This window comes from Pedobacter psychroterrae (assembly GCF_004331695.1).
GTDB lineage: Bacteria > Bacteroidota > Bacteroidia > Sphingobacteriales > Sphingobacteriaceae > Pedobacter > Pedobacter psychroterrae.
Genome location: NZ_SJSL01000001.1, coordinates 634385 through 692055, shown reverse-complemented (window position 1 = coordinate 692055; position 57671 = coordinate 634385). Strand labels below are relative to the sequence as shown.

General features: G+C 43.6%; 43 protein-coding genes and 2 tRNA genes (2 of these 45 running past the window's edge). 25 read left to right on the top strand and 20 right to left on the bottom strand.

Going from position 1 to position 57671, the window contains the following annotated elements:
* From EZ437_RS02885 to EZ437_RS02865, 4 genes are all read left to right on the top strand, one after another.
* On the top strand, positions 1-646 hold the 3' portion of the coding sequence (locus EZ437_RS02885) for a glycerate kinase (protein WP_131593065.1). It extends 500 nt beyond the left edge of the window; 646 of the gene's 1146 nt are visible here — the last part of the coding sequence; the start codon falls outside the window, past its left edge; the stop codon is at positions 644-646.
* 178 nt (positions 647-824) lie between these two features.
* Entirely contained in the window at positions 825-1385 is a 561-nt protein-coding gene (locus EZ437_RS02875; RefSeq protein WP_225869478.1) for a hypothetical protein, read from the top strand.
* Between the two features lie 25 nt (positions 1386-1410).
* Positions 1411-3669 carry a xanthine dehydrogenase family protein molybdopterin-binding subunit gene (locus EZ437_RS02870; RefSeq protein WP_131593061.1) on the top strand — a complete coding sequence of 753 codons (2259 nt, stop codon included), beginning with the start codon at positions 1411-1413 and terminating at the stop codon, positions 3667-3669.
* A gap of 24 nt (positions 3670-3693) precedes the next feature.
* The gene (locus EZ437_RS02865) at positions 3694-4158 is read left to right on the top strand and encodes a (2Fe-2S)-binding protein (RefSeq protein ID WP_131593059.1); all 465 of its coding nucleotides are present in this window, start codon (positions 3694-3696) and stop codon (positions 4156-4158) included.
* Between the two features lie 5 nt (positions 4159-4163).
* Here EZ437_RS02865 and EZ437_RS02860 read toward each other — a convergent pair whose 3' ends face one another.
* The 6 genes from EZ437_RS02860 to EZ437_RS02835 form a co-directional block, all read right to left on the bottom strand.
* Entirely contained in the window at positions 4164-4784 is a 621-nt protein-coding gene (locus EZ437_RS02860; RefSeq protein ID WP_131593057.1) for a Crp/Fnr family transcriptional regulator, read from the bottom strand.
* A gap of 41 nt (positions 4785-4825) precedes the next feature.
* Positions 4826-5788, bottom strand: coding sequence for an NAD(P)-dependent alcohol dehydrogenase (locus EZ437_RS02855; protein WP_131593056.1), 963 nt, complete (start codon positions 5786-5788; stop codon positions 4826-4828).
* Between the two features lie 16 nt (positions 5789-5804).
* Positions 5805-8210: a TonB-dependent receptor gene (locus EZ437_RS02850; protein WP_131593055.1), complete on the bottom strand. Its 2406-nt coding sequence runs from the start codon at positions 8208-8210 to the stop codon at positions 5805-5807.
* Positions 8211-8323: 113 nt separating this feature from the next.
* On the bottom strand, positions 8324-8677 hold the full coding sequence (locus tag EZ437_RS02845; protein ID WP_131593054.1) for a VOC family protein: 354 nt from the start codon (positions 8675-8677) through the stop codon (positions 8324-8326).
* Between the two features lie 28 nt (positions 8678-8705).
* Positions 8706-9200, bottom strand: a complete 495-nt coding sequence (locus tag EZ437_RS02840; protein WP_131593052.1) for a DinB family protein — start codon at positions 9198-9200, stop codon at positions 8706-8708.
* 309 nt (positions 9201-9509) lie between these two features.
* The gene (locus EZ437_RS02835) at positions 9510-9959 is read right to left on the bottom strand and encodes a class I SAM-dependent methyltransferase (RefSeq protein WP_131593050.1); all 450 of its coding nucleotides are present in this window, start codon (positions 9957-9959) and stop codon (positions 9510-9512) included.
* Positions 9960-10725: 766 nt separating this feature from the next.
* Here EZ437_RS02835 and EZ437_RS02830 point away from each other — a divergent pair.
* Complete coding sequence (locus EZ437_RS02830) at positions 10726-11361, top strand: WD40/YVTN/BNR-like repeat-containing protein (protein ID WP_131593048.1); 636 nt, start codon at positions 10726-10728, stop codon at positions 11359-11361.
* A 416-nt stretch (positions 11362-11777) separates the two neighbouring features.
* Complete coding sequence (locus tag EZ437_RS02820; protein ID WP_165500327.1) at positions 11778-12413, top strand: MgtC/SapB family protein; 636 nt, start codon at positions 11778-11780, stop codon at positions 12411-12413.
* A gap of 22 nt (positions 12414-12435) precedes the next feature.
* Here EZ437_RS02820 and EZ437_RS02815 read toward each other — a convergent pair whose 3' ends face one another.
* Together EZ437_RS02815 and EZ437_RS02810 are read right to left on the bottom strand one after the other, a co-directional pair.
* Positions 12436-12984, bottom strand: a complete 549-nt coding sequence (locus EZ437_RS02815; RefSeq protein WP_131593044.1) for a GNAT family N-acetyltransferase — start codon at positions 12982-12984, stop codon at positions 12436-12438.
* 65 nt (positions 12985-13049) lie between these two features.
* The gene (locus EZ437_RS02810) at positions 13050-13604 is read right to left on the bottom strand and encodes a thioredoxin family protein (RefSeq protein ID WP_131593041.1); all 555 of its coding nucleotides are present in this window, start codon (positions 13602-13604) and stop codon (positions 13050-13052) included.
* Between the two features lie 195 nt (positions 13605-13799).
* Here EZ437_RS02810 and EZ437_RS02805 point away from each other — a divergent pair, with 195 nt between their 5' ends.
* Positions 13800-16073, top strand: a complete 2274-nt coding sequence (locus EZ437_RS02805) for an alpha-L-rhamnosidase-related protein (RefSeq protein ID WP_131593039.1) — start codon at positions 13800-13802, stop codon at positions 16071-16073.
* 128 nt (positions 16074-16201) lie between these two features.
* Here the strand turns inward: EZ437_RS02805 and EZ437_RS02800 are convergent, their stop codons facing one another.
* Positions 16202-16933, bottom strand: coding sequence for an MIP/aquaporin family protein (locus EZ437_RS02800; RefSeq protein ID WP_131593038.1), 732 nt, complete (start codon positions 16931-16933; stop codon positions 16202-16204).
* A 27-nt stretch (positions 16934-16960) separates the two neighbouring features.
* Positions 16961-18451, bottom strand: coding sequence for a glycerol kinase GlpK (gene glpK, locus EZ437_RS02795; RefSeq protein WP_131593036.1), 1491 nt, complete (start codon positions 18449-18451; stop codon positions 16961-16963).
* Between the two features lie 300 nt (positions 18452-18751).
* On the opposite strand from glpK, the gene EZ437_RS02790 reads away from it, so the two are divergent.
* From EZ437_RS02790 to EZ437_RS02760, 8 genes are all read left to right on the top strand, one after another.
* Entirely contained in the window at positions 18752-19366 is a 615-nt protein-coding gene (locus EZ437_RS02790) for a porin family protein (protein WP_131593034.1), read from the top strand.
* A gap of 143 nt (positions 19367-19509) precedes the next feature.
* Positions 19510-20151 carry a porin family protein gene (locus EZ437_RS02785; RefSeq protein WP_131593032.1) on the top strand — a complete coding sequence of 214 codons (642 nt, stop codon included), beginning with the start codon at positions 19510-19512 and terminating at the stop codon, positions 20149-20151.
* 85 nt (positions 20152-20236) lie between these two features.
* Positions 20237-20404: a hypothetical protein gene (locus EZ437_RS21495; protein ID WP_165500326.1), complete on the top strand. Its 168-nt coding sequence runs from the start codon at positions 20237-20239 to the stop codon at positions 20402-20404.
* A 116-nt stretch (positions 20405-20520) separates the two neighbouring features.
* Complete coding sequence (locus EZ437_RS02780; RefSeq protein WP_131593030.1) at positions 20521-22224, top strand: glycoside hydrolase family 3 protein; 1704 nt, start codon at positions 20521-20523, stop codon at positions 22222-22224.
* Entirely contained in the window at positions 22224-25451 is a 3228-nt protein-coding gene (locus EZ437_RS02775) for a UvrD-helicase domain-containing protein (RefSeq protein ID WP_131593028.1), read from the top strand. Before EZ437_RS02780 ends, EZ437_RS02775 begins: the two co-directional genes overlap by 1 nt.
* A 3-nt stretch (positions 25452-25454) precedes the next feature.
* On the top strand, positions 25455-28352 hold the full coding sequence (locus tag EZ437_RS02770) for a PD-(D/E)XK nuclease family protein (RefSeq protein ID WP_131593026.1): 2898 nt from the start codon (positions 25455-25457) through the stop codon (positions 28350-28352).
* Positions 28353-28528: 176 nt separating this feature from the next.
* Positions 28529-29515, top strand: coding sequence for a pyruvate dehydrogenase complex E1 component subunit beta (locus EZ437_RS02765; RefSeq protein ID WP_131593024.1), 987 nt, complete (start codon positions 28529-28531; stop codon positions 29513-29515).
* 102 nt (positions 29516-29617) lie between these two features.
* Positions 29618-31942 carry a Tex family protein gene (locus tag EZ437_RS02760; protein WP_131593022.1) on the top strand — a complete coding sequence of 775 codons (2325 nt, stop codon included), beginning with the start codon at positions 29618-29620 and terminating at the stop codon, positions 31940-31942.
* Between the two features lie 101 nt (positions 31943-32043).
* Here the strand turns inward: EZ437_RS02760 and EZ437_RS02755 are convergent, their stop codons facing one another.
* Together EZ437_RS02755 and EZ437_RS02750 are read right to left on the bottom strand one after the other, a co-directional pair.
* Positions 32044-33465: an RtcB family protein gene (locus EZ437_RS02755; protein ID WP_131593020.1), complete on the bottom strand. Its 1422-nt coding sequence runs from the start codon at positions 33463-33465 to the stop codon at positions 32044-32046.
* Positions 33466-33503: 38 nt separating this feature from the next.
* Entirely contained in the window at positions 33504-34598 is a 1095-nt protein-coding gene (locus EZ437_RS02750; RefSeq protein WP_131593018.1) for a slipin family protein, read from the bottom strand.
* Between the two features lie 835 nt (positions 34599-35433).
* Here EZ437_RS02750 and EZ437_RS02745 point away from each other — a divergent pair.
* On the top strand, positions 35434-36474 hold the full coding sequence (locus EZ437_RS02745; protein ID WP_131593016.1) for a helix-turn-helix transcriptional regulator: 1041 nt from the start codon (positions 35434-35436) through the stop codon (positions 36472-36474).
* Here the strand turns inward: EZ437_RS02745 and EZ437_RS02740 are convergent, their stop codons facing one another.
* The 6 genes from EZ437_RS02740 to EZ437_RS02715 all read right to left on the bottom strand — a co-directional run bounded on the left by EZ437_RS02740 (position 36475) and on the right by EZ437_RS02715 (position 45163).
* Positions 36475-37608, bottom strand: a complete 1134-nt coding sequence (locus tag EZ437_RS02740; RefSeq protein WP_131593014.1) for a TlpA disulfide reductase family protein — start codon at positions 37606-37608, stop codon at positions 36475-36477.
* Between the two features lie 135 nt (positions 37609-37743).
* Entirely contained in the window at positions 37744-39189 is a 1446-nt protein-coding gene (locus tag EZ437_RS02735; RefSeq protein ID WP_131593012.1) for a RagB/SusD family nutrient uptake outer membrane protein, read from the bottom strand.
* Between the two features lie 3 nt (positions 39190-39192).
* A complete protein-coding gene (locus EZ437_RS02730; protein WP_131593010.1) occupies positions 39193-42630 on the bottom strand; it encodes a SusC/RagA family TonB-linked outer membrane protein in 3438 nt (1145 codons plus the stop codon).
* 211 nt (positions 42631-42841) lie between these two features.
* Positions 42842-43963 (bottom strand): FecR family protein, encoded by a 1122-nt coding sequence (locus EZ437_RS02725; protein WP_131593008.1) that lies wholly within the window; start codon positions 43961-43963, stop codon positions 42842-42844.
* Positions 43964-44089: 126 nt separating this feature from the next.
* Positions 44090-44680, bottom strand: a complete 591-nt coding sequence (locus tag EZ437_RS02720; protein ID WP_131593006.1) for an RNA polymerase sigma factor — start codon at positions 44678-44680, stop codon at positions 44090-44092.
* 9 nt (positions 44681-44689) lie between these two features.
* Positions 44690-45163: an Lrp/AsnC ligand binding domain-containing protein gene (locus EZ437_RS02715; protein WP_068889919.1), complete on the bottom strand. Its 474-nt coding sequence runs from the start codon at positions 45161-45163 to the stop codon at positions 44690-44692.
* 154 nt (positions 45164-45317) lie between these two features.
* Between EZ437_RS02715 and EZ437_RS21490 the strand changes: the two genes are divergently transcribed.
* Both EZ437_RS21490 and EZ437_RS21485 read left to right on the top strand, forming a co-directional pair.
* A tRNA-Asp gene (locus tag EZ437_RS21490) sits at positions 45318-45424 on the top strand.
* A gap of 67 nt (positions 45425-45491) precedes the next feature.
* A tRNA-Asp gene (locus tag EZ437_RS21485) sits at positions 45492-45636 on the top strand.
* A gap of 69 nt (positions 45637-45705) precedes the next feature.
* Here the strand turns inward: EZ437_RS21485 and EZ437_RS02710 are convergent.
* The gene (locus EZ437_RS02710; RefSeq protein ID WP_131593004.1) at positions 45706-47013 is read right to left on the bottom strand and encodes an amidohydrolase family protein; all 1308 of its coding nucleotides are present in this window, start codon (positions 47011-47013) and stop codon (positions 45706-45708) included.
* Entirely contained in the window at positions 47006-49735 is a 2730-nt protein-coding gene (locus EZ437_RS02705) for an amidohydrolase family protein (RefSeq protein WP_131593001.1), read from the bottom strand. The genes EZ437_RS02710 and EZ437_RS02705 overlap by 8 nt, the downstream gene beginning before the upstream one ends.
* 75 nt (positions 49736-49810) lie before the next feature.
* On the opposite strand from EZ437_RS02705, the gene EZ437_RS02700 reads away from it, so the two are divergent.
* From EZ437_RS02700 to trpC, 7 genes are all read left to right on the top strand, one after another.
* Positions 49811-50971, top strand: a complete 1161-nt coding sequence (locus tag EZ437_RS02700) for a DUF1624 domain-containing protein (protein ID WP_131592999.1) — start codon at positions 49811-49813, stop codon at positions 50969-50971.
* A gap of 375 nt (positions 50972-51346) precedes the next feature.
* Positions 51347-53716: an ABC transporter permease gene (locus tag EZ437_RS02695; protein WP_131592997.1), complete on the top strand. Its 2370-nt coding sequence runs from the start codon at positions 51347-51349 to the stop codon at positions 53714-53716.
* Positions 53717-53776: 60 nt separating this feature from the next.
* A complete protein-coding gene (locus EZ437_RS02690) occupies positions 53777-54190 on the top strand; it encodes a Dabb family protein (protein WP_205942631.1) in 414 nt (137 codons plus the stop codon).
* Between the two features lie 19 nt (positions 54191-54209).
* On the top strand, positions 54210-54638 hold the full coding sequence (locus EZ437_RS02685; RefSeq protein ID WP_131592995.1) for a cytochrome B: 429 nt from the start codon (positions 54210-54212) through the stop codon (positions 54636-54638).
* A gap of 274 nt (positions 54639-54912) precedes the next feature.
* Positions 54913-56313 (top strand): anthranilate synthase component I family protein, encoded by a 1401-nt coding sequence (locus tag EZ437_RS02680; RefSeq protein ID WP_131592993.1) that lies wholly within the window; start codon positions 54913-54915, stop codon positions 56311-56313.
* Positions 56314-56332: 19 nt separating this feature from the next.
* Entirely contained in the window at positions 56333-56905 is a 573-nt protein-coding gene (locus EZ437_RS02675) for an anthranilate synthase component II (RefSeq protein ID WP_131592990.1), read from the top strand.
* Between the two features lie 2 nt (positions 56906-56907).
* Positions 56908-57671, top strand: partial view of an indole-3-glycerol phosphate synthase TrpC gene (gene trpC / locus EZ437_RS02670; protein ID WP_131592988.1) — the 5' portion only. 28 nt of this gene lie beyond the right edge of the window; only the first 764 of its 792 coding nucleotides appear in the window; the start codon lies at positions 56908-56910; its stop codon lies beyond the right edge, outside the window.

The window sequence follows — 57671 nt, the reverse complement described above, 5'->3', positions numbered from 1 at the left end:
TCTTGGAGCGTTAGCCACCGCTGACCTTTCAGCACTGGACGAAAGAATATTGAAATGTGAAGTGATTGTTTTGTGCGATGTAGACAATATGCTATTAGGTGACCAGGGATCTGCAGCTGTGTTCGGCCCTCAAAAAGGTGCATCCCCGGATGAGGTGAAAAAATTGGACCAGGCGCTTAATAAACTTTCGGCCGTTGCTTTACACCATACAGGAAGGGATATGGCTGCGATAAAGTACGGAGGTACTGCAGGCGGAGCAGCTGCCGGCTTATACGCATTTCTGAATGCCAGATTGGTAAATGGGATAGATCATTTTCTTTCACTTACAGATTTTAATTCGGCACTGGAACGGGCAGATCTGGTCATTACCGGGGAAGGGAGTATTGATGAGCAAACCTTACAGGGTAAAGGGCCTTTTGGCGTAGCGTACCATGCCAAACTTAAAGACCTGCCTGTCGTTGCCTTCGCGGGGAATGTGCCGTTGGAGCGGAATGTTAATTTACAGGCGTATTTTGACGTATTAATGCCTATTGGAAACCGGCCCGGCGATCTCGCAACTGCCTTGGCATGTACAGCAGATAACCTTAAACGGACAGCAGAGACACTGGGCAATATGCTGGTCTTGATGCAACAGAAAAGATGTTGATATTAAAGGCATTATGTTCATGAAAATACTTAGTTCATTATACATGATATTTTGTATATTCATAACAACTTATAATACAGAACCGTAAATGAGTATGAAGCAGTTTTACAACAAGAGACCCAGTAGCGCTTTAAGAACCTTCTTTGTATTAGGAAGTTTATTTTTATTTGTGGGCATTATGGCCTTTGGTTCGAACTTATCAATAGATAAACAATCGGCCATCAATGTAAAAACCAACGTGGTAAAGGACAGTGTTGCTTCGGTCAATGCTTTTAAGAAAGTTTATGCCGTTTTAATGAGTCCTCGATGCATGAACTGCCATCCAGCCGGAGATGTTCCACTGCAAGGGGATGATAGTCACCCCCATGCCATGCTTCCTAAAAGAGGGCTGGATGGGAAAGGAGTTTCTGCTATGAAATGTTCGAATTGCCATCAGCCAACCAATACCCCAGGACCGAATACTCCTCCCGGTAACCCAAATTGGCATTTACCTCCTGCAGATATGAAAATGGTTTTCGAAGGCAGATCACCTTATCAGTTGGCTAAACAATTGGTTGATCCTAAACAAAACGGACATAAAGACATGAAGAAGCTTATCGAGCATGCTGATGACGATTTGGTGTTGGCCGGTTGGAATATGGGAGAGGGGCGGGCACATCCTCCTTTGAGCCATGCGGAATTTAAAAAAGCATGGATTACATGGTTGACTACCGGGGCTTATGCTCCACAGGAGAAATAACAGCGATAAACCTTTAACATGCAATATGGAAAAGACAAGTACCAATAACAGCAGGCGAACCTTTCTAAAATCCTCGTTACTCGCCGGAGGAGGCTTGATGATCCATTTTAGCGGCCTCGCGAAATTTGCGCTGCCGTCTGGTAGTGCTGAAACTCATTTGATTCAATTGACGGAGATCAATGGATATGTTAAGATCAGCGCGGATAATATGATTACACTTATTTGTCCAAATCCGGAGTTCGGGCAAAATGTAATGACTTCCCTTCCAATGATGGTTGCCGAAGAGCTGGATGTAGACTGGAAAAAGGTGATTGTAGAAATGGGACCACATGATAGTGTAAAACTCGGCGGTCAGTTTACCGGCGGAAGTAACTCGGTTAGATCGTACTGGCGGCCATTAAGGATGGCTGGAGCCACTGCCCGTAATATGCTCATGCAGGCAGCTTCACAAACCTGGGCTGTCCCAATAGAGGAGATAACATCAAAAGCCGGAATATTATATCATGAAAAAAGCGGCAGGAAAGGTACCTATGGAGAATTTGCCACGAAGGCCTCCGCCATTCCTGTCCCTAAAGATGTGAAGTTGAAAGCGGTCAAGGATTTCAATGTGATAAGGACTTCGCAAAAAAATGTCGAAGGAACTAAGATCATTAGCGGTAAACCACTTTTTGGACTGGACTACAAACATGAAGGAATGCTGATAGCGATGATTCATCATCCGCCAGCCTTTGGCATGAAACTAAAATCTTTTGATGCTTCAGCGGCTTTAAAGATGCCGGGGATTAAAAATGTATTTAGCTTAAAGTTATACGAAGACGGATTTGAACAGGCGGGCTTTGATGTACGATCTTTTAATGACCTGCTTGTGGTAGTGGGCAAGACGACCTGGGAAGTGATGAACGCGCGAAAAAAGCTCCTGGTTGAGTGGATGCCTGCGGGTGATGTTATAGATACCATGGGAGGCAGGGGTGGAAAAAGGGACGTTATCGTTCCAGGAGCGCTTGAAAATACGACTGCTCAACTCCAAAAGATGCGAGAGTTTGCAAAAAAGCCAGCTCAGCAACTAAGGAAGGACGGTGATCCGGAGACGGCTTTTAAAAATGCGGCACAGATCATTGAACGTACCTATGATGCACCATTTTTGGCGCACAACTGTATGGAGCCCATGAATTTCTTTGCGCATGTTACTGATGAAAAAGCATTACTGGTAGGTCCTTTGCAGGCTCCCGGACTGGCGGAACCAACGCTTTCTAAAATATTGAATCTTCCGGCAGATAAGATAGAAATTCAAATGACGCGAATGGGTGGAGGTTTTGGACGTAGGGCATATACCCATTACGCAACAGAAGCAGCCTTGATTTCGAAAAAAGTAAAAGCACCTGTTAAATTGATCTACAGCCGCGAGGATGATACAACCTATGGTATTTATCGTCCGATGTATACAGCAACCTACAGAGCAGCGCTTGATTCAAACAAGAACCTGATCGCCTTTCATGTCAAGGGCGGCGGTATCCCGGAACATGCCATCCATGCAAACAGATTTCCTGCCGGGGCGGTTGATAATTACCTGGCTGAAGGCTGGGCGATTCCGTCTAACATCACAATCGGTGCTTTCAGAGCTCCGAGATCTAACTTCAATGCTGCGGCCGAGCAATCATTCCTGGATGAACTCGCTGAGGCAATGGGAAAAGACCCGATAGACTTTCGGTTAGAACTGTTAAAAAGGGCAAAGGAAAATCCTGTCGGTAAAAACAACGAATATGATGCTGATCGTTATGCAGGGGTACTAAAACTAGTCAGGGAGAAATCTGGATGGACGGGTGCCGGTGATAAGAAGTTCAGCAGGGGAGTTGCCGCTTATTTTTGCCATAATTCTTACGCCGCACATGTAGTAGACATGACCATGAGAGATGGGGAGCCGTATGTGGAAAGGGTTTTTAGCGCTGTTGATTGTGGAATCGTAATCAACCCGGATGCGGCTTCAAATATGGTTCAGGGGGCAGTAATTGATGGCATAGGCAATAGCTTGTACGGCGGACTAACACACAAGAATGGCGTTGTGGAAGAAAATAATTTCCATAAATACAGGATCATTCGCATGCACGAGGCACCCAAAACGGTAGACGTTTCCTTTGTGCAAAACGACATTGATCCTACCGGCTTGGGTGAACCGCCCTTTCCACCTGTATTTGGCGCTGTGGCCAATGCGCTTTATAAAGTCCATGGAAGACGTTTTTACCAACAGCCTTTTCTTTTATCAAAACCTGATGGCCCTAGTGTATAATTGCTAATCCTCTAAGAAACTCATATGATCACGCTAAATATCAATAAGAAAAACTATAAACTTGACGCAGATCCCAATACACCATTACTTTGGGTATTACGGGATAATATTGGACTGGTAGGAACCAAATATGGTTGTGGGGTGGCACAATGTGGTGCCTGTGTTGTGCACCTTGATGGCGAAGCTGTACGTTCATGCGTCACAAAAATAAGCCGCGCGCAAGGTAAAAAGGTAGTCACAATTGAAGGTTTATCGGCGTCTAATAACCATCCCTTGCAGAAAGCCTGGCTCGAACTGGATGTATCTCAATGCGGTTATTGCCAGGCCGGGCAGATCATGTCGGCTGCTGTATTACTTAGGGAAAACAAAAGTCCTACATCACAGGATATCGATGATGCTATGGCGGGAAATATTTGCCGTTGTGGAACCTATTTACGCATAAAGGAAGCTATCCAGTTAGCCGCCAAAGAAAGCAGTTCAGATAAATAAGCGATTTACTTGTAGGTTGAAGAGGTACGTAAACGGCTTCTTATTCTACTTAACGATTCGGGCTTCACGCCGAGGTAGCTGGCAATATGATATTGCGGAACGAATTGAAAAATCTCAGGTTTTGTTTTCATTAAATTCTCATAACGCTCGCCAGGGCTGGAAGAAAGGTAGTTGTTTACTTCTGTTTTGTAATTTGAATATTGCTTTTCGATTTCCATCCTGCACATCGACTCTAATCGGGGAAACCTTCGAAACATCTCCCTTTCAACTTCGAAGGTGAAAATTGAAATGATACTTTCGGATACGCACTCCCAGCTCACAGCACTTGGAAGCCGGTGGGCATTATTTACGTCAACAGTAAGGCTATCACCAGCGGTATAAAATTCCACAGTCTTTTCTTCACCGTCTTTGAGATAATATTCCCTGATGCATCCTTTAAACAAATGGTATGAGGCTTTGAGGAACTGACCTTCTCTTAAAAGAAATTCGCCTTTTTTAACTTTTTTAACAAAAATTTTGTCTGCAAAAAAGTCCTTTTCTTCTTGCGTATTGTAATCATTGCTAATTAAAGACTTTCTGAACGCTAATACCTCCTGGTCAAGATCTGTTGTATTATCAAATTTCATCTATTAAAATTACGATAATTCTGATATAACTCCAATAAAGTTTAATCGAAAGTAATTACCACATTTCCTTTTTTCTGCCCGCTTTGTACGTAACGATACGCTTCTGCAATATCCTCAAATCTATATTTTCGATCTATTAAAGGAACGAACTCCCCATTCGAAATAAGCTTATTGATAAACGTCATGCTACGTTTTGCTGAGTATGGAACCGGAAATTTCACTTTTTTCCCTATCATAAGGGGAGATATTAAGGCAAGGAAAGGATTTTGCCAATTTTTCCCTAGTTCAGACGATATGTAGATCCCTTTTGGCTTCAGCAGGGGCTTGCATTTTCCAAAACTACTTTTCCCAACTGCATCAAAAACATAATCGAATTGTTCATTAATTGTAGTAAAATTTTCTTTCAGATAATCAATTACCCTTTCAGCCCCCTGTGATTTTAATACTTCCACAAATTCAGTTTCACAGGTTACGGTTACGCGTACATTAAAATGCTTTAAAAATTGTAGGGCCGCATTGCCAATAGCCCCAGTTCCCCCATTGATAAGAATTCGATCTCCAGCATTCAACTTAAGATCTTTTAAGAAATAAAAAACATAGTGTGCTCCTTCCAGGCTGGCTGCTGCTTGTTCAAAGGTCACATTTTCGGGTTTTTTAAGTATTGCTTTTTTTGTTGACACCGCTACATATTCAGCATGTGAACTTAAGCCCTGATCATAAAAGCCATATACCTGGTCGCAAACTTCAAATTGGTCTACATTGTTCCCCTTGTCTACCACAATTCCCGCAAAATCAGTTCCCGTTACCGGGCGAACAGGTTTGAACAAACCAATAAAAAGCCGTATTGCCCAAGGCTTTCCTGTAAGTACTCCACAATCAGTCCGGTTTACCGTAGTGGCCTTTACTTTCACTAAAATTTCGTCTTCGCCGAGCCTTGGCAAAGTTACCCTGGCAATTTCCAGTAGATCTGGAGCACAGTATTCGTACCTTATTGCGGCTTTCATCTTATCCATAAATCAATTAAAAATAAACCCTGTACATCAAATTGGGGAACACTCCTCCCTGTTTCATATAACCAACAGCGCCAGGTTCTCCGGGATCGTAAAATTCAGTAAGTCGGCCCCTGTTATTGGTAACATTTTCTATATTAAGAAAAATTTCGTGGGTGGCCCTTGGTTTGTTGATCTTATAACTAAAGGACATCGTAATTTGATAGATATCCTGGAGGTCATTTTCATATGCCTTACTATAATCATAAAATCTATTGTTGGCGGGGTCTACAGCCAAATTCCCATCTGCACCCCTTAACAACGGAATTATTTTTTTACCTCCTCCAAAAAATGCCCTGCTATTGAAGCTGATTGTCTTATTTTGCGCCTTACCAAGTTTTGGAAAATCTTTACCAAAAAGAGCATTTACCAGGTAGTTTCCATTGAACCGTGTATTACGTTCGATCCCATCAAGAGCCTTGTAGGTCGAATTATATACCGAAGCATTCATAAGATAATAGAAATTTTTGTTAAAGAAGCGTTCAACAGTTAGTTCTACTCCATAGTTTTTACCGCTTCCTTTGTTTACCAGGTCCAGGTATTGAAAATCAAGCCCCTCATTAATAGTAGTGAATATATTGCCTTTAGAATTTGCTACCGGCAAGTCATAAAGATCTTGATAATACGTTTCCAGCTTAACCATCATTATTTTACTAATACGTTTCTCGTATCCGAGCACGAAATGATGCGCCTTTAATAAATCAAGGTCTTTATTAGGCGCTATATTGTTTCCGTCTGGTAATTTCACCTGGGTGTAATAATGGTGAATGCTTTCCATTGTACTGTGTTTGCCATAGCCTACACTTAGCGCGCTAGTCTTACTTAGTTCCCAATTCAATGAAAATCGTGGTTCGATTGTACGCTTGTTGTTCAGCAAAACATTCATATTCTGCACACCAAATACAGTGGTCACCTTTTCATTAAATCTATACCTAAAACTAATAAAATTTCTAATCGTACTGATGTTTTCGTTGAAATTAACCAATGTCGATCTAACGTTCGAACTGTCTCTGAACATACTTTGATTGAAACTATAGTCTAGCAACGCATATTTAGTGCCCACCTGTAGTTTAAGTTTCGAACTGAGTTTGTTGTTGTAGGTAATTTCGCCCCTGTATGTCGATTTGATCAATCGGCCATTAAAATTTAGTTGATTACTTTCTGACGTGTCGGTTTTGAAATTCTCGAAAACATCATCATCAATACCTTCACTCGAGAAAGACAGTCCGGTATTAATATGGCTATTTTTATTTATCGTCAAGGTATGGTTCATGCCCAGATTCGCAAGGTGCGAGCCTTTATTATAGTCTTCACCTATTTTGTTAGGCACAAACCTGCGTCCGGGTGTTTGCCACAGGGCAGGCGATACATCTTTGAACAGAAAATTACTAAGACCTGCCAATCCAAAAAACGAAAACAGTCCAGCCTGCTTAGTAGGCAATACAACTTTAAAAGCAGCATCTTGAAAATTTAATACTCCGTTTATGCCTTCCACCAGTCCGAGATTGTTTATCAACGAGACAGTAGAATAGCGATAATTCACTAAAAAGGAACCTTTATAGCCTTTTTTAAATGGTCCTTCGAATGTAAGTTCTGTGCCCAATACACCTAGACCAAATGTTGATTCGAATTTTTCGTTATTTCCTTGTCTTAGTTTAACATCATACACTCCGGACAATACGTCTCCATATTCTGCTGAAAAGGCACCGGTGTAAAAGTCTGAAGTTGCTAACAAGTTATTATTTAACGCACTAATAGAACCACTTACGGCGCTTTGATCAGAAAAATGATTGGGATTTGTAATTTGCATACCCTCCAACCGCCATTGAAGATATTTAGGAGAGTTACCTCGGACAATAATATCGTTGCTCCCGTCCTGAGAACTGGTAACCCCGGCAAAATTAGACAAGATCCTCGAAGGATCATTGAAACCGCCTGCATATCTATTCGTCTGTTCTGGAGAAATAGACCGGCCACTTACCAGGATCATATCATTTAGGGGCTGACCTTTGTTTTTATCGAAAGTTAAAACTACACCTTCCAGTTGGGCAACAGCTTCCTGCATGTTTATATTTAATACTGTTTCCTTGCCCGAATTAACAACAATATTAGGGAGTATAATTTTTTCGTATCCCACGTTTGACACATGTAACGTAATTCTTCCAATTGGCATATTGTCGAACCTAAAGCTCCCTTCTTTGTCGGTTAGTATAACTTTTAGCGGGTTACTACCAGCGATGGTTATTGTGGTGCCTTCTATAGGCTGCTTACTGTCTTGATCCATGATTACTCCCCTAACGGTTTGATTAAAATTTTGGGAGAAAGCCGAGGTAAGTAAGAAGCATAAAAATAAAACGGTTGTAACTATTGGTTTCATGTATGTATGTTTAAAAGATTGAGTACAAAAAAACTCTAAGTTTTAAACATATTTCTTGACTTCGGTTATTAAACGAAAATCGCCTCGCATTAAATCATAGAAGGAATTTACTCCTATACGATATGTACCAGCACATTCACCAGTTTTCCAAAAGGATCCCGTACATAGAACCGCTTAACACCCCAGGGCTCTTCAACCGGTCCGTACACTATTTCAATTCCGGCTGAAGCACACCTTTGCAACACTTCTTCCAGGTCATCGACCTCAATGGAAATGTCCGGCACCAGCGTGCCTGATCCACCTTCAGAAGCAAAACTAATTTGGACATCCATTCTTTCTTCCGACCCGTAAGTCATGATCCAGCCCTGATCCATAACCACGCTCATCCCGAAAATAGTCTCGTAAAACTGCCCCGCCTGACTCGGCTCATCTGTTTTGATATTGGTCAAAATTCGTTTTACTTTCATAATCCGTTGTTAAGAAAAGGATAAATGCTTAACTCAAGACCTCAGGCTTCACCAGCTTGACTTGGCCCAAATGATAAGCCACATGGTTCGTCCGGTTCAGCAATACACTCAGCCGGTTGCGGGAAGGATCTTTTTCAAAGTCCACATCCGACATTGCGTTATGACGCTTGAACCAGTCTTCTGTGGACAGCGAAGCGAACAGTTGCTCCAGCTCAAGATGAATGCTGTTCCAGAATTCGCGCAGTTCAGCAACTGAAGGCATGACCGCCTGCAAATCATCCGGATTTTGTAAAAACGGCGCATGAAGCTCCGGGCGGTGCCGCTTACCGATTCCAAGAGTTTCCTTCAGCGCATCATGGTAACTGGCCAGGTGGCCGTAAAGGTATATGATCCGGTTCTTTCCACGGGAAACCTGCTGCTGAAAATCAGCATCCGAAAAAGTATCAAAAGTCTGCGCAGCCCTCGAAATCTGGGTGTTCCAGCCGGCCAAAGCTATTTTTACCATTAGTTCACTATGATCCATTGAATTGAAATTTCCCTAAAGCTAACAGGAATCCGCATGTTTCGGTTAGTCGTTAAGTTGATTTGACTTATGACTGACGTACCTAAAATTAGGGTAGTTTACATTTCCTTATACAATCTTCACAATATGCGATGCAAGGGTCGACAGATGGTCCGGATTGTCAAAGAATTGTTCTATTTCTATAAAGCAAAATAAAAATCATCACAGAAGATACTAAAGCCTAACACACTCCGTATATATATACGAGAGCGTTAATTTAGATACGGGGGATGGACACGGAGTGGTCATCCCCTGTTTTTTGTGAGCAAGTCAGCGTGGATGTCTTTTTTCATTTGTTGGGCGGTAGGTGCTACATTGACAGATGCCATCGACGAATAATTGGCCGTCCGGTTTCAGTGCCTTATTAATATTTCTTAGTGCCAGCTTGCCTTTCTCAGGATGTCTGCCATCCAGAGCCCCTACGCGTATCGCAAAAATGAGGTCAAATTTCTCATCACCCGCTTTTATGTCAAAATCTTCAATCGCAATTTGTTGAAAGCTTAACTTTCCAGCGCTAATTTCTTTCTGAGACGATTTCCTTGCCTGCTCAATTGCTTTGTCGGAACTGTCGATGGCCAGTATGTGAATGTTATGCAAGCGATTTGCAAGTTCTCTGGCAGCGGTACCCGGGCCACAACCAATTTCCAAAATGCGCATCCCTTCAGAAAGGGGCAGGAGATTGACATTGTCCAATAATCGTTTAGATATTTTATGTGCCATATACTGATAAGGGAACCTGCCTAGATGTCCGATGAATTCTTTCTTGCTCCATTTCTAAGGATTAACTTTCATAGAAAAGCCGACCTCGTTAATTCTGTTTAATAAAGCTAATATAGTAATGTTTGGAGAATAGGAGAGTAGGCAAGAAGTTGGCGCTATTGATAATGCTACCTATAGACAATTAAGCGGAGCAGATATATTAAAATCAAGTACAGACTTAAGGGCACTAAGAGATGCAAACTTGTTAACAGCAAATGGAAAAAGCAGAATGACATATTATACTCCAGGACCAAATATGTTAACCATGCAAGATAAGGAGCAAGGCTTGCAAGATAAGGAGCATAACATAGAAGATAAGGAATAACACCATGCAGAACACAAAGCAGAAGTGAAGCGCTGCTACAAAGTTTACCTCAGAAGTCAGACTGCAAATCATGCAAATAGGAAGCAGCAGTGGGGAAAGACAAATTGGCTTTTGTGGCTACCCATAAGTTATCTTTAAAACCGTTACAATTTGTAACGTTTTCATTGACATCTGCTGCCTCAAATTTCAACTATACGATTTCTTCGTACAGTTCACTTCCTTCAGCATGAAGCTTCTTTTTCAAATCACTCCAACCTTCTAGGTACAGAACTCTCCGTCCAAACTGCCATTGAGGAGATTCAAACTAATTTTACAAAATTTACATTTTAATTTACAATCTAGATTCTCCCGGATGATACCGATCAAAGTAGTTTTGACCCATCATACTTAAAATCTAAAAAAATGAAAAAACTATTTGTGTTCGTCCCTGCCATCCTCCTGGTATTATTTCTAATAAACTCTTTTGTGCTAAAAGAAAAGGAAGCCGTCCTCAAATCCACTGATAGTGGAAAAACATGGAAGGTGATCAGGGAAGGCCTTCCTGAAATTGAAAAGCCCACCAATACTTTTAAATCAGCAGGTGTGCTCATCTCTACGGGCTCGGAAGGAATTAGGCGTTCTACTGATAAAGGTAAACACTGGGAATGGGTAATCAGAGAAGGTGGCGTGGGTATAGCTATCGAGCGTATCGAAGGTGGATTTGCTGCAATAGCCTACAATACGACAACCAAGTCCAGAAGGATCCATATTTCTTTGGATAATGGGGCAACCTGGAAAGTCATTAGTGATGCCCTACCGCCCTCGATGTTCATTTCGTCTATAAAACAAATGGGCAAATATTTAGTATGTGGCCATTCGGATGGTATATTCCGGTCGGCTGATATGGGTAAGACCTGGACTAGTGTTCATCCCAGTGTTGAAAAGGATCATAACTACTTTAAATTTTTAGGAACACAGGAAATTACCCCTAAAAAAGTTTTTAGGATCCACGTTTCGGGGAATGCATTATATGCAGTTCCTGGGAGTGCGGGATGTTAAAGGAAATCTTTCCACTTGCTCTACCTTCCTCCTCTTCCTCCGTTTGCGTTTGATATCACAATTTGTGATATCAAAGTATTCCACTCTTCCTCAGACAGCTGGAACATGAAATCAGGGAATCGATATCATCAGTGACGCCCTTCCGCCGTGGATGTTCATTTCGTCTATCAAACAAATGGGCGGATATTTAATATGCAGTCATTCGGATGGTTGTGCAATGAGGAAATCAATTTTATCCAGAATTATTAATAACTTTCGGCTTTCCCATCTTCCTCCATTCAAAACTTAACCTAGAATTTTTCCGCAAGTGTATAAAATAGGTTTGTTAAACTAACTGACATTGCAGCAGTTTACATATTCATAACCGTAAATAATTACATTTGCTACATGAGCACCAAGATTGAGTAATGGCATATATGGATTTTACAATTGAAACCGGAGACCTTGTAAGCATGTGCATGGCCATACTATGCGGTGGCATTATTGGCTTCGAACGGGAATATAGGAACAAGTCGGCTGGCTTTCGCACAATCGTATTGATCACCTTAGGATCAACCATCTTTACCATCGTTTCCAGGCATGGTGCCGGTGCCGACGACAGGATATCGGCCAACATCATCACTGGTATCGGTTTTATCGGAGCTGGCGTGATATTCAAAGATCAGTTTTCCGTACGCGGATTAACCACAGCCGCCGTAATATGGACATCAGCAGCCATAGGAATGACCACAGGAATTGGCTACCATGCGCTTGCCTTTCTATTCACACTGATCACACTTGGAATTTTGTTATTAATGAGTAGGGTAGAGCGGTTCATCGGAAAGCTTCAAAGACAAAAAATGCTAAGCGTAACTTTTAGAAATGCTGATTTCGCCCAGATCCAGTCGCTGGAAGAAAAATTAAACTCAGAAAATCTGGGTATAGAGCGGCTTCAGGTAAGTAAAGACCACGATACGTTAACGGTGATCTGGCAAGTTTCCGGTAAGAAAAAGTATCTGTTAAGGCTAAATGAAACCCTGGCAAGCATGTCAGAAATCATTAGTTTCAAATAAAAGATGGTTTATTACGGCTGCATTATACTTTAATGCTTACTGACTCATAATCTGCCCTGGATATCTCAAACCAGTGACAGGCTATTCCTTCATGTGTCAGCTCCGCAGTAATTTTCAGTCCTGATTTAAGCAATGCCTTTCTGGAGGCAATATTGTCCACATTGGCCAGGGCAAATACAGCGTCCAGCTTAAGTGTTTCAAATGCATACCTGATACTTGCTTTTGCAGACTCGGTAGCGTATCCCTTTCCCCAAAATTTCTTGCGCAACCTGTAACCAACATCATAAAAATTTGTATGTCCATTTACGGTATCCTGCCTGAACTTTAACCCTCCCCATCCTACAAATTCATTGGTTTCTTTATCTACTATCGCCCAGCGACCTATTCCGAGCTCTCCATACTGCGCTCTTATATGCTTAATAGCAGCTATTGCCTGATCAATGCTTTCCAATGGAGTACTGCCCAAATAGGTATGCACCTCAGGATCTGCATCCATTTCAAAAAAAGCCGGAGCATCGGTTGCTACAATTTCTCTTAATATAATGCGGTCTGTTTCTGCAAAGGTCTTCATAACTACTGTTCTAACAAAAGTAGAATTTTATCGGAATTAACCATTAATCGCGATCAAAGATCAATCTATGGCAGAATACTAATAAGCAATTCCCGCTGAAAGCTTTTCCCTTTATCGGCATTATACCATTTTTGCAGTACCGTTTTGACAGTGCCAAAGTCGGCTTTTGCTGCCGTCAGCTCACTATAAATCAACTGACATGCTGCAGGTCGAGGACCCCAGACTACCAGGTCTTTTCCTGCTTCATCCCTGATGATCAATTTTGGAATAGATTTTCCACCGTTGGTAAGGTATCGCTCGATTAAGAACGGTTCTGCATCTCTTAGCTGGTATGAAGCACTGATCAAAGGGTTTAGCATACTTAGCTTATAGATAAACGGCACCGTATGGGAAGCATCGCCACACCAGGGCTCCGTAATGATAATCCACTGCTGGGGAACATCAATCTTCGAGATTACATCGGCAAGCACCGGATCAACCACCCCTGTCTTCAACCAGCGCTGCTGGCGCGTCCAGTTTAATTTTGCATAGTCCAGATAGTCGAGGTTATTGTAAGGTGCAGGGGCATTTGGATTAGATAAAATCTCCTGAAAATGATCCTGGTATTGCTGAAAGTCCATAATTTCAAAAATTTAGAAGTATAGGCTACATCCCTATAGCCATACAAATCTGATAATTTATTCGCATTTGCCCGGTCTGCAAAATGCCATAAATCAGCTTATGACAAATTATTAATTAAAAGACCAAATGAAAGGGATTCTTTTTAACTTGAGCAAGTTTGCCAAACCAAATACATTAAAGTTAATTTCTGAAACATGTTAAAATTACTGTCAGTACGTAAGAGCGTTCTGTTAACGCTTGGCCTGGCCTGCTTCCTGTGCGGAAATGTAGTACAAGCTCAGCAATTGAAAGTGCAAAATCTTAAAGTAGACCATCTGTCGCACGCAGATCTGGATGTGGTAAACGGGTACCCGGTCTTTGGGTATCAGGATGCGAAGGCCATTCACACACAGATACTGAATAAGCGGCCTGTATTTGGCTGGGAACTGACCGGGAATAAGAATAAGTTGGTACAAACAGCATATCGCATTGTCATTTCCCACAATCCCGACAGTCTAAAAGCAAACAAAGTCCTGTTATGGGATTCTGGTAAAGTCCTGTCTGCTGAATCAGTAAACATCCCATATGCAGGTCCCGATTTGCAAACGAATAAAGTATATTTCTGGCGCGTCATGACTTTTGACCAGCAAGACCAGCCCTCTGCCTGGTCGTCCATCTCTAGGTTCCGCACAGCGGAAACACTTCATGAATACCGGACCTCCTATTATCCACTTCAAAAGACAGACGAAAACCCGCAAAAAATATCCTATATAGAAAATATCAACCGCTTAGATTTCGGACGCGCTTCTTTCGGGCAGTTAAAGCTCAGCATAGAAAGCATGAATAGTACCGATACCCTGACCGTCAGGTTTGGCGAGGCCATCAAGGCCAATGGCGAGATCAACCGGGCACCGGGGGGTACCATCCGTTACGCTGCTTACCAATTGCCGCTAAAAAAAGGCAGACATACCTATGCCATTGCTTTTAAACCTGATCCGCGCAATACCGGGCTGAAAGCGGTTAAAATGCCCGATTACATCGGTGAAGTCTTACCCTTTCGCTACGTCGAAGTAGCAGGCCTGCCGACAGTACTGGCCTTTCATGATGCAGTCCGTGCTACCGTGCATTACCCTTTCAATGATCAGGCTGCTTATTTTAAAAGCTCAGATACCGTACTCAATGCAGTCTGGGAACTATGCAAATACAGTATGAAAGCAACCTCATTCGCCGGAATTTATGTGGACGGAGACCGGGAAAGGATTGCCTACGAGGCCGACGCCTATATTAATCAGTTGAGCCACTACAGCGTCGACAAAGAATATAGCCTGGCGCGCCGCTCGCACGAGCATCTTTTGCACAATGCCACCTGGCCTACAGAATGGATCTTGCAGTCTGTGCTCATGGCTTACAATGATTTCCTGTATACTGGGGATATCCGGTCGGCCCAATTCTATTATGATGACCTAAAAGCAAAGCTGCTGATCCCACTTCGTGAAAAAAATGGCCTGATCAGTACTAAAACAGGTAAGCAATCCAAGTCGCTGATGTCTGCGATTCATTACGACGGAGAAGCCATCAAGGACATCGTAGACTGGCCGCACACCGGTGGATTTGGAATGACGGGCAATGGAGAAACAGACGGTTTCGTATTTTCTGAATACAATACTGTGGTGAATGCCTTTCATTATAAAGCATTACTCGATATGGCGGTGCTAGCTGAAAAATTAGGTAAAAAGGAAGATCAGATAATATTTAAGACTTTAGCAGAAGAAACCCATATGGCTTTCCAAAAGCTTTTATGGAATGCGCAAAAGAAAGCTTACGCTGATGGTGTAGGGGCAGACCATGCTTCCCTGCACAGCAACATGATGGCCATGGCTTTCGGTCTGGTTCCATCTGCTAAAATGGCTGCAGTAAATGATTTTATCCGTTCGCGCGGAATGGCATGCAGCGTTTATGGGAGCCAGTTTTTAATGGACGCTGTCTACGATGCAGGAGACGGGCAATACGGCCTAAAATTGCTGACCTCTCAGGAAGACCGCAGCTGGTACAATATGATCAGGGCAGGAAGTACGGTTACGATGGAAGCCTGGGATAATAAATTTAAGCCAAATCAGGATTGGAACCATGCCTGGGGAGCGGTTCCTGCCAATGTGATTCCCAGAAAGCTGATGGGCATCACACCGCTTGCACCCGGTTGGAAGAAAATACAACTTAAGCCTCAGATCGGATCGCTTCAGCAGGCAGAAATTGCGGTACCAACGATCAACGGAACCGTCAGAATGTCCTGTAAACAAAACGAAAATGACTATGTCATGGAGTTCAATGTGCCAATTACCACTACGGCAAATGTAAAGTTACCTGTGAAAACAGGAAAGCGTGTTAAGGTTAAACTAAACGGGGAAACAATTAAAGCCAGGATCAAAGATGGTTATCTCAGCATGGATGGAATAGCGTCGGGAGATTATGTTCTTGAAATGACCTATTGATTGTACTTGATACTTATTTGCTGCGCTGCTGCTTCGCGGCTTGTTCGCAAAAAGGTACCCGATTTGCGAACAAGGTATGACTAAAATATGGCTAAGGCGCGATTGATGCGAAAACCAGTTTCACCCCGTCATATCTTTAACCACAAGTGCAATAAGGCAGCAATACTGCAACCGATCAGCGGCCCTGCTACCGGAACCCATGCATATCCCCAGTTATTGCCTCCCTTGCCCGCTACGGGCAAGACCGCATGCATTATCCTGGGCCCAAGATCACGCGCGGGATTGATGGCGTAGCCTGTGGTGCCACCCAGCGACAAACCGATTACCCATACCAGCAGTGTAACAGGAAGTGCACCAATAGAGCCCAGGCCAATTGGGGTTTTGTCGGTCCCCATGGCGGGATCGGTGAAATACAGGATCACAAAGATCAGCACAAATGTGCCTATGACCTCGCTGATTAAGTTGGATACCTTGTTTGGGATAGCTGGTGCTGTACAGAAAGTAGCATGCTTAGCGCCCTGATCAGGAGTGCCTGCATAAAAATCCTTATACATGATCCATACCAGTAAAGAACCTGCCATAGCACCTAGAAACTGGGCGGCTATGTAGACTGGCACCTGCGCCCAGTCGAACTTTTCTGCTATGGCAAGGCCGATGGTTACTGCAGGATTGAGGTGCGCACCACTGTACGGACCGGCTACAACTACCCCCGCAAACACGGCAAATGCCCAGGCGCTGGTTATGACCATCCATCCTGAATTGTGACCCTTTGTACCATTTAGTACTACATTGGCAACTACCCCGTTGCCTAAAAGGATCATGATCATCGTGCCGAGAATTTCGGCTGAAAAAGGAGACATATAATTTGAATTAATGGGTGTCTTATATTATTTACCGGTACAGGCCTTAGCAGCTTTTACAGCAAGCTTCCAGCCTTCAATGCGTTGTTCAATATTTTCTGCGGCCCCGGCTTCAAAGCTCCGGTCTATCTTCCATTGTCCGCTGATGTCGTCCATGCTGTTCCAGAATCCCACTGCCAGACCGGCTAAGTATGCGGCACCTAAAGCAGTCACCTCGGTTATCTGTGGGCGTATCACTTTGGTATCCAGCACATCGGCCTGAAATTGCATCAGCATATCGTTGGCGGTGGCACCACCATCTACCCTGAGTTCTTTAATGGGGTGTCCTGAATCTGCTTCCATTGCTTTCAATACTTCCATGGTCTGAAAAGCGATGCTTTCTATAGCGGCCCTCGCCAGGTGGGAAGCATTGGTGCCACGCGTAATGCCAGTGATGGTTCCACGCGCATCCTGGTCCCAGTGTGGCGCGCCTAAACCTGCAAAGGCCGGAACTAAATATACGCCACCTGTATCGGCTACCTTCATGGCCAGGGCCTCCACATCTGCTGAGGAGGAGATCAGGCCAAGCCCGTCCCTGAGCCATTGTACCACTGCACCGCCAATAAATATACTGCCTTCCAGGGCATACTGTACTTTTCCGTTGAGCTTCCAGGCTATGGTTGTCACCAGGTTGTTTTTCGACAGGATTGGTTTATCCCCAATGTTCATCAGCATAAAGCATCCGGTACCATAGGTGTTTTTGACCATCCCGCTCTCTGTGCACATCTGACCGAACAATGCGGCCTGCTGATCTCCGGCAATGCCGGCAATCGGGATTTTGGCGGCAAGTACATTGCCGGTTGTCTCTCCGTAAACCTCGCTGGATGATTTTACTTCCGGAAGAATGCTGCGGGGAATGTCAAACAGGTCCAGCAGCTCCTGGTCCCATTCAAGTGTGTGGATGTTGAAGATCATGGTCCGGGATGCATTGGTTACATCGGTTACATGTACCCGTCCGTCGGTCAGTTTCCAGATCAGCCAGGAATCTATGGTGCCAAAAGCAATTTGTCCGGCTGCAGCTTTTTCTCTTGCGCCGGCTACATTGTCCAATACCCATTTTATTTTGGTAGCCGAGAAATAGGCATCTACTATAAGGCCTGTTTTTTCCTGAATGTTTTTTGCCAGTCCGCGGTCTTTTATTTCGTCGCAATAAGCAGAGGTTCGCCTGTCTTGCCATACAATGGCATTGTGCAGGGGTTCGCCGGTAATCTTGTCCCACAATACCGTGGTTTCCCGTTGGTTGGTGATGCCAATGGCGGCGATGTCCTGCGGTGTGATCCCGGCTTTAATTATTGCTTCTGTGGCAACGCCTACCTGCGTAGACCATATGTCCATCGCATTGTGCTCTACCCATCCCGGCTGCGGATAGAGCTGCTCAAATTCTCTTTGGGCGATGGCAACAATGGTTCCTGCATTATTAAATACAATTGCTCTTGAACTTGTGGTTCCCTGATCAAATGATAAAATATACTTACTCATAATTTATACTGGGCGTAATATGTAATAAAACGTAAGTATAAGCAATCGTTTTAGAAAGTAAAAGGAAGCAATATGAAAATTTGTTACCAATAGCTATTTATTTATTGTATTAAATTTAATACGATTTTTAAAAGGCCTGTAACAGAAATCTCCCCAAAGAAAAATACTTAATATACTGGTTTAACAGGCATTTGGCTGATAAAGAGCACAAGTTTGTAGCGTTTCCGAAAAAATTGGCACATTTCTTTCATAGCACTCCCCGAAACAATATATGATGTATCATATTAAATTTAAAAACACATGAAAAAGATAATTATCCTGGCCATAGGCCTATTCACAGCTGGTGTAGTAAACGCACAGAGTCCAATTAGATTTGGTGTTAAAGCAGGTTTGAATGTACCTGATATCATCAAAGGAGATGGAAATAATAATTTCGACACCAAGGTTAACCCAGGTTTTAACGCAGGTATCACATTGGATATTAACCTGATCAAGGGCCTTGCATTTACCCCTGAGCTATTGTATGCCACTAAAGGTTATAAAGCAACTACAGGTGTGGGTGAGTTTACGCAAACTACACATTTTATAGATGTGCCAATCCTTGCTACCGTCAACCTGGGTGGAAGCGGATTGAATCTTGTGGTTGGTCCGCAGGTATCCTTCCTGATGAAAACCAATAATAAGTTTGAGAATGGATTCATACAAACAGATCAGGACATCATCGAAGATGAGTCTGACAGGTTCAAGAAAAGTCTGGTAGGTGGTCTGATCGGTTTCAGGTATGACCTGTCTGACAAGATTGACCTTCACGGACGTTATGCTTTGGACTTCCAAAAAAATAATGAAGACGGCAGTAGAGAAACTCCTGAGTACAAAAACCAGGTATTCTCTGTAGGCCTTGGTCTTAAATTCTAACTATCCCCTAAATTTTAATTGAGAAAGCCGCCTGATCAGCGGCTTTTTTTATGGGATTGTATCAGATTTGATACAATTCTGGTGGTATATTTCTATTTTGGCATGGTTATTACACTATAGCGGTTACATTAAATGAGAAAATTATGAAAAAATTATTGGTTATAGCATTAGGTCTGGCTACGTTTAGTCTGGCTTTTCAATCGGATGTAAAAGCCCAGGCGGCTTCAGGTGATCAGATCAGGTTTGGTATCAAAGCTGGTGCAAATCTTTCCAAATTTGGTGAGTTTAAGTTCCTTGATGAGTATTATAATTCCAAACATAAAGTTGGATTCCAGGCTGGTATTTATGCAGAGATTCCATTGGGTGCCAGCTTCGCTTTCCTGCCTGAAGCAACCTTTACACAAAAGGGAGGTAAAGTTGAAGAAACGGTGCTGGGTACAACCGGCAAAATCGAGGCTACAGTAAATTATATTGATGTGCCTTTTATGATCGGTTTCCGTGCTACTCCTGAACTTACCATTTTCGCCGGTCCTCAGGTATCCTTTCTTGTTTCGCAAAAAACAACCTTCCATGTAAATGGAGAAGAGCAGGACGATGATACGAGTACTGACAACCTAAATAAGTCCCTTGCGGGCGGTGCTGCGGGTATTGGGTATAGAATAGGCGATAACCTTAACATCAATGCAAGATATATGATGGATTTTCAGAATGCATCGAAGGAAGACATTGGACAGGACAGGGCGAAAAATAGTGGCTTTGCATTGTCTTTAGGTTATTCTTTTTAAAACAATCTTTAGCTAGTAAGGGTTATATATGACACTAAGCAATGCTCTTGAGTAAATCAGAAAGTTAAACTTAAATTTAATCGCTATGAAAACGAATCAGGATCAAAAGTTTACCTCCAATGAACAGGGTAAACCCACATCAGACAGGATGCATCACAATGCCAAAGACGATAAAAAAATTAATGGCATTACCAATGGGGGCGGTCAGCGTTCTGACCAGACCTCTAATAAAGATAACGAGCGGAAACGCTAAAGACATTAATCCCTTACGTTGAGGATAATGTTCCCTATTATCTTAAGGCCACCTGATACAGGTGGCCTTTTTATTTATGTTTTGATTACCTTTGGATATAACCAACTGTTCCGATAATGAATGTTAAGCAAATAGCTGTTACTGCTCTTTTTTCAATTGCTGCTGTATGTACACAGGCACAAAATACAACCTTTCCCGAAACCTCAGCTGCTCAAAATGAATGGGTGGATTCGGTGTTTCATAAACTAAACAGAAGACAGCGGATCGCGCAGCTGTTCTTTATAAGGGCACATACTAATTTAGGTAAGGCTTATGAAGATTCTGTAGGCCGGATCATTAAAAAGGAAAAGCTGGGCGGGGTGGTGTTTTTTCAGGGAGGCCCGGGCAGACAGGCGGTATTAACCAACGCCTATCAGGCGATGTCAAAAGTACCCTTGATCATTGCCTCTGATGGTGAGTGGGGATTGGGTATGCGCCTGGATAGTACTGTTTCCTACCCGTATCAGATGGCCCTGGGTGCGGTGCAGAACAAGGACCTGATCTATAAAATGGGTCAGGAAGTGGCGAAGGATTTTAAACGCATAGGAATGCACATGAACCTGGGCCCTGTAGTAGACATCAATAACAATCCTAAGAATCCGGTGATCAACTACCGTTCATTCGGGGAAAATAAATACAACGTAACGGTAAAAGCTGCAGCTTATATGCTGGGAATGCAGAATGGAGGCTTGCTGACCAGCCTTAAACACTTCCCCGGCCATGGCGATACTGATGTAGACTCACACTACGACCTTCCGCGACTGACCTTTACGAGGGAAAGGCTGGACAGCCTGGAGATGTACCCCTTCAGGGAACTGATCAGGCAGGGAGCCACCGGAGTAATGAGTGCACACATGAACATTCCTTCCTTAGATGCTGAACCCAATGTGGCTTCGAGCTTATCCCGGCCTATTGTGACCGATATCCTGAAAAAGGAGCTTGGTTTTAAAGGCCTGGTCATTACAGATGGCATGGGAATGGGAGGCGTAGTTAAGAATTTCCCCAATGGGGAAGCAGATGTCAGGGCTGTAATAGCCGGCAATGACATCGTAGAGCTTTCGCTGAATAGTGAGCGGGCAATAAACCTGGTCCGCAAAGCGATCAGACAGGACCGTGTTACCATGGCGCAGATAGATTCCAGCGTAAAAAAGATCCTGGCAGCCAAGTATTGGGTAGGACTGAACAAAAAAGATACGGTAGACGAGCACAATGTGCTGGCCGGTGTGACAAGGCAGGAGAGCCTGGTACTGCAACAGCAGTTGGCCGATGCTTCGGTAACGCTATTGCGCGGTAAAGAAAATATCCGTCAGCTAACTGCTGAAAAAAGAACAGCAATCATCAGTATAGGTACACCTACGGTGACTACCTTTCAGCGCAACCTTGGTGCACACTACCAGCACTCGGTATTCTACACGCTGGACAGAAATGCGAATGCCAATCAGATTGCAAAGGTACTCGCCGGGCTTAGTTCATTTGATCAGGTGATTATCGGCATACACGACACCAGGATACGTCCCGGCAACGGAATCGTGCTGAGCGATGACCTCAAAATGTTTATAAAAGACATGGCCAAAAAGCAAACCATATTTGCCCTGTTTGCCAATCCGTACAACCTGGCAGCACTGCCGGGACTTGAAAGCAGCAAGGGGTTGCTGGTCGCGTATCAGAAAGACGACTTTATGCAGCATGCTGCCGCTTCGGTATTTAAAAACCAATTGGTACCTACCGGTAAACTACCTGTTACCGTGGGTACGTTCTTTAAATATGGGGACGGGGAGTGATGCAACAGCAGCCCCTTAAAATATTACAGGCTTCGGCCGGATCGGGAAAAACCTTCAGCCTGACTGCCCATTATTTGACACTGCTGCTTTCCGGAGAAAACAAGTACCGGGAAATACTCGCCGTAACCTTTACCAATAAGGCTACGGAGGAAATGAAGTCCAGGATCATGGAGGTGCTCAAAGGATTTGCTGAGGGAAACTATTCAAAGAAGATAAATGATTACCGGGACATTGTGCTGAAAGCACATCCTGAACTCCAGACTGATAGCCTGAAGCTCCGGTCAGACATCATTTATAGAAAGATCCTGCATGACTATAACCGTTTTTCGGTAAGCACGATAGATGGTTTTGTCCAGAAGGTGATCCGTGGTTTTGCTTTTGAACTGGGCCTGGATGCCGGTTACGGCCTGGAAATGAACTATGATAAGGTAAAGAATGAACTGGCGGAGCGGCTGGACAGGGCGCTGGACAAAAACCCGGTGCTGTTGCAGTGGATCATAGACCTGGCGCTGGACCGCATCAACAATAACCTGAGCTGGAACTACAGGCGCGAACTGATCAACCTGACCGACGAGATATTTAAAGAACGCTACCAGCCTTTTGAGGAAGCAATAAAAGGACTGGGCGATGCGGCAGATCTTGACCTCTTGTTTAAAGACTACAATACACTCACCCGGCTGGGAATGGAGACCTTTGAAGCTGCCGTGAAGGAGCTTGCTATGGAGGCATTGGAGATATTTCAGGTAGAGGGGCTGGATGTATCAGACCTCAAAGGGAAGTCAAGATCGCCCTTAAGTAACCTTGCAAAGATCAGGGATGGTGAGCTGGCTAAGATCAGCACATTGGCCAAACTTGTTGACCAGCCGGATGAGTGGTTTCAGAAAGGAACGGTCACTGGCGCTTATGAGGAACTGAACCCTGTGATTACCCGCTTGGTAAATACTTATCAGGAAGGGCTTCCCGGCTATTTGCTGGCACAGGCTTTTAATAAAAATCTGTACTACCTGCGCCTGATGCAGGAGATGGCAAGTCTGCTGAAAGCTTACCGAAATGAAAGCCCCAATCTCCTGATCAGTGATGCACAGACGCTGCTGAAAGGGATCACAGATGATGCAAATGACAATCCCTCTTTTATATGGGAGAAAATGGGCAACCGGTACCGTAACTTCCTGTTCGACGAGTTTCAGGATACTTCTGCGAATCAGTGGCACAGCTTTAAGTCGCTGCTGAGCAATGCCATCGCTTCACCAAGCGGCAAGCTGATAGATCACCTGATCGTTGGAGACACCAAGCAGTCGATCTACAGGTGGCGCAACGGAGACTGGAACATCCTTCATCAACAGGCCCGGGAGGATGTGCAGGTTCACAATGTGATAGAAGAGAGCCTGGAAGAGAATTACAGGAGTACACAAAATATCATTGCGTTTAACAATGATCTGTTTAAGCGCTTGCCCGAGCTGATGCAGACTTATCTGAACGGTACGATCGGGGAACTGGAAGACAAGGAGCTAGCAGCCTGGTGGCAGACAAGAGGCTTTGACCAGATCGTAAAAAAGGTATATGCAGCATCCGGACAGAAAACTACTCCTTTTACTTTAGCTGGCGGTACGGTTATCTTTAACGTGCTAAAAGATGACGGGGAGGGAAATGCACTGACTAAAACTACCTTCAGGGCCGCTTCTTTGGCGAGAATGATAGCAGAGCTTAGGAACCTGGTAGCAGTAAAGGGCTATCAGTTAAAAGACATCTGTGTGTTGGTGCGGTCCAATTCGGAGGCGGTGGCTACCGTAGAGACCCTGATGGAACATGGCATTGAGGTGATCTCGGGCGAAGCGCTGTTGCTGAACAACAACAGTGCTGTGAAACTGATCCTGAATACCTTGCAGGTGATGGGTGGCTGGTCGGAAAACACGGCCTTGTACAAAGCGAATTGCCTCAGTCTGTATGCTAAATTGCAGCAGCGGGAGGTAAAACCGGCGCATTACTTTAACCTGAATTTTAAGACTTTGTCGCAATTGGGCGACCTGTTGCCGGCTGAACTGTGCGCCAATTGGCAGCTCTGGATGCAGCAGCCACTTCCTGCATTACTGGAGAAGATCATTGAAGCCTATGCGCTCCATGAACCACAATATGCAGCACACCTGCCGTATCTTTTTGCGTTCAGGGACCTTGCAGGAAGTTTTGCACAGCACGGCGAAAAAGGAATTGCCGCATTTCTTTCCTTTTGGGAAGAAGAAGGCGCACGGAAAACATTGCCTTCGTCAGATAATGCGGATGCCGTCCAGGTGATTACGATACATAAATCTAAAGGACTGGCATTTAAAGCAGTCATGCTGCCTTTTTGCAATTGGGACATTAACGGCAAAGTGAACGGGATATTTTGGGTGCCTTCTGCAAATACACCCTATCATCACCTGAACAGTATCCCTTTGAAATATAATAAAGACCTGGGCCGTTCGGGTGTAGCCAAGCCCTACTTTGAAGAATTGCTGTACAATAACATGGACGCGCTGAATATGCTCTACGTAGCTACTACGCGTTCAAAAGAATATTTGTACATCAGTACAATGGGTAAAAAGGGAGACACCATCACCAATATAGGCAATCTGCTGTATAGGGTGTATGAAGCGCGCCTATCTGCCGAAGGAGTCTTCCTGACAGATGAGGCAGTTCCGGCCATTCCCGAAAAGGAAACACTGCGGAATGAAATAGAGATTGCTTGTTATCCCTTGTCCAACCGGCTCAGCCAGGTATTTGATGCCGGTTTGAAGCGCAGGGACATTGACCTGCTTACCGGTGAAAGTGCGGGCAGGACCGGCACCATATTGCATGAAGTGCTTGCCAGGGCTGCGTCTCCGGAAGAAGCAGATGCAGTATTACAGGAAATGTTGCTGGAAGGGATTTTTAAACAAGAAGAGCTTCCATATTTAAAGCAGCAGGCCATTTCAGTGTTACAGCACGCCGGTCTACAGCAGATCCTGAGCCTGAGCAAGGAAAGCCTGAATGAGAAAAGCATCATAGACGCCAGTGGAAAAAGTTACCGGCCGGACAAAATATTGGTAAACGGTGAGGCGGTAACCATTATTGATTATAAATTCACACAGCAGGAAAGTGACAAGCACATAGAGCAGGTGAGCCACTATAAAAGTTTATTGTTGGCCATGGGGTACACTGCGGTAAAGACTTATTTGTTTTATGCAGTTACCGGACAATTAAAATTAGTTTAGCACATGAAGCCATTTTTAAAAGAGGTAGCAGAAGACCTGATCGCGAAACTGGGAAATGACCTGGAACATACAGCCATCATTTTCAACAATAAGCGACCTGTACCGTATCTGCAAAATCATCTGGCCGAACTGATAGGCAAGCCGTTCTGGAGTCCTTCCTTTTTCACCATTCAGGAGTTTTTTGCGCTTTCTACAGACCTGAAGATCGCTGATGCTTTTACCCAGTTTTTTGTGCTGTACGAAAAATACAATGAATTGGTAGCTAAAGATGGGGAGAATCCAATAGAACCAGCAAAATTCTATCCGATAGCCCGCATCATCTTAAGTGATTTTTCCCAAATAGACAATGACCTGGTAGACGGGGAAAGGCTGTTCCGGCAACTGGAAGATTTCGCAGAGATCGACTACCAGTTTGATTATCTGACAGAAGAGCAGCAGGAGTTTTTAAAGGGATTCTGGAACTCGTATGCCGAAGGCAAACAGAAAAAGCAACAGGAGCAGTTTATCAGAATGTGGCGCAGGATGCCTTTGTTGTACTCCGGTTATCACCAGGACTTAAAAGACAAAGGTCTGACCACGATGGGCCATGTATACCGGCAGTTGGCTGCTGCACAGCACAGTCAAAAGGATTTTACCAAAGACTTCAAAAAGCTGGTATTTGTTGGGTTTAATGCCCTCAGCCGGGCTGAGGAAGCGGTTTTTAAACGCTGGCAGACAGAAGGAAAATCCCTTTTCTATTTTGATACGGATACCTATTATATAGCCGATCCGGTGCAGGAAGCGGGTCTTTTCCTGAGGAGGAACCTGGAAAAATCGGGCTTGATCAATGCGATGGGTGCCAGTAAAGACCTCATCAGGGCTAATGCCAAGACCGTCGACGTCTACAGGACCCAGGGCCAGGTAGCCCAGGCGAAAATATTGCATGAAGTCTTGCAGCAGGACTACCCGATGTTGAAGGAAAACAATAATGCAGGTAAAATAGCACTGATACTTGCCGATGAAAGTTTGCTGCTGCCTGTGCTGCAGACCATCCGTACACACTATACGTCAGCCGGAAAGACCAGTCCGGTCAACCTGAATGTGACCATGGGTTATCCATTGGTCGCCTCCTCCTTGTTCGGCCTGGCCGATCTTTGGCTGAGCGTACAAAGTCAGTTGATACAAGCGGAAAAAGAAACGGTATACCACGCGGATGTAGCCGCATTTCTTTCGCATCCGCTCACTGGAATAACGGAACAGATGCGGGCCAGGATCCAGCAGAAGCTATTGGCCGAGCAACTGGCGGAAGTACCTTTGCTGCGCCTGCAAAGCCAGAAGGGCTTGCTTGCTTTATTCTTTACCAGGATCGGTAGCGGCACTGAAGCCATCAATGTGCTGCAAGGGGTGTTTAAGTGGATTCTGGAAAAACAGCTTTCAGAAAAAACATTGCGGCAAACAGAAGCAGATCTTTTTGTAGCTGTCCTAAAAGAGCTCAATAGATTACATGATGCACTTGCTGCTTATCTGCCAGGCCTGGTGGGCAGTAAGGAACTGCTGTTTGTTTTGTCCCTGATCCAAAAGGCGGTGCAGGGTATTTCTGTACCCTTGACCGGCGAGCCGCTGCAGGGTATACAGGTGATGGGATTACTGGAGAGCAGGAGTCTCGATTTTGAACATATTTACATTCTTGGGGTAAATGAGGGGCTACTGCCGCAGACCAGTATATCCCCTAGTTTCATACCTGATAGCATCAGGCGTGCCTACGGACTGCCGGTAATAGAGAACCAGGACGCCATTTCGGCCTATATGTTTTACCGCTTGTTGCAGCGCAGTAAAAAAGTAAGCCTGGTATACAACGCACATGCAGATGATACCAATACCGGAGAGCCTACACGGTTTTTGAGGCAACTGGAATATGAAAGCGGGTATACCTTTAATTATCTGGATCAGAAACAGCAGGTCAGAACGGAGAAAAGACGGGACATACGCGTGGAGAAAGATGAGCAGGTAATGGTAGTATTGAACAAATACCTCCGCGGGGAAACCGCACTGTCCGCCTCTGCGCTGACAGCCTATATCAACTGTCCGCTACAGTTTTTTTACCGCTATATTGCCAAAATAAAAGAGCCGGAAGAGATTTCAGAAAATCTGGAGGCCAATGAAATAGGATCCATTCTTCACTATGTGATGCAGCACTTTTATGAGGAATTACAGGAGGAAGACCCGGTCATTACCAAAGAGCGGATCGTCTGTCGCAGAAAAGAACTCCCTGAGCTTGTGAAAAAAGGATTTGCCCATGTGATCTTTAAAAATGAGGACTTTCAAGTCAACCATAACGGGATGCAAAAGGTGGTGCTGGCTATAGTGATGGAATATGCCGGTCTGATCCTAAACTACGATGAAGATGAGGCCCCTTTTGAGATCCTGAAGCTGGAAAAGGCCGACAAAGTGCCTTTTAGTTTTTCAGTGAGAGGGGTTGAGAAGAACGTGTTGCTTTTTGGTATTGTAGACAGGATCGACCGTAAAAACGGGGTAACCCGGATCGTAGACTATAAGACCGGGGCTGACAACCTAAGGTACAGCAACCTGGAAGATGCATTTGATACAAACGGCAGCAAGCAGAATAAGGCGCTGGTGCAGACATTGTTTTATACCCATGTATTTGAGCAGGCAAATGCGCAAAGTCTGGTGGAGCCCAATCTTTACAGCATCAGAAATATGCGCAAAGAAGGAACCTTTTTTATACAGGGAAAAGATAAACTGAAGCTCAGCGGGGAGCACCTGGAAAGTGTAAAAGCAGATTTTATTGAACTGGTGAAATTAAAACTAGCGGAACTCTTTGATGAGGAGGTCCCTTTCACGCCTACACAAAATGAAGCCGGATTTGCTTATTCTCCATATTTAACTCTGTGCGGAATGTGATTTACCAAATTATTTTGGCCAATTTGCGGGTAAGATAGTGTAGACAAAATACGGCTGCTGAAGAAGGATATTTCTTCTTGTAACGACTTTGTTTTCAAAGGTCCTGGAGCAATCGATAAACTTGCATTTAAAAGCAATTTTATCTAAGTTTGCAGTCGTTAATATTGGAATATACAATGAGAGAAATTCAATTTAGAGAAGCTTTGCGTGAAGCCTTAAGCGAAGAAATGCGTAAAAATGAAAACATTTTTTTGATGGGCGAGGAAGTTGCACAATACAATGGCGCATATAAAGTTAGCCAGGGAATGTTGGATGAGTTTGGAGATAAACGCATCATTGACACGCCAATTGCTGAGCTGGGCTTTACCGGTATCGGTATAGGTGCGGCAATGAACGGATTAGTTCCGATCATAGAATTTATGACATTCAATTTCTCATTGGTTGCTATAGATCAAATCATTAACGGAGCAGCAAAGATCCTTTCAATGAGTGGTGGTCAGTTCTCAGTGCCGATCGTATTTCGCGGCCCGACAGGGAACGCTGGCCAGCTTGGTGCGCAGCACTCTCAGAATTTTGAGAACTGGTATGCCAACTGTCCTGGTTTGAAAGTGGTGGTTCCATCTACTCCTTATGAGGCAAAAGGCTTGTTGAAACAGTCTATCCTTGATCCGGATCCGGTGATCTTCATGGAATCTGAAGTGATGTATGGTGATAAAGGAGAGGTTCCTGAAGGAGAATATTACATTCCTATTGGTAAAGCCAATGTGGTTAAGGAAGGTACCGATGTAACGATCGTAACATTTGGTAAAATGCTGACCCGTGTAGTAAATCCTGCTGTAGAAGAATTGACTAAAGAAGGGATCAGCGTAGAAGTGATCGATTTGCGGACCGTACGTCCGATTGATTTTGAAACGATCATCAACTCTGTGAAGAAAACAAACCGTTTGGTAATTGTGGAAGAAACATGGCCGCTGGCTTCTATTTCTTCTGAGATTGCATTCAACGTGCAGAAAAATGCATTTGACTACCTGGATGCCCCGGTATTGCGCATTACCTGTGCGGATGTGCCGCTTCCGTATGCACCTACATTGATTGCTGCGAGTCTGCCTAACGCTGAAAAAGTGGTTAAAGCAGTAAAAGAAGTGATGTACGTAGCAAAATAAGACCGTTTATAAAAATAAATATAATCCCGTTGGCTAACCCCCTGCGGGATTTTTTGTTATTTTTGGCGCCATTGTGTTTTATAAGACAAAATAGAGATTAAGATGAGCAATCACGCTACAATTATTGCTGCTGAATTGACAGTAGCAGAAAAGCAGGTTATCGCAACTATTGAATTACTGGACGAAGGAGCTACCGTTCCTTTTATAGCACGTTACCGGAAAGAAGTGACGGGAAGTTTGGATGAAGTTCAGGTTGCCGCTATTCGTGACAGGTTTCAGCAGCTGCGGGAACTGGATAAGCGGAGAGAAGCCATTTTAAAAGCATTGGGGGCGCTGGATAAGTTAACACCTGAATTGGCTGCGCTGATTAATGCAGCAACTAATATTGCGACGATCGAAGACATCTACCTACCATATAAGCCTAAGCGTAAAACCAGGGCATCTGAAGCACGCAAGAAAGGGCTGGAACCATTGGCACTCCTGCTTCTTGAACAAAAGGCGGGTGATCCTGAGGCATCTGCAGCTAAGTACCTGAATGAAGCGCTGGAAGTGACGTCGGTAGAAGATGCACTGGCTGGTGCCCGTGACATCATTGCAGAGGTCATCAATGAAAATGTTGAGGCAAGGACTTCGATGAGGAACTATTTTCAGCAACAAGCTTCATTGAAATCAACAGTGGTAAAGGGAAAAGAAGAAGAAGGGATCAAGTATAAAGACTATTTTGACTGGAATGAACCCCTTAAGTCATCGCCATCCCACCGAATCCTTGCTATTAAAAGAGCAGAAAACGAGGGTATTTTAAAGGTGGAGAGTATGCCTGCTGAAGAGGGTGCCATCCATATTCTGGAAAGACAGTTTGTAACAGCTGCCAATTCAAGCACAGCGCAGGTTAAACTGGCTATACAGGATAGCTATAAGCGTTTGCTGGGGCCTGCAATGGAAACAGAGGTCAACCGCTTGTCTAAGGACAAAGCGGATGAGGAAGCAATACGTGTATTTGCTGAAAATGCCAGACAACTATTGCTTGCTGCGCCAATGGGCGAAAAGAATATCCTTGCTATCGATCCGGGTTTCCGTACCGGTTGTAAGGTAGCCTGCCTGGATAAGCAGGGGAAGCTATTGGAAAACACTACTATTTTTCCGCACAATGGACAAAGAGGGGTACAGGAAAGTGCCATGATCATGAAGAATCTTTGCAAAAAATATGAAATAGAAGCCATTGCCATTGGTAATGGGACTGCTGGCAGGGAAACAGAAGTCTTTGTAAGAGGACTGAACCTGCTGGATATAATTGTAGTGATGGTAAATGAGAATGGGGCCTCTATTTATTCTGCATCGGATGTAGCCAGACAGGAGTTTCCTAATCATGATATTACTGTTAGGGGAGCAGTTTCTATTGGCCGCAGGCTGATGGACCCATTGGCTGAACTCGTTAAAATAGATCCTAAATCTATTGGGGTAGGACAGTATCAGCACGATGTGGACCAAACTAAGCTGCAAGCTTCGCTGGACGATACGGTGATGAGCTGTGTGAATGCGGTAGGGGTTGAATTAAATACGGCTTCAAAGCAGGTGCTTGCCTATGTATCTGGTCTTGGTCCTCAGTTGGCACAGAATATTGTTACTTACCGCAATGAGCACGGGGCCTTTAAAAACAGGGAAAGCCTGAGAAAAGTGCCCCGTTTGGGAGATAAAGCATTCGAACAGGCTGCGGGTTTCTTAAGGATCAGAAATGCGGAGCAGGTACTGGATACCAGTGCTGTTCATCCGGAGCGTTATCCGCTGGTAAATAAGATGGCGAGAGACCTGAGCTGTAGTGTAGCTCAGTTGATGAGAGACCCGGAATTGCGGAAGCAGATTAAGCTACAGCAATATGTAAGTGAAGAGATAGGTTTGCCTACATTAAATGACATCATGAACGAATTGGCCAAGCCTGGAAGAGATCCGCGTGAACAGTTTGAGATTTTTAGCTTTACTGAAGGTGTTAATCAAATTGCAGACCTCAAACCGGGTATGAAACTTCAGGGAATTGTAACTAATATTACCAATTTCGGTGCTTTTGTAGATATAGGTGTGCATCAGGATGGTTTGGTACATACCAGCCAGTTGTCGCAGAACTTTGTGGCCAGTGCCAATGAAGTGGTTAAAGTTCATCAGAAGGTCGAAGTGACTGTAGTAGAAGTGGATGTAGCCAGAAAACGTATTTCTCTTTCTATGAAGCAGGCAGAAGCGAAGCCTAAGCAGGTAAAGAGGAACGCTGATGCCAAGTTGAAAAAGCCGGTTGCGAAGGCATCCAAGCCTAATAGTCCTCAGCACAAGCAAGTGGCCAAGCCGCAGAATAACCATAAAGGAGGGCAAAAGGAAAAGCCGCTACCGGATGGGGATCTGCAGATGAAGCTTCAGGCGCTGAAGGATATGTTTAAATAAAGGAGAAAATGACCATTCTCTTCGAAGACGGGAAAAAGTGATGCTGAAGGGCATCAATTGTTCCTATGTCTTCTCTGAGAAGGTAATTTTCTTTTTAGCGCCTAATCTTCGCGGCTACCGTCGTCGGCCATTCTGACGATTTTAGGGCTGAATTTTGCGATGATGTCGACCAGTTCCTGTTGTGCATTCATTACCATATTAATGTCTTTATAAGCCATGGGTGCTTCATCCAAACCAGCTCCGATCAGCATTACATTATGGTCTTGCAGCACCTTCCGCATCTCATCCTTAGATATGCTTTTGATAGCTTTGGACCGGCTCATTTGTCGCCCGGCGCCATGTGCAGCTGAGTTGATGGCTGTTTCTACACCCTTTCCCCTTACCAGGAATCCTGGTGCGGTCATAGAGCCGGGTATGATTCCCATTATGCCTTTTCCTGCAGGAGTTGCGCCTTTGCGGTGAACGATCACCTCCTGTCCCTGGTACAGTTCCTTCCATGCAAAATTGTGATGGTTTTCAACTTTGGCCAGGATAGTTGCGCCAACGGCTTTACTCAATTTATCGTGGATGACTTCATGGCAGGCAGAGGCGTAGTCTCCGGCCAGGTTCATGGCCAGCCAATATTCCTGTCCCTCTGAGCTGTTCATATCCAGGTATGCCAGGTTTGCGGCTTCTTGAGGCAGCTTACATATTTCCTTTGCAAGTTTGGTATAATAACCGGCTATGGTAGCTCCAAATCCTCTGGACCCTGAGTGGCTCAGGAGCGCGAGATACTTGCCTTTATTGATGTTCAGGAATTCATCTTTTTGTTCAAATTCAATTATGCCCCATTCTACAAAATGGTTGCCTCCGCCGGAGCTTCCCAATTGGCTATAAGCTTTGTCTTTCAGCTGCTTCAGTAGGGGGTTAGCATTAAAATCAGGGTTGTCGATCACCGAATGGTCTGCTTTTTCGCGACCATGGAATCCATGGCCTGCGCCGAATTTGGTGTGCGCAATCAGTTCCCTTTTATAGTATGCTTCATTTCCGTAAAAATGATTGTCCGGAATATCGAATATAGTAAGGGCCATTCTGCAACCTATATCCACGCCTACACCATATGGGATAATCGCATTATGTGTAGCCAGTACGCCGCCAATCGGCAGACCGTATCCCTGGTGGGCATCAGGCATTAATGCGCCGGCAACTGCCACAGGAAGCTTCATGGCTATGTCCATTTGTTTAGTAGCTCCCTCTTCAATATATTTTTCGCCGTATTGGGTGTAGGCGATCATCTTATTCCTTAATTCAATGACTTCATCAGCAGGCGCATTAGCTGCCTCAATCATCGCGGCAGCCAGGGGTTCCATGATCTCATCGTCCAGGAAATTTTCAGGGTAGTCCTTCACCTTTTTTAGTAGCGCAGTGGCTTCGTTGAAAGGTAAATCCTTCAACTTTGAGGCTGTTTTAATAGCTAGTCCCAGTATTGTCCCCGGTTTATAGCCAATTGATAACAGGTCATTTCCGTTGATAGCTCTTTTCATGTTGTTCTTTCTAAAAGTAATGCCTTTAAAGACATTACTTATTTTACAAATATTTGTTTTAACTGGTCTACAATTTGTCCGCTACCCGACAAGCTGATGTTATTGATCTTTTCTGCAATTTTCTCCACATACTCCATCTCTTTGAGCTTGTAGAGCATGGCATTATCTTCCATTAGTTTAGCTGTATTCAGCAAACTTCTTGTTGATGCAGTTTCTTCTCTTCTCGTAATCAGATTGGCCTGGGCCTTCTTTTCCGCAATTAATACCTGGTTCATGATGTCCTTGATGTCTCCTGGCAAAACAATGTCTTTCACGCCGCAGTCCAGCAAAATAACACCGAGCGTTTTAGCTTTTTCTGCCGAGATGCTCAATACACTTTCTGAGATTTTATCTTTGTTTTCCATCAGTTCGTCAAAGGTCATTTTTCCAATGAATTCTCTTAATCCGAGCTGGATGATGACATACAATTGCTTCTCAAATTCCTTGTTTTCCAGCAATGCTTTTATTGCATCCACAACCTTGTACCGAATACTGAAGTTAATTCTTAATTGCGCTTTGTCTTTCGTTAATATTTCCTGTCCAATGATCTCCATGCTCAATTGCCTTAAGTCGGTCTTCAAGACCTGGATTACCGTGCTGTTTTTCCAGAAGATATAATTGCCTGGGCTCAGTACTTTCTCAAAGTTGCCATCCACCAGCATCAATCCGGTTTCATGAGCCTCTACCTTAAAGGCTTTAATAAAAGCTAACAATTGAGACCTTTCTAATGTATTTTTATCAATGGTTTCTGTGATCTCATATTTGCTCAGATCTGCGGTAATGAAGGAATAGTTGTTCAACCCTTTCCAGAACGCATATTTTCCTGCAGTCAATACTTGTTTAAAATTGGCATTCTGGTAAACCAATGCTATTTGGTTGTCCCTGACTTCTACCACGGTAACCAATTCCCGGAAATCCGTATTGAGTAAAAGTACATCCAGTTCGGTGGAGGCAATGAAAGTTTTAGATAGGTCATAAACTTCCATTTCTTCTCCAAATCCCAGCCAGTAATTTCCGGCTGTCAATACTCTTTTTAATTCTTTTTTCTTGTAAACCAACCCTGCTGAATTGGTGTTTACTGTTACTCTTTTCATATTATATTCTTTTTAAGGTGGTTTTAATTTTAAAGGAAACACATTAAAGACATTCATTTATTTTATACGGAAGTATCAATGATTGCTGATTTGTTATCCGTTCTGTAGACTATAGGGTCTCAAGATGGTCAGCTTTATTTATGCTTTCAGGGTATAAATTAAATTGCTTACGTTCTAAAGCCTCGAGCGCATTAAGAGCGTTGAGCGCGTTAACCGAATTAAATGCGTTTGATCGCTTTGGTCGTAAGCTTAATGTCTTTTTTGTGCTTCAGGGTGTTTGGGGATTTGAAAAGTTACCCTTCTTTTGCTTAGGGGTTTAAGTCCATAGCGCGCTACCAATTGCGTTCCTATTTTGGTCGGAAGCAGGATTCGAACCTGCACTGGGTTTGTTACTCTACCGGACTGAGTTATCCTGTTTGACCAGGAGCGGGATTCGAACCCGCGACACACAAATTGAGACAATCTTTCATTCTAAACATCAGAATATTGCTGCTAATCAGCTCAATACTATGGGGCTGTATAGAAACCCTCAACTATGGATGTTTATCCTTTCAAATTGCCATTCCCTCAGGGGAATATCTTGAAGTACATTTGTACTGTTTATTTCTCAAAGAACTATTGTCATTGCTGACATTACAAAGATGCGGCTGGTACTGCGCAGCACATTTGCGTAGTGTGTCTCTTTCTCGATATATTTTTTATACCCCTGTTTTTCAGCTTATTAATTTTAAATTTGGACTGAAGGCTATTGTTTTTTGATTAATGTGCGCAGTTGTATTGCGTAGTCATTTCCATTTTCTATATTTATGCAATAGTCTTTTAGATCAATTCTTTTATGTCAGTAAACAAACTTGCATTAATACGCTACAAAACGATAGACGAATGTCTTAAGAACAGATTTCGTAAATGGTCTTTAGATGATATCATTGAGCGTGTGGCAAACACGCTGTATGAGTATGAAGGGATTACTTCAGGTGTAAGTAAGCGAACCATCCAAGCAGATATCCAGTTGATGCGCAGTGACAAGCTGGGATACAATGCGCCAATTGTAGTGACCGACAAGAAGTTTTATGGTTATAGTGATCCGGCATACAGCATCACAAAGGTTCCGATCAATGCAGGAGATGTGGATAAGATGAAGGAAATCGTTGGCCTGCTGAAACAGTTTAATGGATTTAATTATTTCGATGAGATGAGCGAAGTGATTACCAAACTGGAAAATAACCTGAATAAATCAGCCCATCCCGATCAAAACTTTATTCAGTTTGAAGGTAACAAGCAGTTGCGCGGATTGGAACATCTCAATCCCCTATACCAAGCGATACTAAGGAAGAAAGCCCTATTGATCGAGTACCAATCCTTCAAAGCACAGCAGCCCAGCCGTAACGTATATTATCCATATTTGTTAAAGGAATACAGGAACCGCTGGTTCCTCTTGGTCCATGCAAGAGGAGGGAAGGCACTCATAACAATGGCGCTTGACCGGATTGTCGACTTTCAAGAGCTTACAAAAGAAGCATATATTGAATACAAGGGAATCGATTTCGACCGGTATTTTGATGATTTGCTTGGGGTTACCAAATCTGAAAAAGACAGGGCCCAGAAAGTGGTTTTAAAAATAAACAAACTCAATGCACCTTATGTATTGACCAAGCCCCTGCACCATAGTCAGCAGCTACTGAGTCAAGATGAAGACGGAGCGGTAATCCGTATCGACGTAGTACTGAACTTTGAGCTGGAAAGAGAGATCCTTGGATTTGGGGAATGCATGAAAGTACTTTCTCCACGTAATCTTCAATCAAGGATTAAAAAGAGACTTGAAAGCGCTGCCGGTCAATATGACAACGCTCTTCAAAGTCAAGTTATCTATGGTTAATTAAAGTAATGATGCCAATTTCTTAGTCAGCTCCTCACCACTTAGGTTCTTAGCTATGATCTTTCCACTGGGATCGATCAAGTAATTCTGAGGAATTGACTGGATTCCGTATAACTTGGCCACAGCGTTGTCCCAGGCCTTAAGATCAGAGATGTGGCTCCAAGTTAAACCGTCTTTTTCAATAGCCTGCAGCCATAAAGCTTTTTTACCAGGCTGGTCTAAGGAAATCCCAAGTACCGTGAAGTTTTTGTCTTTAAAAGCATTGAAGGCCTTTACTATATTGGGGTTTTCTGTCCTGCAAGGTCCGCACCAGCTTGCCCAAAAATCCAGTAATACATATTTCCCCCTAAAGTCTGTTAATTTAACGGGCCTGTCATTTACATCATTTTGTGTAAAGGAAGGTGCAATTGCCCCGATATTTGTTGCACGGGCGACATCGATAGATTTCAAAAATTCCTGACTAGTCGGCGTACCTTGTAAACGGCTGCTCAGCGTTTTATAGACGGGTTCAATTTTCGTGACGTCCATGTCGGTCCCTGCAATTTCAATCAACGCAAGGAGACTGACATAAGAATCATTATTTCTGTTTATAAAAGCATACTGAAGTGTTTTTCTTTCCTCCTGTAGTTTATCATACCTGGACTGAAGTTGATTCAGAAAGATTTGATCTTTTCTCTTGTTTTCATCTGAAGCATCGAATTCTGTGTTGAGCATTGCAATATCATTTTCGGATTTCCTAAGCAGCGCGCTATACTGTTGATGCTGCTCATTGATTTTTGATCCGGTGATTGTTGCATTTTTGATAGAATCCTTTGCGGTCAAAGTAATATGTTCTTTATTGAGGTAAAAGCTTAAGATGTCAACATTATCTGAACTGAGCTTTTTCATCCCCAGACCTTTGTGGTCGACCATAATTTCAGCCTTAGCAGGGTCTTTTATGCTTCCTTTAAACACAAACGCATTACCCTCAAACAGGACAGAGTCTACTATCGTTTTGCCTCCTGCGTCATATTTCAAATAAGCTTTAGCAGTTGTTGTCAGGTGTTCAACTTTCCCGGCTATCGTAAAATTATTGCGCTGGGACCATGCCCATATGGGCGTAAATGCCAAAGCCAAAAGAAGTATCTTTTTCATAGTTTTTAATTTAAATTGGTTCTGATATTACATGGGAACATAGAGAATGTGGCAGAAAACTTCTTGAATAAGTCGACGAATCAAAAGACCCGCCGACTTCGAGCATTAATAGAAGATCATGACGACGCCACCTTATCAATTTTCCCGATATCCCGGATTTTGATGTCCGATCAGTGCCGGATTGAGTTTAAATTCTGTGTAGGGAATACCCATCACCGCTTTAAAAGGTTCCCAGGTAGGCACCGGTCCGTTTCCTATTTGCTTGGTAGGCATCACAATTTTCATTCTGTCATCTAGTTTTCCAGTACGCTTCAGGTCAAACCACCTATGTCCCAGTTCAGCGAAAAGTTCCACATATCGCTCGTGTGCGATAGCTTCAAAAACGTTCGCATAAGGCGAATCGCCCAGGCCCGCTCTTTGGCGTATCACCTTCAAATCCTCAAAGGCTCCTCCAATGTTACCCATGTGTGCCCTTGCTTCAGCCCTGATCAAATATTGTTCAGCCAATCGGAGCACCATGTAGTATTCGCTTTGAGGACCTAAATTTTGTCCCACCTTATACTTCCAGGCAATCGGATAAATAGGTTTGGCGGTATTATTTGTAGGAATCAAGTTGATCCAGTTGTCTTTTCTCTTATCGCCTGCTTCAAACTCATTTAACAAAAAATCGCTGATCCAGTAGTTTGGCACGTTATATTTGCCATTGTCATTTTGACGAGGAATTAGGACTCTACCTTCCGCAGTATTCATGGCATCTTCCCCGACAGGACCATCTCCGGTTTGAAATTGCATGATCGCTTCGGGGCTATTCATCAGAAATACTTTATCCAGGTCAACCAATTTAAACAAGTCAGCTCGTCCAATAATTTTATCCGACTCGGCAATTGCCTTATCCCACTGACCCATGTAAAGATATACTCGTGCCAGTAACGCAGTTGCAGTGAATTTGCTGGCAACTACGCGTTCTGTAGATTCAGTTATCAGATCTGGCTTTAAGTATTTTTCCGGCAATAACCGTTGCGCGTCTAATAGATCAGCTACCATTTGTTCATAGACTTTTGCCGTAGGACTGCGTGCAATGTTGGCATTGGTGTTGAAATCTGTATTTAGCACCAAAGGCACGTCACCAAAAATATTTACCAGGTTGAAGTAGCTAAACGCCCTGATGAATTTGGCCTCGCCAGTTAATATATCTTTTGCACCTGGATTTAACTTTTTGGAAGCAGCTACGCCTTCCATTACAGAATTCACCTGGTAAATGACCTTTCGGTACCAGTCATTCCAACGTCCCCCCAGTGGGATTGGCAGATTTTGATATTGCGAGCCACCGTTTGCCTTAAATTCATCACCAAGTAATGAGGTCAGGATCGTTGTCCCGGTAGCATCATTGAGCGGGCCATACCCTTGGAGCCTCTTGTATACCCCCTTCATTACAGAGGAAGCAGTTATCGTGCTTCCATAAACTGCTTCTGCTGTAGAAACTTCGACAGGTAAATCTACCTCCAGCGCTTTTTTACATCCAGCTAGCGTCAGCAAAATCAGAAAAGCTGTATAAATTGTATTTTGTATCGTCTTTTTCATCTTTTAAAAGTTTAAGTTGAAACCTGCAGTAAACGAGCGTAGCATAGGTAACGCATAGTAATTTAGCGTTTCGGGGTCTCCGAATTTGTACGGGGTAATGGTAAACAGGTTCTGACCTGTGATATTGATGCTGGCGCTGCGAACTTTCAATTTATCGATCAGCTTTTTAGGTAAGCTATAACTGAATACAGCGTTACTTAAGCGGATGTAAGAAGCGTCGACATAATTCGCATCACTTAGTTCAAAGCCATTCCAGCCATCCGTTACATCGTAAATATTGGTGCTCACTTTCTGAAATTTTGCGTCATCACCTGGCTTTCTCCAGCGATCGGTAAATATTTCAGGCATATTGCCGTAAGCCGCCGGCATATCCAGGCGTCCTGGTGGAAAAAAATCTACAATATAGCCTCTTCCCCGCTGCTTTTTAAACTGCAAATCCGTTATCAGGGTGAAATTGCCAACCGAAAAGGTATTTGTCAGACCTAAAGTCAATGGGTTGATTTTTACAGGCGCTCCATAGGCATCCATTTCCTGACTGTTACCGGGTTGCCCCTCAGCGTTCAAAAATTGAAACAGACCAGTTTCCGGATCGATACCTATATAAGCCGGAACCCCAATTAATTTGGTATATGTTTTTCCGATCGGGTCAATTCCCTTATGGATATAGTAACTGCTATAAAGGTAGTTAAGCACAGTGTAAGGTGATAATTTCAACAGTTTATCGTTCTGTAATCCTAAATTTGCAGAAGAACTCCACCTGAATGTCTTATTGTTGATGTTTTCAGAGTTAACTGAAAATTCCCAGCCGTAGTTTTGGGTGCCTCCATCTAAATTTAGGTAATACTGTCCGGCTCCTGTTGTAGATGCCGTTGTAATAGGGATCAACTGATCAGATGTCCGTGTTCTCCAATAAGTCGCGGAAGCAACAATTGCATCGGAAAAAAAGCCGAAATCGAATCCTATATCCAGTTTTTTAACGTTTTCCCATTTGAAATAGGGGTTGATCACTCCTTGTCCATCCAATACAAAAGTCCCGTCATAGGTGTTTTGCGGACTGCTCGAATACTGCTCCAGGTACTGATAGTTGCCGATCCCATCTTGTCCGGTAGTACCATAAGACATCCTGACCTTACCATAACTTAAAAAAGGCAGCTTTTCTTTCACTATTGCTTCATTGCTATAAATCCAGCCCAGCCCTGTGGACCAATAATTACCATATTTGTTTTTAGGACCAAACCTGCTGCTGCCATCCCTGCTGAAAGAAAAATTAGCAATGTATTTGTCTGCCAGTACATAATTGAGCCTGGAAAAAACCCGCAAGTATTTGTATTCAGAAGTTCTGTTATAAGCGGAGTAGGGTGAGCCGCCAAATGGGGCACTGGCTTTAGTTAAATCCTTGAGTAAAGCATCATCTGTATAACCGCCGGCCTGTAGTGTTTCACTTTTACTTGTCTGCCCCTGATAGGTTATACCAGCAATGGCATTGAGTTCCCCACCCGCTAATTGCTTTTGATAGGTGATATTAGGGTCAAGGGTAAAGGAGTTATTCGTGTTGTTTATCCTCTGAGACTTGCCATAATAATCGTCTTTATTGCTAAATGGATCAAGCCCTGCCAATGGAGTGGCAGCAAATTGGTTCTGTACCATTGTCGTGAAGGCTGAAGATATTTTAATCTGGAGCTCAGGGGTTATCCGGTATCCTGTATTGACATTGGCAATTATGGTATTGGCAGCAGCGTCTGTGATGTTTAGCATTGCTGAGTATGGATTTCTCCAGGTGGCTCGATTTGCCTGCAAGTTAGGCTCCCAGTTTAATTCCCCGTTCTCCGAATAAATGGACGGGGCATTCGGTGGCAGTAGCATCGCTGGTTTGGTTAAGTCGGTCTGAGTACCCGACCGATCATTATATGAATAGGTCAAATCGACTCCTGCTGTAAACTTGCCGTCCGCAGAGTTTCCGGATAAGTTTATATGCCCGGATGCAAGCTTATTTTCGCTCGCCTTGGCTCCTTGGAAGCTTGACGGATAGGGTACGCCGTCACTCTTATAATTTCCGCTGATCAGGTAGCGCATCAAATTCGTTCCTCCAGTTACGGATAAGCTGGCCTGCTGCCAGCGAGGATTTCCACCAATCAATTCTTTTTGCCAGTCCGTATACCGGTTCTGGTCCCACAACAACAAATCTGGTGCGTATCCATCCCCGTCGGGATCTGCGATCTGAGGTGTCAAGCCGTCATTTGCCAGGGCTTCATTTCTCAATTCAAGGTATTGCTGCGTATTCATTAGCTTTAGTTTGCTTTTTCCCGGCACCTGGCTGTAGCCGGAAGCCAGGTTTACGCTGACCTGGGCAGGCCCTGCTTTTCCTTTTTTGGTCGTGATCATAACCACCCCATTACCTCCTCTTGATCCATAAATAGCCGTTGCGTCCGCATCTGCCAGAACATCAATTTGTTCAATAGTATTTGGATCAATGAGGCTCAGTGCTGACATCCGGTCACCTACAGCACCATAGTTGCCGTCTTTTGTTGACATCGTATTCTCAAAGGGTACTCCGTCTAACACTATGAGCGGTTCAGATCTCGCAGACCATGCACCCATACTGTTCTGTCCTCGCAACTGCATGGTGATTTCAGATCCTGGAAGTCCATTGGCTTGAGTGATGACCAGGTTGGGGACTTTGGCCCGAAGCGCCAAAATAGGATTGTTAATCAGCTGGCGTTCGATGTCATCCGATTTTACGGTGGTTGAGGTGCCCACACTGAGTCGTTTTGAAGTTTTTCCATAGGCCTGAATCTGAATCTCATCCAGTTTACTTGTGCTTTGCTGAAGCTGGATATAGTTGAATTCGTCCTTTGCTTTTACTTCCTTGGTGACATACCCCAGGTACGAGACGACGAGTGTGGCATCCGGAGCTACATTTTTCAGTAAAAAATCACCATTGTTATCGGTATTTGTAGCAGATCCTTTAGCGCCTTTCAAGGCAACATTAGCTCCGGCAAGCCCGTTACCCAATGAATCCACAACTTTACCTTTAACATCAACAGCTTGAAATTTGGAAATAATCCTGTCGAAAAAACTTTCTTCTTTCCTTTTTATAAGAATCATTTTTCCCTCAATCTCATAAGTCAATGGCAAGCCCGATAAAATGCGTTCCAAAGCTTCATCGACACTGGCATTAGCAAGGGTAACCGTTACTTTCTGAGTTTTAGAAATGACCTTATTGCCATAATAATAGTCATATCCACTCTGCTTCCTGATTTCTTTCAGTACGGATTCAAGGGTAACGTCGTTTTGCCTGAGCGATATTTTTTGTGCAAATCCAGTTGCGCTGACCTGCAACAGGGATGCTATTAATATAACGGTGGTTAATCGCATAATCAGCATTATTTTACGGTATAGCGGTTCAGCCATACCAATTTTCTTAGTATAATTTTTATACATTTGTTTAGGTTCGGTTTAGCAGTCAGCCTCGGTCGTCGAAAACTATTGGCTTGCTGCGTTTTTAATTGATTTAATTAATTGTTCCGGATCGTAACCAGGGGTGTTTTCGCACTTCTGGTTCTTTTCTTTTAGCCTCAGCTTTTCTGTCGTAAATGTTCTGTCATTCTCCCTTTGTTGATGGTTAATAGTTCAGTTGATTATAATTATGGATTTATTTACTGACGTATACTGTTTTTCCTTCGATCTTAAAATGCACGTCACCTGATTTCTCAATCAGCTTTAAAACTGATGACAGCTTGTTTGTTCTGGAAATGTAGCCCGTAGATTCGATATCTTCAGGTACGGAAGCATCATATACTACCTTCACATTATACCATCGGGCGATCTTACGCATAGCATTCCGTAAACTCAAGTTGTTGAAGTAAAAGTCCCCATCTTTCCAATCCACAATTTCTTCTACGTCCACTGTCCGCACGGTTATCTTGCCGCCTGAAGAAAGTGCCTGTTCATTTGGCTTGATGACCTGATGATGTCCGTTAGCAGTTACTTTTACAGAACCTTCGATGAGCGTGGTAGTAATAGCTGCCTCGTCTGCATAACTGTTTACATTAAAGTGAGTACCTAGCACCTCCACCGTCTGGCCTCTGCTCTCCACTACAAAAGGATGCGCTTTATCCTTAGTGATTTGAAAATATGCTTCGCCTTCCAGTTTTACCCTGCGTCCCCCACGCTCCCCCAGGGTGGCTGAGTAAGTTAAACTTGAAGCGGCATTCATCCAGACTTTGGATTTATCCGGCAGGGTTAATATATAGGTTTCGCCTAAGGCCGTTGTAAGCGTGTTGGTATTACCGGTTTCAGCATTATTTTCTTTCACCTCATAGACGAGCTGTCCATCGGCAGTTTTAGAAATGATGATACCTGCTTCTTTTGCAATCGCTCCATTAGCCACATCGCTAAGTCTGATCTTTTTGCCATTTGCTAACGTCAGGGTAGCGCCAACTTTTCCAGGAGAAACGTCATTCTTGTAAACCGCTTGGTCATGCGGGCCTCGGTCAATATTTAGGTTGTAATAGAATAGCCCTGCGCCAAAGACGATGACAGCGATGGCAGCAGCAATAACGGTGCGCGGCCAAATGCGGCGTTTCTTTTGATGAATAGATTGATAGACCGCACTCCACATTTCAGATGGGAGTATGTATTCATCTGGGGTCTCCTCCGCATGATTGCGGGCAGTTTGATTCATCAGCCAGGATTGCACGATCGTTTCTTCCTGCTGGCTTGCTTTGCCCTGTAAATATTTGTCCAATAGTTGACCTGCTTCTTTTTGATTCATGTTGCCTGACCAGCTATTGTACCTGATCTATAAGTAATATGCCCAAATTGGAAAAAGTAGTAGGTTAATTTGAAAATATTTAAAATTAATTTTACCTCTAAGGTGCAGGTGGCACAAAGCAGTGCTTTAAGGGCGGAGCAGTGCGATTAAGACCAGTCCGGAAGAACCTTGTTCGCCGAGGTTATTGCGAATGATGTGCAGGGCATTGCTGACTTGTTTTTTAACGGTGTTTTCTGCGATCCCCAGCTGCATAGCGATGTCTTTGTACGAAAGGTCAGGTCTACGGCTGAGCTCGAAAATGAGTTTCATTTTTGGGGGAAGGTTTTGGATTTCCCGCTGAACAAGCGCATACATCTTCTCCACGTCAGGCTCCTGTTCGAATTCTTCGGCAATCTGATCGTGGTAGGTGGCCAGGGAGGTCAGGTAGTCGCTTTTAAATTTTCCCCTGCGCATATACAATAACACGCTGTTTTGAGCCGCTACATACAAGTATCCGGCTAAATTGGCGCCGGTGCGAATGTTGGACGCTTTATTCCAAATGGTGATGAAAAGTTCCTGTGTCAGGTCTTTCGCGACGTCCTGCTCACGAAGCATCTGGCTGATCTGATAAAGTATTTTTGGAGCGTATCGGCTGTATATTTCGTTGAAAGCAGTTTCATCCCCGGCTTTAAGGAGCTCAAGTAAGTGATGATCGTCATAACCGTTGTAGGCGTTCATTTGTGATGGCTATAGTTCAATCTGCCTTCTGATGCTCTCTTCCAGTGAAATCAATGTCTCCGTACGCTGAATGCCTGATACAGCCTGGATTTCTTCATTGAGTACGTGTCTCAGGTGGCTGGTATCCCTGCAGATGATCTTGGCAAACATGCTATAGGCCCCGGTAGTATAATGAAGCTCAACAACTTCTTTTATTTTACTGAGCTGTGCTACTGCATCTTTATATTGTATGCCTTTCTCGAGGTAGATTCCCAGGAAGGCGCAGATATCATAGCCTGCTTTTTGTGGATCTATGATCAAGTGCGAGCCTTTGATAATACCCATTTCCTGCAGTTTTTTCATCCTTACGTGGATTGTGCCACCTGAAACGATCAAATCCTTTGCAATTTCAGTATAAGGTTTGGTTGCATCCTGCATCAGTTGCTTTAAGATGTCAATATCCAGGTTATCAATTTCTAAATTTTGTGTTTCTTTTTTAAGCATCATTTTAATATTTGGTAATCATTATCAAAATTAATTATAAATATTATAAAAATAAAATTAATTGTTTAAAATATTTGTAACGTATTGGACTTGTTCTTACATTTGTATCAAGCAAGCAGAAAAAAATTAGTTCTTTTAACAATTGCTTATACTCTGTAGGGTGGTGAAATTGGCAGACGCACCTCCTTGTCTCGGTGGTGGAGAATTGGAAAACCCGTAAGGGCTAACTACTCCTTGAAGGTTCGACTCCTTCCCCTACAGCTAGTAAACAGCAGGAATTTTATCACCTAAACTTCCGGCTGTTTACAAAGTTAGTACTTTAATATAATGTTGGGTGGTGAAATTGGCAGACACGCCTTCTTGTCTCGGTGGTGGGGATAAATGGACAAACGCAGTTTATGGGTTGACCACAAATTAATTTTTGAACTGTAGCTAACTACCCCTTGAAGGTTCGACTCCTTCCCCAACAGCCAGTTTTTTTATGAATAATAAGTTAGTTAAAAACGAGTGACCTTGGATGAGGCCACTCTTTTTTTGTCCGCTTATTTCTTCCCCGAGTTGTATTTATCGCTAAATTTCCTGTCCAGTTGCTTATGCAGGTTGTCCAGATTGATATTTCTTCCCTGAATAAAAGCTGTTTCTACTTTATTGGTTTTCATGTCCAGCGCATCACCTGCCGAAATAAAGAAAGTAGCATCTTTACCTATTTCCAGGCTTCCCGCTGATTGATCTATCCCGAGGATTCTGGCGGTATTCAATGAGATCATCTGTAAGGCCTTTTCCCTGTCTACACCCCATGCTGCTGCAGTCCCTGCCATAAAAGGAAGGTTTCTCTGCTGCCAATAGTCGTCTATGCTGATCACCACATTTATCCCCGCATTGGCCAGGATGCCTGCTCTTTTGTATGGCAGGTTCACATCATCATCATTGTTGGATGGTAATGAATGTGGTTGCTTGATGATAATTGCTATATTATTTTCTTTTAAAAACCCGGTGATCAAATGGGCTTCATCCCCTCCTTTGATAACGGGCACGATGCCGTACTTCTTTGCGAAATTAACCGCTGCAAGGATGTCTTTTTCTGCATTTGCAGTAATGAAGAGTTTCTGTTTGCCGTCGAACAAGTGCCTCATTGCTGCAAGCCTTGGGTTGCTGGTCTCTGGTTTGGGGATCTCGGCATAAGCTTTTGCCTCCGAAAATAGTTGTTCCAGCTCGCTGATGGAACGCTGCGTACGCTCTTTTAAAGCGTCGGTGTTCAACTGTGCCCTGCTTCCGCCCGTCCCGGCTCTCGGGGCTGCCGGCCACGTCATGTGCATGGCATTATCCTTTTTAATAGCTGCGTCTTCCCAGTTCCAGGCATCGAGCTGCACCACTGAAGAGCTTCCGGAAATGATCCCTCCCTGCGGAGTGATCTGCGCCATCAAGACGCCATTGCTCCTGACAGTGGCGGGTACCTTTGAGTCGGTATTGTAAGCAATCAGCGATCTTATGTGGGGATTAAAATTACCTATTTCTGTAAAATCGAGTGTTGCCTTTACTGCTTCAAATTCAGAAAGGCCAAGATTGGTAACCGGGGATATGAAACCCGGATATACATGTTTGCCATTGGCAGTAATTACCTCCATGCTGCTGATGTCAATTCGTGCCACTGTGGCATCCCCCACACCGGTGATCTTTCCCTCGTCAAAAATGAGATAGCCGATTTCAATCACCTTGCCCGTACCGAGGTGAAGCTTGGCGCCCATCACAATGGTCTTTTTCTTTTGTTTGCCGGCGGGAGCGATATTGGCTTGCGCCATGCCCTTCAATGCCAGGGCAAAGATGAAGCAGGTTATGATATATTTATTCATGAGCATGGTTCCTTTCCAAATCATTAAGTTCAGCAGCATAATCTTCTATAGTTTCACAATGGTAAATGCGCGGGCGGTCAGACTGCGGGCGCTGGGTTTTATCTCCTGGTTTTTTATTGTCCTGCATTTTTTTGATCAGACCGGCACGCTCGGCAGCCTGCGCTTTCCGCAGTTCTGCATCGCGTTCAATGTCCCAGTAGGCGATGCCGTCCACAAAGGTCTTCTCCGCTTTTGTATAGATAGATAAGGGATGATCAGACCAGATGACTACATCCGCATCTTTCCCCACTTTGATACTCCCTACTTTATCGTCTATGTGCAGCATTTTGGCAGGGTTTAAAGACACAAATTTAAGGGCGTCTTCTTCAGGCACATCGCCATAAAGCACCGCTTTTCCTGCTTCCTGGTTTAGCCTCCGGGCCATCTCGGCGTCGTCAGAGTTGAATGCGGTAGTTACCCCTACATTGTGCATGATCTTTCCGTTGTAAGGGATGGCCTCTGCAACCTCCATTTTGTAAGCCCACCAGTCGGAAAATGTCGAGGCGTTTATACCTCTTGCCTTCATTTTATCGGCCATTTTATAGCCCTCCAGAATATGCGTAAAAGTATTGATCTTAAAACCGATGCTATCCGCCACATGCATCAGCATATTGATTTCAGACTGCACATAAGAGTGGCAGGTAATGAAGCGCTTATTGTCCAGGATCTCTGCTATCGCATCCAGCTCCAGGTCCCTACGCACGTTATTGCCTTTTTTTGAAATGGCTGCTTTATACTCTTTTGCACGGGTAAAATCATCAACAAAGGTTTGTTCCACACCCATTCTGGTCACTGGAAAACGGGCCCCGGTTCCAAAATTACTTTGCTTAACGTTTTCTCCAAGGGCAAACTTGATAAAACCATCCGCACCGGCGAACTTCAGCTCCTCCGGTAACTTTCCCCATCTTAATTTGATCAGCTGCGATTGTCCGCCTATTGGGTTTGCAGAGCCATGCAGGATCTGGGAAGTGGTAACCCCACCAGCCAGCTGGCGATAGATGCTTACATCCTCTGAGTTGATCACGTCTGCGATGCGTACCTCAGCGGAATTAGACTGGGAGCCTTCATTGATGCCTCCGGTTCCGGCGATGTGGGAATGCTCGTCTATCAGACCTGCAGTAATGTGCTTGCCTGTCGCATCAATGATTTTTGCATTGCCTGCGCTTAGGTTCTTGCCAACTGATTTAATCTTGCCGTTCTCCAGCAGCACATCCGTATTTTCTAAAACACCCTCTTTCTCGTTGGTCCAGACCGTTGCATTTTTTAACAATACTGTTTCCTGTTTCAGGGATGTCCGGTTGCCAAAAGCAGTAAAAGGATAGATGAGCTCGCCTATCGCTGGTGCCTTTGCAGCTTCAGCTTTTGCAATTACCTTGTTCAGGCTATCTTTTTGTTCTTTCTTGTCATTTTTATCAAGAATAAAACGCTTGCCCTGTACCCAGTTTTCCTCAATCACGTTGTCCTTCTTAAAGAGGCTGTCAGACGTGATGATGAAATTGGCGAGTTTTCCTTTTTCCAAGCTGCCGGTTTTGCCGGCTATGCCAATCATGGCTGCCGGAATTTCGGTGATGGCCATGAGGGCTTGTTTTTCAGAAAGTCCGTAAAGAATAGCCGTTCGGATATTAGGCCAAAAGTCTTTTACATTATCCAGTCCAAAGGCAGTCAGTGAAAACCTGATACCTGCTTTTTCCAATGCAGCAGGATTGGCAGGGGCCATTTCCCATGCCTTCATTTGTGCCAGTGAAATATTTCGTGCTTCTACCGTGTCGGCTATGTCATAAGCCTTGGTAAAATCCAGGGGTATGATAAGGCTGGCACCCGTAGCCTTTACAGCATCTACCCGTTGATATTCATCACCGTTAGACTTAATGATATACTGTTTGCCAAATTCCTTTGCGATTTTATCAGCGCGCAATATATTTTGCCATCCATCGGCCTCAAATAGTTGTGGGATGTTTTGTTGCGCGTTAAATTCTTCCAGCGAAATGTTATATTCCTCCTTTTGTTTTCCGTACCAGGCCGCATCATAATATGTCTGGCGCAGCAATGCAATCGAACCCATCAATGAGCTGGGGTAATCATTTTGAGAAGTCCCTTTATTGAAAGAATAGTTAGCTGCCGATTTTGGGTTGAGCATGCTGTTATTTTCACGCTCCCCGCTCAGGGATACTGCAGCTGATGTACCCCTTGCTATTCCGTTTCTGTTGACCACATTTACGCTGCCAAAACCAGCTTTGCGCAGTTCATCCGCCTTTTTACTGTCGGACGTAAATAGTGTGTTCACATGTGTTTCCGGTCTGATCGCTTCATTCCATCCATAAGCGCCCTGTTTGGTAGAGGTAAAGATCGACTGTCGCGGGCCGCCCGCGGTTCCAGGCGTTTCAGGCACACCATACGCAGTAAATGGATCTATTAAAGAAGGATAGATAAATTTTCCCTTCAGATCAATCACTACATATCCTTTAGGGACAGTAATTCCGGCGCCTGCAGCATGTATGAGTTGTCCTTTAATCAGCAAGGTTCCATTTTTAATTGTCTGGCTTGCATTTACTACAATGTTGGCATTGGTAAAAGCATACAGGCCCTGTCTGATGTCATAAGATCCATTTACAGGAAACGTCTGCTGTGCAAACGATGAAACAGCGAAAAACACCAGTATAAAGCTGAGTAAGGTTCTCTTCATAAAGATTATGGATTAATGCTTTAAATCTATCATAAAAAACTGGATTTATGAAAAGGAATACCCAAATTAGAACCAATGAAAAGGATAAACTCAATAGACATTGTAAGGGGCATTGTGATGATCATCATGGCACTTGATCATAGTCGTGATCTGCTACACATCAGCGGGGCTACTGGCGACCCTACGGATCTGGCTACTACCACCCCTTCCTTATTTTTTACCCGATGGGTTACTCACCTTTGTGCACCGACTTTCGTTTTCCTTTCGGGAGTATCGGCGTACCTCTCCTTTAAGAAGAACGGAAATGTATCTGCGAGCCGGAATTTTCTCATCAGCAGGGGTCTCTGGCTGATTATTTTAGAGTTTACAGTTATAACTTTTGGGCTCTGGGCTGATATTAAATTTGGTGTATTCCTGTTTCAGGTGATCGGAGCTATTGGGTTTTGCTTTATTCTGTTGGGTTTGTTGATTAAGGTTCCAGCAAAAATACTGGGGATTATAGGTTTGGTGATCCTTTTTGGCCACAATCTTTTAGCGCTCATTTCAGTCGATGAGCAGTCGGTGGCGGTCAAGATTCTGGCGCCTTTATTTGCAGATACCGCAATCCCTGTTACTGCCAGCACGCTGCTGATCATTGCATATCCACCCATCCCCTGGCTAGGCGTCATGCTCGCTGGATTTGGCCTGGGATATGTTTTTGAATTTTCAGCAGAAAAGCGAAAGCACATTTTCCTGTTTTTGGGAACAGGCTCACTTTTGCTTTTTTTCGTACTCAGGTACAGCAATATTTATGGCGATCAATCCCATTGGGAAGTGCAGAAGCAGAATCTCTTTACTATTTTATCCTTTGTTAATGTCACCAAATATCCGCCTTCACTTTTGTATTGCCTGGCTACTTTGGGTATCATGTTTCTGATGCTGCGGTTTGCAGAGGAAATAAGGGGCAGGGTAGCAAATGTGATCAAAATATACGGACAAGTGCCGCTTTTCTATTACCTTATTCACTGGTATATCCTGCATAGCATCATGTTTATTATGCTTTTCCTTCAGGGATTTAAGACCTCAGATTTTGTGTTTGGATTTAATTTTGGACGGCCAAATGCCCCCAATGGTGTTGAACTTTGGGCACTATATCTAATCTGGGCTGCTGTCGTTGTGCTTCTGTATCCCATCTGCAAATGGTACAGCAAGTATAAGCTGGCCCATAGTGAAAATAAGCTCCTGAGGTATTTGTAGGTTTAAATCTGTCCTCCCAATCGCGACAGCGATTGCCAAAATTTAGCTAAATAACGACAGGGATCGCCATTCTGACTGTTGACTGATCGCGTTGTTTATGGTATTGGTAAATTTGTATTATCAAAAATTAAAAGACATAAGGCCGGCTCCTCCCTAAAGGATAGCTAGGTTTGGTAGCCGGGAGGGCTGCTTAAGAAGTTCTTTGACATGTGAAATTTGGGTCTCCCCAATTTTTAGAGTTGAGTGCTAATTTGCCGGTAATGGTCAATTCTGAACATTAATTGTCCACTAACGGACAGCCAGCAGATAAACATCGCCTTGTAACTTCAAAAAGCCTGATTTATAATTTGGTATATAGTTAGCTTTACGTTTCTTATGGAAGAACTCAGTTTAAAAATCGCCTGGAGAAACTTATGGAAGAATAAGGGTTTTACATTAATTAACCTTGGGGGATTGGCTATTGGTTTAGCTGCATCTATGCTATTATTGCTCTATGTGGCCAATGAGTGGAAGTTTAACACACAGTTTAACGATGTGCAGAACATCTATGAGGTCAAGGTAAACCATCTGGATAATTTAAATAGCATTAAAGGTACTGGAAATCACACCCCAAATGTACTGGCAGGAACAATGAAAGCAGAATTCCCAGGAATTAAAAACGCGGCTATGATCACCTGGTCTACCAAGACGCTCCTCGTATATGGAGATAAAAGCATAAAGGTCGAGAATCGCTTTGCAGAGCCGGACATCCTTAAGATTTTGTCCTATAAATTTGTAAGTGGTAGTGCTGAAACTGCATTTAGACAACCAAATTCTATCGTTTTAACACAAAGCGCTGCAAGGATGCTGTTTGGAAATGCCACTGCACTAAATAAAGGGATTAAATTCATGAACTTTGCTACGTTAAAGGTAACGGGTGTAATCGAAGATCTGCCTGAAAACATAGATTATCAATTTGAAAGCCTGGTTTCACTAAACGAAAATCAAGGTATATTCATCAAGGATGCACAATGGCAAAACTATTCATTTTATACCTTGCTAACCCTGAATAAAGGGGTAAATGTGGATGATTTTAATTCCGGATTTAGAAAATTCCTCAAAAGACACAATACTTTTGCAACCGCTGAACCTTTTATATACCCGCTTTTGAAGAGCCATTTGCATGGCGAATTTAAAAACGGAGTACCTGATGGCGGAAGGATCCAGCAGGTAAAGATCTTCATTGGTTTGGCATTAGGGATATTGGTCATTGCTTGTATCAATTTTATGAACCTTGCAACTGCAAGGGCTGGTAAAAGGGCCAGGGAAGTAGGTGTAAGGAAAGCGATAGGCGCAACTAGAAAGTCATTAATGCTGCAATTCCTGTTGGAGTCCATGATTATGGTTTTGATAAGTCTGGTGCTTGCAATCGTTATGATTGAACTTTCTTTACCTATATTTAATAGCTTACTGAATACACAGCTCCACATACGCTCCCTGGATGTGTACAGTTGGCTACTGGTCCTTATTGGTGTTTTTGTTACCGGTATTATTGCCGGTAGTTATCCTGCATTTTACCTCTCCTCTTTTGAACCCGTAAATGTGTTAAAGGGAGCGGTAACAAAAAATGGCAACCACTCTTCTGTAACCTTCAGACAGGTATTGGTCGTGATACAATTCAGTTTCGCGGTTCTTTTAATAACAGGTACAATAGTGATTTACAACCAACTTCAGTTGATTAAAAACAGACCTATAGGTTATAACAGCAGTGCTTTGGTTGAAATGCCTATGGAAGGGATGCTGTTTCAAAAGTACGACCTTTTAAAAGCACGTCTGCTACAATCGGGAGCTGTGAATGCGATGTGCAAAACTACAGCCAGCATTTCCACCAGAAATTCCACTACAAGCGGCCTGGAATGGGAAGGCATGTCTCCGTCCGATAAAAACATAGATTTTAACCAGATCTTTACCACCAGCGATTTTTCCAAAACCATGGGCATTAAGATGATTAAGGGCGTGGATTTTAACGAAAAAATGGCTTCTGATACCGCCGGAATATTGTTGAATCAAACCGCAGTTACAGCCATGAACCTGAAGCAGCCGATAGGAACAACTGTAACATATGGCAAAATTAAAAGAACCGTTATAGGGGTTTTTGAAGACATTATTTGGGCTGAACCTACTAAAAAAGAGATGCCAATGATTATTCTTTGGGCATCATTTATACCTGATGTGATCACTATGCGCTTAAATCCGCTAATACCTGTTGATCTGGCTTTGGAAAAGGTTAATAAGGTCACAAAGGAATTGAACCAGGTGTATCCGGTTGAGCTCACTTTTGTGGATAGCCTTTATCAAGCTAAATTTGATCAGGAACGTACTTTGTCCATACTTTCCAATCTTTTTGGCGGCTTATCAATCTTTATTTCGTGCCTGGGTCTTCTCGGCCTGTCGGCCTATAGTGCAGAATTGCGAACCAAAGAAATCGGGATTAGGAAGGTTCTTGGTGCCAGCCATTTCAGTATTGTTAATTTGCTGTGCTGGAATTTTATAAAAATGGTAATGATTGCTATTGGCATTGGCCTTCCTTTAAGCTATTACCTCATGGGCATCTGGCTTGCCAAATTTGATTTCCGAACCGAGATCACGGGATTCATGATGTTAAGTTCTGCTGGGTTCATCATCCTAATCGCCTACCTGACGGTTAGCTACCAGGCTATAAAGGCTGCATCAGTAAGCCCTATAAATGCGATTAAATATGAATAGTGTACAGGAGAATTTATGAATGTTTGTTATGAATAGTTATATTTATAGCTTTACAACATAATGATGGAAAAATCTAACAGAAGAAAATTTATAGGGACAGCAGCGGCCCTTGCAGTAAGTACGGCAGCAGCGTCAGCAATGCCTTTAACCGATACGCAAAAAAAATATCCTATGGTACACCACGTATTTTTCTGGCTAAAAAACCCGGACTCTAAAGAAGACCGCGATAAACTGATAGCCGGAATTAAAAAATTAGCTAAAATAGAAACCGTACACGAGCTTCTTGTGGGTGTACCTGCCGGTACCGAGCAACGCGGAGTGGTAGACAACAGCTGGGGAGTATCTGAACTGATCTTTTTTAGTGACCTGAAAGGAGAGGCTACTTACCAGACACATCCTATACACGTAGAATTCGTTAAGAACTGCAGCCCTCTTTGGGAAAAAGTAGTTGTTTATGATGCCATGGAAGCCTAATTTATCTAAATAGAAGATTATGTATCAGATATTGAGAAGTGCCCATTCAGGCTGGCGCTACGTTGTTTTAATACTGTTGGTGCTGGCACTTATCCAGGCGCTGGCAGGTTGGTTTGGTAAAAAACCGTATACAGAAGGTAACAGAAAACTGAATGTTTTTGCTTTAATAGCTACTCATATACAGATCCTGGTAGGCCTGGTGATGTATTTCATCAGCCCATTGGTGGAAGCCGGCATCCGGTACTGGAAAATGGAACATATCGGAATGATGATCTTTGCTGCGATTTTGGTGACTGTAGGAAATGCACGGTCTAAAAGAGGTGATGACGGAGCGGCCAAACACCGTACCATAGCCATCTATTTTGGCCTGGCTCTGATAGTGATCGTGGCGGCAATCCTGGCCATGACAAAGGTGGATCCAACACGTTCATTCTTTGGTATTTCATAAATATTACAATTTAATTTTGCTTTGTAAGATTTATTTATAATTTTGTTGCACATGATTAACAATATACATACTTGGCAATGGCGCAGTAATTCTGAAAAGAGTTTCGTCGTATCCTTGTGTACCTTATAGTTTATCAACCTAAACCAAACCACATTGAAAACCCGACGTAGACCGCACGCCGGGTTTTTGTTTGTTTATGGTTTTTATAAGAGAGACAAATGGTGCGATTAGGACACGTTTTAAATAGAAGAGTAAAAGGATTAAAAGATATAAAATGAAATATAAGATCAATACAACCTACAAGAAGCGACTGGCAGATACCACAACGCCGGTAAGTATATACTTGCGGTTGAGGGACGTGTTTCCAAACACAATTTTGTTGGAAAGTTCTGATTACCATAGCCGTGAAAACTCTGTAAGCTATGTTTGTGCCTCACCGGTAGCAGGGATCGTATTGCAGAACGGCACGTTGTCTTCCTATTTTCCCGATGGTAAAAAAGAAGAGAAACGGGAGTTTTCACTGACTGAAGAAATTGATGCTTTCAAGGCGGCCTTTGAGCCCCATCACCTGGAAGATAAAAGATATATTTCAAGTGGGTTGTTTGGGTATTTTACCTGGAATGCAGTACAGCATTTTGAAGACATTGTGTTTTCTTCCACATCTCCGGAAGGGGAAGAAATTCCCTTAATGCAGTACCATATCTATCGTTATATTATTGCCATTGATCACTTTAGAAATGAGATCACCTTATTTAAAAATACCTTTAACGGGGATGTGGATGATGAGCTGGAAAAAATAGAATACATCATTCAAAATAAGAATTATCCTGAGTACAGTTTTAGGATAAATGGTGAGGAACATTCTAATCTGAAAGACGAGGAATTTATGGGGATGGTGGACAAGCTTAAAAAGCATATTCTGAGAGGTGATGTATTTCAGATTGTACCTTCCCGAGCATATAACCAGGCATTTCTGGGAGATGAATTTAATGTATACAGATGCTTACGGTCTATTAACCCCTCGCCATACCTGTTTTACTTTGACTATGGCAGCTTTAAGCTGTTTGGTTCTTCGCCGGAAGCGCAGATCACGATTAAGAACAATGTAGCCAATATCTTTCCTATTGCCGGAACTTTTAAACGTACCGGAAATGATGAGGAAGATGCCGAACAGGCAAGAAGACTGGAGCAGGACCCTAAGGAAAGCGCCGAACATGTGATGCTGGTAGACCTGGCCAGAAATGACCTGAGCAGGCACTGTAGCGGTGTGACGGTAAAGTCTTTTAAAGAGGTGCAGTATTATTCGCATTTGATACACCTGGTATCTAAAGTGAGCGGGAACCTCCAGGAAAATGTGCCTGCCTTTAAGGTGGTGGCAGATACTTATCCCGCCGGAACATTGAGCGGTGCTCCTAAATACAGGGCAATGCAGCTAATAGATGAGTATGAGGGACTGGGAAGGAATTTCTACGCAGGGGCATTGGGTTATATGGGTTTTAACGATGAATTTAACCATTGCATCATGATCCGGACCTTTATGAGCAAGAACAATCAGTTGCACTATAGGGCAGGGGCAGGCATTGTGGCCGATTCTGTACCTGAGAATGAACTGAACGAAGTGAACAATAAAATTGCTGCACTGCGCAGGGCAATCGAAATGGCTACGCAGATTTAAGATGGATAATAATAAAGACATGCAAAAGAAAGTTTTGGTTATAGATAATTACGATTCGTTTACCTATAACCTGGTGCATCTGGTAAATGAGTTGGGCAGAGAAGTGGAAGTATGGAGAAATGATAAATTTGAATTGGCAGATGTGGACCAATATGATCAGATCATCCTCTCGCCGGGGCCTGGCATTCCGGTGGAAGCAGGACTGTTGCTTGACGTAATCAGGACATACGCACAGACTAAAAGTATTTTTGGTGTTTGCCTTGGACAGCAGGCTATTGCGGAGGCTTTTGGTGGAAGTTTATTGAACCTGGGGAGGCCGATGCACGGCATCGCTACACCTATAAATGTGCTGGACAAGGATGAAGTGTTGTTTCAGGACTGTCCGCCTGTCATCAATGTAGGACGCTACCACTCATGGGTAGTGAGTGCTTCGGGACTGCCGGACTGCTTTACGATTACCGCTACCGATACTGCTGATCAGATCATGGCGCTGAGACACAATAAATACGACGTTCGCGGAGTCCAGTTTCATCCTGAAAGTGTGCTGACCGAACATGGTAAACAAATGATGAAGAACTGGTTGGAGAAATAAATATGACTATTCTGGACAAAATCGTACTGCGTAAGAAAGAAGAAGTGGCACTGGCTAAACAGCGTGTCAGCATACAGCAACTGGAACAAGGGCTTCACTTCAACCGCAATCCCTATTCTTTTAAACAGTTTCTGCTGGATGAACAGCGTAATGGAATTATCGCGGAGTTTAAGCGGCGCTCACCTTCCAAAGGGGTGATAAATGACAAGGTTACTGTAGCAGAAGTAACCACAGCTTATGCTGCGGCGGGGGCTTCTGCATTGTCTGTTTTAACAGATGTTGATTTCTTTGGGGGACATACGGATGACCTGCTGGCTGCCAGGGCTGCTAATGACATTCCTATCCTGCGCAAGGATTTTATGATTGATGAGTATCAGCTCGTTGAAGCCAAAGCTTTGGGAGCAGATATCATACTACTGATTGCTTCCATACTTACTCCGCTACAGATTAAGAATCTGGCTTCTGTAGCTAAAGGACTAGGTTTGAATGTACTGCTGGAGGTTCACAATGAGGAAGAATTAAATAGAAGCATCTGTGCTGACCTGGATGCAATTGGGGTGAACAACCGTAACCTGGCTGATTTTACCGTAAATCTTCAGACCTCATTTGACCTGGTAAATAAGATACCCAACGAATTTTTGAAGATCTCTGAAAGTGCCATTAGCGCAGCAGAAACAATTAGAGATTTGAAAGCAGCAGGGTTTAATGGATTCCTGATTGGCGAAAACTTTATGAAAACAACTGATCCCGGTGCGGCGATACGACA

Bases quoted from the DNA above. Each gene is read 5' to 3' on its own strand.
- EZ437_RS02875 (WP_225869478.1), top strand. From the start codon at position 825: ATGGCCTTTGGTTCGAACTTATCAATAGATAAACAATCGGCCATCAAT.
- EZ437_RS02870 (WP_131593061.1), top strand. From the start codon at position 1,411: ATGGAAAAGACAAGTACCAATAACAGCAGGCGAACCTTTCTAAAATCC.
- EZ437_RS02865 (WP_131593059.1), top strand. From the start codon at position 3,694: ATGATCACGCTAAATATCAATAAGAAAAACTATAAACTTGACGCAGAT.
- EZ437_RS02860 (WP_131593057.1), bottom strand. From the start codon at position 4,784: ATGAAATTTGATAATACAACAGATCTTGACCAGGAGGTATTAGCGTTC.
- EZ437_RS02855 (WP_131593056.1), bottom strand. From the start codon at position 5,788: ATGAAAGCCGCAATAAGGTACGAATACTGTGCTCCAGATCTACTGGAA.
- EZ437_RS02850 (WP_131593055.1), bottom strand. From the start codon at position 8,210: ATGAAACCAATAGTTACAACCGTTTTATTTTTATGCTTCTTACTTACC.
- EZ437_RS02845 (WP_131593054.1), bottom strand. From the start codon at position 8,677: ATGAAAGTAAAACGAATTTTGACCAATATCAAAACAGATGAGCCGAGT.
- EZ437_RS02840 (WP_131593052.1), bottom strand. From the start codon at position 9,200: ATGGATCATAGTGAACTAATGGTAAAAATAGCTTTGGCCGGCTGGAAC.
- EZ437_RS02835 (WP_131593050.1), bottom strand. From the start codon at position 9,959: ATGGCACATAAAATATCTAAACGATTATTGGACAATGTCAATCTCCTG.
- EZ437_RS02830 (WP_131593048.1), top strand. From the start codon at position 10,726: ATGAAAAAACTATTTGTGTTCGTCCCTGCCATCCTCCTGGTATTATTT.
- EZ437_RS02820 (WP_165500327.1), top strand. From the start codon at position 11,778: ATGGATTTTACAATTGAAACCGGAGACCTTGTAAGCATGTGCATGGCC.
- EZ437_RS02815 (WP_131593044.1), bottom strand. From the start codon at position 12,984: ATGAAGACCTTTGCAGAAACAGACCGCATTATATTAAGAGAAATTGTA.
- EZ437_RS02810 (WP_131593041.1), bottom strand. From the start codon at position 13,604: ATGGACTTTCAGCAATACCAGGATCATTTTCAGGAGATTTTATCTAAT.
- EZ437_RS02805 (WP_131593039.1), top strand. From the start codon at position 13,800: ATGTTAAAATTACTGTCAGTACGTAAGAGCGTTCTGTTAACGCTTGGC.
- EZ437_RS02800 (WP_131593038.1), bottom strand. From the start codon at position 16,933: ATGTCTCCTTTTTCAGCCGAAATTCTCGGCACGATGATCATGATCCTT.
- glpK (WP_131593036.1), bottom strand. From the start codon at position 18,451: ATGAGTAAGTATATTTTATCATTTGATCAGGGAACCACAAGTTCAAGA.
- EZ437_RS02790 (WP_131593034.1), top strand. From the start codon at position 18,752: ATGAAAAAGATAATTATCCTGGCCATAGGCCTATTCACAGCTGGTGTA.
- EZ437_RS02785 (WP_131593032.1), top strand. From the start codon at position 19,510: ATGAAAAAATTATTGGTTATAGCATTAGGTCTGGCTACGTTTAGTCTG.
- EZ437_RS21495 (WP_165500326.1), top strand. From the start codon at position 20,237: ATGAAAACGAATCAGGATCAAAAGTTTACCTCCAATGAACAGGGTAAA.
- EZ437_RS02780 (WP_131593030.1), top strand. From the start codon at position 20,521: ATGAATGTTAAGCAAATAGCTGTTACTGCTCTTTTTTCAATTGCTGCT.
- EZ437_RS02775 (WP_131593028.1), top strand. From the start codon at position 22,224: ATGCAACAGCAGCCCCTTAAAATATTACAGGCTTCGGCCGGATCGGGA.
- EZ437_RS02770 (WP_131593026.1), top strand. From the start codon at position 25,455: ATGAAGCCATTTTTAAAAGAGGTAGCAGAAGACCTGATCGCGAAACTG.
- EZ437_RS02765 (WP_131593024.1), top strand. From the start codon at position 28,529: ATGAGAGAAATTCAATTTAGAGAAGCTTTGCGTGAAGCCTTAAGCGAA.
- EZ437_RS02760 (WP_131593022.1), top strand. From the start codon at position 29,618: ATGAGCAATCACGCTACAATTATTGCTGCTGAATTGACAGTAGCAGAA.
- EZ437_RS02755 (WP_131593020.1), bottom strand. From the start codon at position 33,465: ATGAAAAGAGCTATCAACGGAAATGACCTGTTATCAATTGGCTATAAA.
- EZ437_RS02750 (WP_131593018.1), bottom strand. From the start codon at position 34,598: ATGAAAAGAGTAACAGTAAACACCAATTCAGCAGGGTTGGTTTACAAG.
- EZ437_RS02745 (WP_131593016.1), top strand. From the start codon at position 35,434: ATGTCAGTAAACAAACTTGCATTAATACGCTACAAAACGATAGACGAA.
- EZ437_RS02740 (WP_131593014.1), bottom strand. From the start codon at position 37,608: ATGAAAAAGATACTTCTTTTGGCTTTGGCATTTACGCCCATATGGGCA.
- EZ437_RS02735 (WP_131593012.1), bottom strand. From the start codon at position 39,189: ATGAAAAAGACGATACAAAATACAATTTATACAGCTTTTCTGATTTTG.
- EZ437_RS02730 (WP_131593010.1), bottom strand. From the start codon at position 42,630: ATGTATAAAAATTATACTAAGAAAATTGGTATGGCTGAACCGCTATAC.
- EZ437_RS02725 (WP_131593008.1), bottom strand. From the start codon at position 43,963: ATGAATCAAAAAGAAGCAGGTCAACTATTGGACAAATATTTACAGGGC.
- EZ437_RS02720 (WP_131593006.1), bottom strand. From the start codon at position 44,680: ATGAACGCCTACAACGGTTATGACGATCATCACTTACTTGAGCTCCTT.
- EZ437_RS02715 (WP_068889919.1), bottom strand. From the start codon at position 45,163: ATGCTTAAAAAAGAAACACAAAATTTAGAAATTGATAACCTGGATATT.
- EZ437_RS02710 (WP_131593004.1), bottom strand. From the start codon at position 47,013: ATGAATAAATATATCATAACCTGCTTCATCTTTGCCCTGGCATTGAAG.
- EZ437_RS02705 (WP_131593001.1), bottom strand. From the start codon at position 49,735: ATGAAGAGAACCTTACTCAGCTTTATACTGGTGTTTTTCGCTGTTTCA.
- EZ437_RS02700 (WP_131592999.1), top strand. From the start codon at position 49,811: ATGAAAAGGATAAACTCAATAGACATTGTAAGGGGCATTGTGATGATC.
- EZ437_RS02695 (WP_131592997.1), top strand. From the start codon at position 51,347: ATGGAAGAACTCAGTTTAAAAATCGCCTGGAGAAACTTATGGAAGAAT.
- EZ437_RS02690 (WP_205942631.1), top strand. From the start codon at position 53,777: ATGATGGAAAAATCTAACAGAAGAAAATTTATAGGGACAGCAGCGGCC.
- EZ437_RS02685 (WP_131592995.1), top strand. From the start codon at position 54,210: ATGTATCAGATATTGAGAAGTGCCCATTCAGGCTGGCGCTACGTTGTT.
- EZ437_RS02680 (WP_131592993.1), top strand. From the start codon at position 54,913: ATGAAATATAAGATCAATACAACCTACAAGAAGCGACTGGCAGATACC.
- EZ437_RS02675 (WP_131592990.1), top strand. From the start codon at position 56,333: ATGCAAAAGAAAGTTTTGGTTATAGATAATTACGATTCGTTTACCTAT.